The sequence below is a fragment of the Paenibacillus sp. FSL M7-0656 genome (assembly GCF_038003225.1).
Lineage (GTDB): Bacteria > Bacillota > Bacilli > Paenibacillales > Paenibacillaceae > Paenibacillus > Paenibacillus amylolyticus.
The window spans coordinates 1,903,157-1,960,827 of sequence record NZ_JBBOOT010000001.1; the positions used below are offsets into that span (position 1 = coordinate 1,903,157).

General features: G+C 45.8%; 58 protein-coding genes, 1 tRNA gene, 1 other RNA gene and 1 riboswitch (2 of these 61 running past the window's edge). Of the genes, 21 read left to right on the plus strand and 39 right to left on the minus strand.

Annotated elements, in window-relative coordinates; all coding sequences use genetic code 11:
• Positions 1-1,458 carry the 3' portion of a carbohydrate-binding protein gene (locus tag MHI01_RS08145; RefSeq protein ID WP_373461327.1) on the plus strand. 237 nt of this gene lie to the left of the window's left edge, so the window shows 1,458 of its 1,695 coding nt (coding positions 238-1,695); its start codon lies off the left edge, out of view; its stop codon occupies positions 1,456-1,458.
• A gap of 145 nt (positions 1,459-1,603) precedes the next feature.
• On the opposite strand, the gene MHI01_RS08150 is transcribed toward MHI01_RS08145, so the two are convergent.
• Together MHI01_RS08150 and pelA are read right to left on the minus strand one after the other, a co-directional pair.
• Positions 1,604-1,687 (minus strand) — tRNA-Leu (locus MHI01_RS08150).
• 176 nt (positions 1,688-1,863) lie between these two features.
• A complete protein-coding gene (gene pelA / locus MHI01_RS08155; RefSeq protein WP_200869417.1) occupies positions 1,864-2,817 on the minus strand; it encodes a pectate lyase in 954 nt (317 codons plus the stop codon).
• A gap of 427 nt (positions 2,818-3,244) precedes the next feature.
• Positions 3,245-3,376, plus strand: a riboswitch (cyclic di-AMP (ydaO/yuaA leader).
• Positions 3,377-3,381: 5 nt separating this feature from the next.
• On the opposite strand from pelA, the gene MHI01_RS08160 reads away from it, so the two are divergent.
• The gene (locus MHI01_RS08160; RefSeq protein ID WP_036609611.1) at positions 3,382-3,846 is read left to right on the plus strand and encodes a C40 family peptidase; all 465 of its coding nucleotides are present in this window, start codon (positions 3,382-3,384) and stop codon (positions 3,844-3,846) included.
• A gap of 73 nt (positions 3,847-3,919) precedes the next feature.
• On the opposite strand, the gene MHI01_RS08165 is transcribed toward MHI01_RS08160, so the two are convergent.
• The 4 genes from MHI01_RS08165 to MHI01_RS08180 form a co-directional block, all read right to left on the minus strand.
• Positions 3,920-4,249 carry a carboxymuconolactone decarboxylase family protein gene (locus MHI01_RS08165; protein WP_017689352.1) on the minus strand — a complete coding sequence of 110 codons (330 nt, stop codon included), beginning with the start codon at positions 4,247-4,249 and terminating at the stop codon, positions 3,920-3,922.
• A gap of 141 nt (positions 4,250-4,390) precedes the next feature.
• A complete protein-coding gene (locus MHI01_RS08170) occupies positions 4,391-4,609 on the minus strand; it encodes a hypothetical protein (protein ID WP_036609613.1) in 219 nt (72 codons plus the stop codon).
• A gap of 119 nt (positions 4,610-4,728) precedes the next feature.
• Positions 4,729-5,058 carry a hypothetical protein gene (locus MHI01_RS08175; RefSeq protein WP_036609615.1) on the minus strand — a complete coding sequence of 110 codons (330 nt, stop codon included), beginning with the start codon at positions 5,056-5,058 and terminating at the stop codon, positions 4,729-4,731.
• A gap of 97 nt (positions 5,059-5,155) precedes the next feature.
• Entirely contained in the window at positions 5,156-5,737 is a 582-nt protein-coding gene (locus MHI01_RS08180) for a xanthine phosphoribosyltransferase (protein ID WP_036609617.1), read from the minus strand.
• 204 nt (positions 5,738-5,941) lie between these two features.
• On the opposite strand from MHI01_RS08180, the gene MHI01_RS08185 reads away from it, so the two are divergent.
• Entirely contained in the window at positions 5,942-6,997 is a 1,056-nt protein-coding gene (locus MHI01_RS08185) for a YkvI family membrane protein (RefSeq protein ID WP_036609619.1), read from the plus strand.
• Between the two features lie 135 nt (positions 6,998-7,132).
• Here MHI01_RS08185 and MHI01_RS08190 read toward each other — a convergent pair whose 3' ends face one another.
• From MHI01_RS08190 to MHI01_RS08215, 6 genes are all read right to left on the minus strand, one after another.
• Positions 7,133-8,263 carry a glycosyltransferase family 4 protein gene (locus MHI01_RS08190; RefSeq protein WP_340982906.1) on the minus strand — a complete coding sequence of 377 codons (1,131 nt, stop codon included), beginning with the start codon at positions 8,261-8,263 and terminating at the stop codon, positions 7,133-7,135.
• A 193-nt stretch (positions 8,264-8,456) separates the two neighbouring features.
• Positions 8,457-9,005: a GNAT family N-acetyltransferase gene (locus MHI01_RS08195; RefSeq protein WP_340033016.1), complete on the minus strand. Its 549-nt coding sequence runs from the start codon at positions 9,003-9,005 to the stop codon at positions 8,457-8,459.
• A 106-nt stretch (positions 9,006-9,111) separates the two neighbouring features.
• Entirely contained in the window at positions 9,112-10,152 is a 1,041-nt protein-coding gene (locus MHI01_RS08200; protein ID WP_340982907.1) for a hypothetical protein, read from the minus strand.
• 97 nt (positions 10,153-10,249) lie between these two features.
• On the minus strand, positions 10,250-11,053 hold the full coding sequence (locus MHI01_RS08205) for a Cof-type HAD-IIB family hydrolase (protein ID WP_340982908.1): 804 nt from the start codon (positions 11,051-11,053) through the stop codon (positions 10,250-10,252).
• Between the two features lie 344 nt (positions 11,054-11,397).
• Positions 11,398-12,144 (minus strand): pseudouridine synthase, encoded by a 747-nt coding sequence (locus tag MHI01_RS08210; protein WP_340982909.1) that lies wholly within the window; start codon positions 12,142-12,144, stop codon positions 11,398-11,400.
• Entirely contained in the window at positions 12,141-13,838 is a 1,698-nt protein-coding gene (locus MHI01_RS08215) for an RsmB/NOP family class I SAM-dependent RNA methyltransferase (RefSeq protein ID WP_340982910.1), read from the minus strand. The genes MHI01_RS08210 and MHI01_RS08215 overlap by 4 nt, the downstream gene beginning before the upstream one ends.
• 221 nt (positions 13,839-14,059) lie before the next feature.
• Between MHI01_RS08215 and MHI01_RS08220 the strand changes: the two genes are divergently transcribed.
• Entirely contained in the window at positions 14,060-14,608 is a 549-nt protein-coding gene (locus tag MHI01_RS08220) for a thioredoxin family protein (RefSeq protein WP_036609632.1), read from the plus strand.
• Between the two features lie 217 nt (positions 14,609-14,825).
• Here MHI01_RS08220 and MHI01_RS08225 read toward each other — a convergent pair whose 3' ends face one another.
• From MHI01_RS08225 to MHI01_RS08235, 3 genes are all read right to left on the minus strand, one after another.
• Positions 14,826-15,308, minus strand: coding sequence for a DUF309 domain-containing protein (locus MHI01_RS08225; protein WP_074094460.1), 483 nt, complete (start codon positions 15,306-15,308; stop codon positions 14,826-14,828).
• Positions 15,295-16,110, minus strand: coding sequence for a GTP pyrophosphokinase (locus MHI01_RS08230; RefSeq protein WP_036609636.1), 816 nt, complete (start codon positions 16,108-16,110; stop codon positions 15,295-15,297). Before MHI01_RS08230 ends, MHI01_RS08225 begins: the two co-directional genes overlap by 14 nt.
• 134 nt (positions 16,111-16,244) lie before the next feature.
• A complete protein-coding gene (locus MHI01_RS08235) occupies positions 16,245-17,342 on the minus strand; it encodes a quinone-dependent dihydroorotate dehydrogenase (RefSeq protein WP_017689366.1) in 1,098 nt (365 codons plus the stop codon).
• A gap of 255 nt (positions 17,343-17,597) precedes the next feature.
• On the opposite strand from MHI01_RS08235, the gene MHI01_RS08240 reads away from it, so the two are divergent.
• A complete protein-coding gene (locus MHI01_RS08240) occupies positions 17,598-17,735 on the plus strand; it encodes a hypothetical protein (RefSeq protein WP_017689367.1) in 138 nt (45 codons plus the stop codon).
• A gap of 42 nt (positions 17,736-17,777) precedes the next feature.
• Here MHI01_RS08240 and MHI01_RS08245 read toward each other — a convergent pair whose 3' ends face one another.
• From MHI01_RS08245 to MHI01_RS08255, 3 genes are all read right to left on the minus strand, one after another.
• Positions 17,778-19,220 (minus strand): L,D-transpeptidase family protein, encoded by a 1,443-nt coding sequence (locus MHI01_RS08245; RefSeq protein WP_340982911.1) that lies wholly within the window; start codon positions 19,218-19,220, stop codon positions 17,778-17,780.
• A gap of 219 nt (positions 19,221-19,439) precedes the next feature.
• Complete coding sequence (locus MHI01_RS08250; protein ID WP_017689369.1) at positions 19,440-19,682, minus strand: ferredoxin; 243 nt, start codon at positions 19,680-19,682, stop codon at positions 19,440-19,442.
• A gap of 116 nt (positions 19,683-19,798) precedes the next feature.
• On the minus strand, positions 19,799-21,100 hold the full coding sequence (locus tag MHI01_RS08255; RefSeq protein ID WP_076249898.1) for a DNA polymerase IV: 1,302 nt from the start codon (positions 21,098-21,100) through the stop codon (positions 19,799-19,801).
• Positions 21,101-21,631: 531 nt separating this feature from the next.
• Between MHI01_RS08255 and cimA the strand changes: the two genes are divergently transcribed.
• Positions 21,632-23,251, plus strand: coding sequence for a citramalate synthase (gene cimA / locus MHI01_RS08260; RefSeq protein ID WP_047842385.1), 1,620 nt, complete (start codon positions 21,632-21,634; stop codon positions 23,249-23,251).
• Positions 23,252-23,369: 118 nt separating this feature from the next.
• Here the strand turns inward: cimA and MHI01_RS08265 are convergent, their stop codons facing one another.
• A complete protein-coding gene (locus MHI01_RS08265) occupies positions 23,370-23,921 on the minus strand; it encodes a TlpA family protein disulfide reductase (RefSeq protein ID WP_076318425.1) in 552 nt (183 codons plus the stop codon).
• Between the two features lie 226 nt (positions 23,922-24,147).
• On the opposite strand from MHI01_RS08265, the gene MHI01_RS08270 reads away from it, so the two are divergent.
• Positions 24,148-24,639 carry a M67 family metallopeptidase gene (locus MHI01_RS08270; RefSeq protein WP_340982912.1) on the plus strand — a complete coding sequence of 164 codons (492 nt, stop codon included), beginning with the start codon at positions 24,148-24,150 and terminating at the stop codon, positions 24,637-24,639.
• Here MHI01_RS08270 and MHI01_RS08275 read toward each other — a convergent pair.
• The 3 genes from MHI01_RS08275 to MHI01_RS08285 are packed head-to-tail and all read right to left on the minus strand — an operon-like array spanning position 24,625 to position 27,886.
• Positions 24,625-25,362, minus strand: a complete 738-nt coding sequence (locus MHI01_RS08275) for an exonuclease domain-containing protein (RefSeq protein WP_017689374.1) — start codon at positions 25,360-25,362, stop codon at positions 24,625-24,627. The genes MHI01_RS08270 and MHI01_RS08275 overlap by 15 nt on opposite strands.
• Positions 25,359-26,444, minus strand: coding sequence for a DUF294 nucleotidyltransferase-like domain-containing protein (locus MHI01_RS08280; RefSeq protein ID WP_445744921.1), 1,086 nt, complete (start codon positions 26,442-26,444; stop codon positions 25,359-25,361). Before MHI01_RS08280 ends, MHI01_RS08275 begins: the two co-directional genes overlap by 4 nt.
• 41 nt (positions 26,445-26,485) lie before the next feature.
• A complete protein-coding gene (locus MHI01_RS08285) occupies positions 26,486-27,886 on the minus strand; it encodes an ammonium transporter (RefSeq protein WP_340982914.1) in 1,401 nt (466 codons plus the stop codon).
• Between the two features lie 352 nt (positions 27,887-28,238).
• Here MHI01_RS08285 and MHI01_RS08290 point away from each other — a divergent pair, with 352 nt between their 5' ends.
• Both MHI01_RS08290 and MHI01_RS08295 read left to right on the plus strand, forming a co-directional pair.
• Positions 28,239-28,667, plus strand: a complete 429-nt coding sequence (locus MHI01_RS08290) for a MerR family transcriptional regulator (protein ID WP_017689377.1) — start codon at positions 28,239-28,241, stop codon at positions 28,665-28,667.
• Between the two features lie 28 nt (positions 28,668-28,695).
• Complete coding sequence (locus tag MHI01_RS08295; protein WP_036609646.1) at positions 28,696-29,376, plus strand: zinc metallopeptidase; 681 nt, start codon at positions 28,696-28,698, stop codon at positions 29,374-29,376.
• 49 nt (positions 29,377-29,425) lie between these two features.
• On the opposite strand, the gene MHI01_RS08300 is transcribed toward MHI01_RS08295, so the two are convergent.
• Both MHI01_RS08300 and MHI01_RS08305 read right to left on the minus strand, forming a co-directional pair.
• Positions 29,426-30,337, minus strand: a complete 912-nt coding sequence (locus MHI01_RS08300; RefSeq protein ID WP_036609648.1) for a LysR family transcriptional regulator — start codon at positions 30,335-30,337, stop codon at positions 29,426-29,428.
• A gap of 69 nt (positions 30,338-30,406) precedes the next feature.
• The gene (locus MHI01_RS08305; RefSeq protein ID WP_340982915.1) at positions 30,407-31,033 is read right to left on the minus strand and encodes a rhomboid family intramembrane serine protease; all 627 of its coding nucleotides are present in this window, start codon (positions 31,031-31,033) and stop codon (positions 30,407-30,409) included.
• A gap of 148 nt (positions 31,034-31,181) precedes the next feature.
• Here MHI01_RS08305 and tpx point away from each other — a divergent pair, with 148 nt between their 5' ends.
• Positions 31,182-31,700, plus strand: coding sequence for a thiol peroxidase (gene tpx / locus MHI01_RS08310; RefSeq protein ID WP_036609653.1), 519 nt, complete (start codon positions 31,182-31,184; stop codon positions 31,698-31,700).
• A 72-nt stretch (positions 31,701-31,772) separates the two neighbouring features.
• On the opposite strand, the gene MHI01_RS08315 is transcribed toward tpx, so the two are convergent.
• The 4 genes from MHI01_RS08315 to MHI01_RS08330 form a co-directional block, all read right to left on the minus strand.
• Complete coding sequence (locus MHI01_RS08315; RefSeq protein WP_017689382.1) at positions 31,773-32,165, minus strand: DUF1499 domain-containing protein; 393 nt, start codon at positions 32,163-32,165, stop codon at positions 31,773-31,775.
• A 182-nt stretch (positions 32,166-32,347) separates the two neighbouring features.
• Positions 32,348-32,539, minus strand: a non-coding RNA gene (ssrS, locus tag MHI01_RS08320) — 6S RNA.
• A gap of 51 nt (positions 32,540-32,590) precedes the next feature.
• On the minus strand, positions 32,591-33,403 hold the full coding sequence (locus MHI01_RS08325; RefSeq protein ID WP_036609655.1) for a YesL family protein: 813 nt from the start codon (positions 33,401-33,403) through the stop codon (positions 32,591-32,593).
• A gap of 219 nt (positions 33,404-33,622) precedes the next feature.
• Positions 33,623-35,218, minus strand: coding sequence for a DEAD/DEAH box helicase (locus MHI01_RS08330; protein WP_047842381.1), 1,596 nt, complete (start codon positions 35,216-35,218; stop codon positions 33,623-33,625).
• A 305-nt stretch (positions 35,219-35,523) separates the two neighbouring features.
• On the opposite strand from MHI01_RS08330, the gene MHI01_RS08335 reads away from it, so the two are divergent.
• The 4 genes from MHI01_RS08335 (at position 35,524) to MHI01_RS08350 (ending at position 39,610) form a co-directional block, all read left to right on the plus strand.
• Positions 35,524-36,345, plus strand: a complete 822-nt coding sequence (locus MHI01_RS08335; RefSeq protein WP_036609659.1) for a YitT family protein — start codon at positions 35,524-35,526, stop codon at positions 36,343-36,345.
• A 174-nt stretch (positions 36,346-36,519) separates the two neighbouring features.
• Entirely contained in the window at positions 36,520-36,708 is a 189-nt protein-coding gene (locus MHI01_RS08340; RefSeq protein WP_029880762.1) for a hypothetical protein, read from the plus strand.
• Between the two features lie 163 nt (positions 36,709-36,871).
• Entirely contained in the window at positions 36,872-38,053 is a 1,182-nt protein-coding gene (locus tag MHI01_RS08345; RefSeq protein ID WP_340982916.1) for a putative glycoside hydrolase, read from the plus strand.
• 204 nt (positions 38,054-38,257) lie between these two features.
• A complete protein-coding gene (locus tag MHI01_RS08350; RefSeq protein WP_340982917.1) occupies positions 38,258-39,610 on the plus strand; it encodes an MATE family efflux transporter in 1,353 nt (450 codons plus the stop codon).
• 83 nt (positions 39,611-39,693) lie between these two features.
• Here MHI01_RS08350 and pfkA read toward each other — a convergent pair whose 3' ends face one another.
• The gene (pfkA, locus tag MHI01_RS08355; RefSeq protein WP_036609663.1) at positions 39,694-40,665 is read right to left on the minus strand and encodes a 6-phosphofructokinase; all 972 of its coding nucleotides are present in this window, start codon (positions 40,663-40,665) and stop codon (positions 39,694-39,696) included.
• Between the two features lie 53 nt (positions 40,666-40,718).
• Entirely contained in the window at positions 40,719-41,798 is a 1,080-nt protein-coding gene (locus tag MHI01_RS08360; protein WP_017689390.1) for a tetraprenyl-beta-curcumene synthase family protein, read from the minus strand.
• Positions 41,799-41,977: 179 nt separating this feature from the next.
• On the opposite strand from MHI01_RS08360, the gene MHI01_RS08365 reads away from it, so the two are divergent.
• A complete protein-coding gene (locus tag MHI01_RS08365) occupies positions 41,978-43,318 on the plus strand; it encodes a multi antimicrobial extrusion protein MatE (RefSeq protein ID WP_340389991.1) in 1,341 nt (446 codons plus the stop codon).
• Between the two features lie 40 nt (positions 43,319-43,358).
• Entirely contained in the window at positions 43,359-44,531 is a 1,173-nt protein-coding gene (locus tag MHI01_RS08370) for an MFS transporter (protein WP_340982918.1), read from the plus strand.
• A 155-nt stretch (positions 44,532-44,686) separates the two neighbouring features.
• On the opposite strand, the gene MHI01_RS08375 is transcribed toward MHI01_RS08370, so the two are convergent.
• On the minus strand, positions 44,687-44,884 hold the full coding sequence (locus tag MHI01_RS08375; protein WP_017689394.1) for a cold shock domain-containing protein: 198 nt from the start codon (positions 44,882-44,884) through the stop codon (positions 44,687-44,689).
• 162 nt (positions 44,885-45,046) lie between these two features.
• Here MHI01_RS08375 and MHI01_RS08380 point away from each other — a divergent pair, with 162 nt between their 5' ends.
• From MHI01_RS08380 to MHI01_RS08400, 5 genes are all read left to right on the plus strand, one after another.
• Positions 45,047-45,280: a hypothetical protein gene (locus MHI01_RS08380; RefSeq protein ID WP_017689395.1), complete on the plus strand. Its 234-nt coding sequence runs from the start codon at positions 45,047-45,049 to the stop codon at positions 45,278-45,280.
• Positions 45,281-45,283: 3 nt separating this feature from the next.
• Complete coding sequence (locus MHI01_RS08385; protein WP_036609669.1) at positions 45,284-45,469, plus strand: hypothetical protein; 186 nt, start codon at positions 45,284-45,286, stop codon at positions 45,467-45,469.
• A gap of 213 nt (positions 45,470-45,682) precedes the next feature.
• Positions 45,683-47,473, plus strand: coding sequence for an oligoendopeptidase F (pepF, locus tag MHI01_RS08390; RefSeq protein ID WP_127543947.1), 1,791 nt, complete (start codon positions 45,683-45,685; stop codon positions 47,471-47,473).
• 132 nt (positions 47,474-47,605) lie between these two features.
• Entirely contained in the window at positions 47,606-47,986 is a 381-nt protein-coding gene (locus MHI01_RS08395) for a LapA family protein (protein WP_047842377.1), read from the plus strand.
• Positions 47,987-48,099: 113 nt separating this feature from the next.
• Positions 48,100-49,140 (plus strand): M42 family metallopeptidase, encoded by a 1,041-nt coding sequence (locus MHI01_RS08400; RefSeq protein WP_340982919.1) that lies wholly within the window; start codon positions 48,100-48,102, stop codon positions 49,138-49,140.
• Between the two features lie 116 nt (positions 49,141-49,256).
• Here MHI01_RS08400 and MHI01_RS08405 read toward each other — a convergent pair whose 3' ends face one another.
• The 8 genes from MHI01_RS08405 to MHI01_RS08440 form a co-directional block, all read right to left on the minus strand.
• A complete protein-coding gene (locus MHI01_RS08405) occupies positions 49,257-50,195 on the minus strand; it encodes a hypothetical protein (protein WP_340982921.1) in 939 nt (312 codons plus the stop codon).
• A 162-nt stretch (positions 50,196-50,357) separates the two neighbouring features.
• Complete coding sequence (locus MHI01_RS08410) at positions 50,358-52,289, minus strand: ABC-F family ATP-binding cassette domain-containing protein (protein ID WP_340982922.1); 1,932 nt, start codon at positions 52,287-52,289, stop codon at positions 50,358-50,360.
• A gap of 60 nt (positions 52,290-52,349) precedes the next feature.
• Entirely contained in the window at positions 52,350-52,928 is a 579-nt protein-coding gene (locus MHI01_RS08415) for a TetR/AcrR family transcriptional regulator (protein ID WP_036609680.1), read from the minus strand.
• A 13-nt stretch (positions 52,929-52,941) separates the two neighbouring features.
• The gene (locus MHI01_RS08420) at positions 52,942-53,751 is read right to left on the minus strand and encodes a DUF92 domain-containing protein (RefSeq protein WP_036609682.1); all 810 of its coding nucleotides are present in this window, start codon (positions 53,749-53,751) and stop codon (positions 52,942-52,944) included.
• Positions 53,752-53,979: 228 nt separating this feature from the next.
• Positions 53,980-54,753: an ABC transporter permease gene (locus MHI01_RS08425; RefSeq protein ID WP_340982923.1), complete on the minus strand. Its 774-nt coding sequence runs from the start codon at positions 54,751-54,753 to the stop codon at positions 53,980-53,982.
• 17 nt (positions 54,754-54,770) lie between these two features.
• The gene (locus tag MHI01_RS08430; protein WP_100529296.1) at positions 54,771-55,547 is read right to left on the minus strand and encodes an ABC transporter ATP-binding protein; all 777 of its coding nucleotides are present in this window, start codon (positions 55,545-55,547) and stop codon (positions 54,771-54,773) included.
• A 27-nt stretch (positions 55,548-55,574) separates the two neighbouring features.
• On the minus strand, positions 55,575-56,630 hold the full coding sequence (locus MHI01_RS08435; RefSeq protein ID WP_340982924.1) for an ABC transporter substrate-binding protein: 1,056 nt from the start codon (positions 56,628-56,630) through the stop codon (positions 55,575-55,577).
• Between the two features lie 12 nt (positions 56,631-56,642).
• Positions 56,643-57,671, minus strand: the 3' portion of a protein-coding gene (locus MHI01_RS08440) for an aryl-sulfate sulfotransferase (protein ID WP_340982925.1). It continues 420 nt past the right edge of the window; 1,029 of the gene's 1,449 nt are visible here — the last part of the coding sequence; its start codon lies off the right edge, out of view — the gene reads right to left on this strand; its stop codon occupies positions 56,643-56,645.

The window sequence follows — 57,671 nt, forward strand, 5'->3', positions numbered from 1 at the left end:
GGCTTCTCCATTCTCAGGATCTACGTTGATCCAGATTCTAATAACTGGTACCGTGAAGTTGCCACAGCCAAGCGGGCTATCGAAAAGGGTGCTATTGTATTTGCATCCCCATGGAATCCTCCAAGCAGCATGGTTGAAACGTTCAACCACAATGGTGACACAAATGCCAAACGTCTGAAATACGACAAATATGCCGCATATGCGCAACATCTGAACGACTTTGTAACCTACATGAAAAATAACGGCGTAGATCTGTATGCCATTTCTGTGCAAAATGAACCCGATTATGCTCATGACTGGACCTGGTGGACTCCACAAGAGATCCTTCGATTCATGAAAGAAAATGCCGGGTCCATTCAAGGTACCAAAGTCATGGCGCCTGAATCCTTCCAATACTTAAAGAACATATCCGACCCAATCCTGAATGATCCGCAGGCACTTGCCAACATGGACATTCTGGGAGCACATACGTATGGAACCCAGATTTCGAATTTTGCCTACCCTCTCTTTAAGCAAAAAGGAGCCGGTAAAGAACTGTGGATGACTGAGGTGTATGTTCCGAACAGTGACAACAACTCAGCAGACCGCTGGCCTGAAGCATTAGACGTTTCCTATCACATGCACAATGCCATGGTAGAAGGTGATTTCCAGGCCTACGTGTGGTGGTACATCCGCAGACAGTATGGTCCGATGAAAGAGGACGGTACCATAAGCAAACGCGGGTATAATATGGCTCATTTCTCTAAATTCGTGCGTCCAGGCTACCTGCGAGTCGATGCAACGAAAAATCCGGATACAAACACATTTGTCTCAGCCTATAAAGGTGATAACAAAGTCGTCGTCGTGGCGATTAACCGTGGAACTTCAGCCACAAGCCAAAAATTCGTTCTGCAGAATGGTAATGCCTCTACTGTGTCCTCATGGATTACGGACAGCAGTCGAAACCTGGCAAGCGGAACCCCGCTTACCGTATCCAATGGAGCCTTCACGGCACAGCTCCCGCCTCAGAGCGTAACAACGTTTGTTGCCAACGTTACTGGCGGAAATAGCGGCGGGAATACAGGCAGTGGCACTACGTATGAAGCCGAGACCGGAACGTCACTTACGGAAGCTGCCATTGAAACAATCTACCCCGGTTACACTGGCTCCGGGTATGTTAACTTCAATGCGATGACTGGTTCAGCCATTCAATGGAACGGCATTAATAACACGACAACAGGTACCAAAAACGTAAAGTTTCGTTATGCGCTGGAAAGCGGCACACGGAACCTCGACATTTTTGTGAACGGAACCAAAGTCATCAGCAACGAGCCCTTTCCGGCTACGGGAAGCTGGTCCACTTGGGTTGAAAAAACAATACAGGTCCCCATGAACACGGGGACCAATACATTGAAAGTGGTCACCACTGGATCGGAAGGACCAAATATTGACAGCGTTAATGTTACCGCAGCACAATAAACGTTCCGTATGGCTGATGGAAGACATTTGCTGTACGTGCAGCTAAGCACTAACCTCTTGAATACTCATCACTAAAGTTAGTGTTATATCAAAAAATGCAAAAAAAGACTCCTTAAGCGTTAGCTTAAGGAGTCTTTTTTTTAGATGCGGTCGAGAGGACTCGAACCTCCACGGGGGTTAGCCCACACGGACCTGAACCGTGCGCGTCTGCCAATTCCGCCACGACCGCATATTGTATCTCCGTCATCCATATCGGCGACAAGAAATAATATATCATGCGTAATCTATCATGTCAACACTGAAAATAATAACAATAAAGCCCGAATCAGACGTCCATGTCGATTCGGGCTTTACCTTTAACTGCTGCTAATAGTTTGGTTCATTAAAACGGAAGCATACTACAAATTACAGCTTGGAAGGCCAGTTGCCATACCATGCATAACCGCCTCTTCTTTCTTTATCAATATCACTTAATTTGTATTTAACTACCCCGTCACGACCAATGAAGATTGGTTTATCCGTTCCGATCTCATAGAAGCGTGCCCAAATTGGTGCAGCTTTGGAATCAGCGATAATTTTACTATCTCCATTAGCTCTTTCATACTTGTAACCCGTTATTTTCACTTTGTTAAACCAAGCCTCCGCTCCTTTAATGGATGCGGTAATTTTAGCGTTAGCAGGTCTGGTTTTCAAAAATTTAACAATCGTTACACTCTCTCCAGCTGTCAACGATGGCACTTCGTAGATTCTTGCGCTCGCTGGTTTAAGAGAGCTGGAATCATGTTGTTGTCCCCATGCTGTCAGCTTACCACCTGAAACGACCTGTGTATTCAGAATCGCCTCCACACCTTTGGCAACTGAATTTTTACTGCGGTTAGCAAGTGTGCTGTCGATAAATGAGAAATCACCTTTTCGTGCTGCTACTTCATCCAGCATGATCATTACATTAATCATGGCATCATCATTGTAAGTGATGTGCTTGTGGTATCCGGAGCTTTGGTAAACTTGTGGCCACCCGCCGTTTGAATACTGCATGTTGATCAAAAAGTTAATTCCTTTGATTGCAGCTGTGGAGTAACGCGGATCATTCGTCTTTTTAAATTCCTTCGCCAATCTTCTAATTTCTGAGTATGTAGCCTTGTTGTCTATCGTGGACTTTGCCCACTCTCCACTTGTCTGTTTATAATCTTTTCTCCAACCTCCATCCGGCAGCTGGTTCTTCAAAATATCAGAAATACTCGCTGTAGTACCCGACGCATCTGCAGCAGATACCGTCCCTACAGGGAGAACTGCCATTCCAACTACTGAGAACACCATCGTACATGCCAGGACAAAAGTAATTATTTTCTTCGCTTTCAAATGTAACACTCTCCTATGTTCGTTTTTATAAATCTTCCACTTCTACTTTACGTATGATATACGCCCCAAACCTCCTTTATTTGTATTTATCGCATAATAAAATCAATTTTCATCCAATATGTGGATTGGATAATCAGATAATATGCAAAAAATCGATTTTTGTCAATATATGCAACTTAATGAATATAATCTCTCTAATTCTACATAACGGGATAGTTCTTTTAACTCATGACAAACCTATTTATTTATCCAAATTCGTCTTAAACGAACCAATAATGACGTTTTTGTCATGAATGATACCCAAACTTGATCCCTTCTTTCATATAAAAACCTTAATTCCGCTAACATTGAGGTATTACGAAGGGTTTTAAATGGGTTTGACAATTACGCATTTATGCAATATAGTTTCAAATAGTTACAAAAACTTAATTATTCATTGCCGAGTTTCATGTTTGAAAACGGGGGAACCAATTTGGGTGAATTATTCTTATACATAGGAAATATAGGGAACCTTCTACCGAACCCTTAGCTAACTCCGTAGGCATCGAAGGGAGAACATTGATTTTGAAAAAACTGATTATCTCCATTTTTGGAGCAGCTGTATTATTTACATCCGGGGCAACAAGCACAGAGGCAAGCAGTATCAACTCCGTAGTGAACAACATGACAGGTATTCCTTACAAATGGGGTGGCACAACTGTAGCCGGCTTCGACTGTTCTGGTTTTATGAGATATCTTTTCAACAAATACAGCATTGAATTACCACGTACTTCGCAGCAGCAAGCCAAAGCAGGTACTCCCGTATCCAAGAGCAATGTTCGGACAGGTGATCTGGTGTTCTTTAATACAACAGGCAAAGGCATTTCACATACAGGTGTATATATCGGCGGCGGACAATTCGCTCATGCCTCCAGCAGTAAAGGTGTAAGCATCACGAAGTTATCGAATCCATACTTCAATGATCGTTATGTAACAGCACGTCGGGTAACTGGACAGTTTATGTATGATAAAATGTTAGGTAAAATGTGATTCACATACAAAAAGGCATCGGTTATTAACCGGATGCCTTTTTTGCACTTAAAAATGTATGTTGCATTGCTTACTAATGCAGCGCCTTCTGCACTCGCATCGCACCCTGAGACAGGGCATGTCCTCCACCAACAGCTCCAGCCACGGCTACGGTCTCCATAATCTCCTGATCTGTTGCGCCCTTAGCACGGGCTTCTTCTACATGGTAGAAGGTACATACCTCATTGTTGGCGAATAATCCAATGCCAAGCGCAATTAGCTGTTTTGTCTTCGCATCAATCACACCAGGTTGGAAACATTCTCCGGTAAACTCATGATACGACTTCACCACACCTGGCAGCACATCGCTTAATGCTCCAATCTGATCCTTGTAGGCATGAACTTTATCATTCATCAATGTCATGGCTTGTAGCACACCCTCTCGGCTATAGTTACAGATCTTCCTCACTGTACCTATCTTCTCTCCCGAGTGAGCCAATTATGCCAAGAAATCATGGTAATTCCAAACATTTAAAGCTCATGGCCCTGCCATAATTATCAGCTGTTACTCACTAAGTGGACTCTGGCGCGGCTCGCTGAACAGCTGATAGCTGTAACCTCGGTCCAGCTTAACGACACGTCGATTCTGACGACGGATAAGTACCTGCTCGCCATCCCAGGCAACCACAATCCCTTTCACGTCGTTCGATTCCAGCTCGTCCCGTACGACTCTAACTTTCTCACCTGACAGACGCAGGGCGTCCAATTCTGTATCACTAATCATCTTCATGGCTCCTATATTTCAAATTTATTTACAAAAAGAGACCTAAATGAAAAGTCATTTAGGTCTCACGTGACTGTATTGGACTGTCATGTCATTCGAAATTATGTCCCGACTGAAAGTTACCGCTGCGCGTGCTCTTTGCTGTCGTTCTTCTCGAACCAAAAATCAAGCACTTTGGCGGACATCACACGTTCTTCAAGGTACTCCACTTGATGCGGTGTAAATTGTTCTTTCCAAGAGAAGGACAACTCTTCGCACAAGCCTACAATCGTCAGTAATTCTGACCAGGCAACATAGCGTTTGTACCAGAAAAATTGAGGATGTTCAATCATATAGGGATAAAGGTCATCGAATTCCGTATGTTTACAATCCAGGGCACGTTCAAAATGAACTTTCGATTCCGCCAGCTTATCATTAAAAAATTGTTCTGTTGCCGGTTGGTTCCCCATGGTGTTGCCTCCTCTCCCTAACATAACCCCATTATAAATGAAATCGGCGGTCATGCAAAGGCATAGTTCAAAAAATAGGCCCTATTCCTTTAAAATGTCACATTTCGTTATCGTCAAATTGTACTGTTCCATCGTTCAGGGAACGAATGCGTACCAAGGCTTCCACCGGAATACCCTGTTCACGAATCGTGCGTGCCCCTGCCTGGAAACTTTTCTCGACCACAACGCCGAATCCGACGAGTTCCGCGCCAGAACGCTCGATAATTTTGATGACGCCACGAGCGGCATCTCCATTGGCAATGATATCATCAATGAACAAAATGCGGTCATTCTCATGAATGAACTCGCGGGATACCATAATGTCAGTTACAATTCCTTTGGTAAAGGACGGTACACGTTCACAGTAAGCATCAGGATCAGCCAGAAGTGTTTTTTTGCGACGGGCGAATACAAGTGGCACCCCCAGTTCATAGGCTGCGGCAAACGCAACCGGAATCCCTGAGGATTCTACCGTGATTACCCGAGTTACTCCACTTTCACGAAAACGGGCAGCGAACTCACGTCCCATCTCCATCGTTAATGCAGGATCAATCTGGTGGTTCAACAGACCATCCAGCTTTAATACTTGATCCGAGATAACCACACCTTCTTGTAAAATTCGTTGTTTCAATAATTCCATGATTTGACCTCCCAAGCCTATCCTATGAGGTAAAAGTATCATATATCTATCTATAAGTTCAAGCGAAATTGCCTTGACGCTGTCCTTGGGACGCATTTCAAACCAAAGCTCATTATCGATTGTCATGACTTTCGTGGGTCAAGCATACCTTGTACCATGGTACCCGCATGTCCAAACTATACAGGGGCCTGAGAGGGGAAACACATGAAACAGGCATTTCGGGTGCTGCAGATCGCATTTACATACATTGGAACGGTTGTTGGAGCCGGCTTCGCTACAGGGCAGGAAATTTTGCAGTTTTTTACCCAGTATGGCAAATGGGCCACCATCACCATAGGCTTATCCACCATGCTCTTTGTCTGGTTAGGTACCAAAATGATGCTGATCGCTCACGATACCGGGTCCCGCTCTTATGAGGATCTGAACAAACATTTATTCGGCCATAAGGCGGGCAAATGGATCACCTGGGTGACCCTTCTCATTCTCATTGGCGTGAACAGTGTCATGCTTGCCGGAGCAGGCTCCGTTTTTGTCGAGCATCTGGGTTTGCATTATCAGACAGGTCTGATCGTCACACTTGTAGGGACATATCTGCTTCTCGGTCGGGGCATTCAAGCCATCCTACAAATGAATAGCATCGTTGTGCCCATGATGCTCCTGTTATCTCTGCTCATGATCACCAGTACGATCCATCATCCAGGTGCTTCCCGATTCATCACACTGACGACAGACTCAAACCCTATTCAAGTGTGGCTGTCTCCACTATTGTATACTTCATTCAATCTGGTGTTGGCTCAAGCTGTTCTTGTGCCTGTAGGTAACCAGATTCGTAGTCGGAATGTGCTGAAGTGGGGTGGAGTATTGGGTGGAATTGGCGTTGGTTTCATGCTGATGGCAGCTCATTTTGCCATGTCAGCTCAGATGCCCGGCATCATCCAATTCGAAATCCCGATGGGCAGCATTGCCTTTCAACTTGGATGGGCAGTGCAATCTGTATATGTATCCCTTATTTTCATGGAAATATTCACTACCTTTGTAGCCGATATCTATGGAATGACCTTGCAACTGAGACAACATATACGTGTCCATCCCCGTTTCATTACATTAACCATTATGCTATTGTGTTACTCACTCAGCCAGTTTGGATTCAGTTCCCTGCTGTCCATCCTTTACCCCATCTTTGGAACTATGGCATTAATCTGGGCTGCCAAATTGGTACTGAACCGCTGGGGCACCTTTCGTAAACGCAACAATATATAAATCTCACGGTCCATGTATTTCATGAATATGAGCATCCGTTTGCCTTCTAACCACAATTCACCGCGGGTACTCTTTCCTTAAACATGACAAAAGGCCGCTGTTTATCACAGCGGCTCGCACTTTTTGCTCTACGTTTTAGGCTTGGCTAGGAAACTGAAGATACATCTTTTTCAGCTCATTGACTGATCTGCCGAGCGAGTAATGTGTTTTGGCTTTTTCACACGCTGAACGGGCAAGTTCATAACGATAAGCCGGGTCCAGCATCACCTTTTCAAGCGCTTCAGCCAATGCAGAAGGATCTTCTGCCGGTACAAGCAACCCATTGCTACCGTTCTCGATCTGTTCCGGTATACCACCTACATCCGTACCCACAAGGGCAAGACAACTCAGCGCCGCTTCAGCAAAGACGGAACCAAATGCTTCTGCCCGTGAAGGAAGTACAAAAATATCAAAGAATGGCATGAATTCCTCAGGGTGCAGTGTGTAACCATAGAAAATGGTCTCATTATAGATCCCCAATCGCTGCGCCAATTCTTCCAGGTCAGGACGAATCGGTCCATCTCCAATAATATGTAACACATAATCATGACCTCGACCCTTCAGTTCCGCACAAGCTTTGAAAAGAATATCCAACCCTTTTGCCGGAACAAGCCGACATACTGTGACCAGCTGTGGTATCGCATTATCATGAGGGATCGGCTTAAAGCGCTTCTCATCAAATCCATTGGGAATCACACCGATGACATCAGGTTCCTTCACGTAGGGAGCCAGATAACGGCGGAACGAATCCGACACCGTCAAAAGGCGCTCTGCCTGGTGTTCCAGCTCACCATATATCGCAAGCAGGAATCGATGCTCCGGTCCATCCGTTTCAATGCGTCCATTAAGGATTAATTCTCGTTCATAACTGGAGTGAATCGTCTGAATGAGGGGTGTATCCGGGAAAACTGTTTTCATCGCAAGTCCTGCAATTGGGTGGTGGGCATGGATCAGATCATAGGACTTCTGAATACGCAGTTTGGTCCACCAAAGATAATCACGATATGTTTGAATATATTTTTGGACAACAGGACTATCCTGATATTCAGTCCAGTCAAACGTTTCGAACTGAACTTCCTCTCTGCCCTTATTGCGAATTCGCTTTGGCAACGAGAACAGATCCATTTCCCACCTCGGGGTTGTAAATCTCTCTTGCATATACGGAATCATAGAGGATACACCTCCGGGCTGCTCCGGAGGAAAGAAAAGCGCCTGCAGCAATTTCACCGTTAGTTTCCCCCTTTCTAACTTACGTACTGCTCTACTATCCATTATGACATAGGGAAGCCGGAACATCTATATTACGATAACTCGTATATACAACATATTCATGAAACGTTCCCCTCAGAAGCAAAAGCTTTAATTCAGCAGTCCATCGCTTGCGGTTGTCGTCAACATATTCATAGGATAGTCAGAATTCTCAGCTCAGTGGCTCCACGGGCTTCTCATATGTACTGTAACCATCGGTCACTCCCAAAAAAGTATACCCGTTCCGCGCGTAAAAGGCGTTCAACGTAGCATTGCTCGCTCCGCAATCTAACCGAACAGTATGTTTGCCTTTAAAATGTATCCCGCTGCTGGACCATTGCAAAATGGACCGTCCTAAACCGCTCTGAGCATATTTTCTTCGAATCGCTAGCCGATGCAGATAAATTGCGCCATCCTCGGCATGAGCTTTTGAACCCCAAAGATGAATATCCCAAGGACTTGGCTGAACCAAAAGGATGACCATCCCCGCTACGTCCGCCCCTTTTTTAAATACAAACACATCCCCACGCCGAATCGCCCCTGCCGTATCATGTGAATCTTCACCTTTAAGCAAAGCGTTCCATTGGGAAGAACCTTGGCTCTGTAACCATTCGGCTGTCTCCACCAGCAGCGACATCACATCCTCCATATCTTCCGGCTTCGCCTGAACCGCTTGAAAACCATAGTTAATATATTCGCTACTGATCCTGAATGAGTGCATCATTGTTCTCCTCCGCTTCCTGATCTCTTTTAAACTAATGGTACTATACCGGGAAATGGATTTTTCGTCAAAATGAGAACAAAAAAAGGTAAAAGGCGGTTGCCCTTTACCCATCTATTCTGGCTTCATCAATAATCTGATTTCGATACAACATCGTCAGGTGCACGGTGTCAAACTCCATTTCCTTGTCCAACTCCTGCATCAACACTTCGACCAGGGTCTTTCGCTGAATGCTGGTACCAGGAACCTCGTATTCAATGTATCCCGTCAGATCGGAATGAGAAGTGTCTATTGTTGCTGTTCCCACAGGCAATCCACCTCGCTCCTGAAGAAACAGCTCATATACCCGGAACTCCCGATCCTTACGCTTTAGCATGACATAACATGTTTCTTCAGCAGCTTCAAGCTCATCCAGATCCGATTCATCGGTATCCTCAAATTCCTCGGAGAAATCGCGATGTACCCACTCTAACGTTTCGAGTTCGTTGCCCTGATGCCACATGCGGATTGTAATCGTATCGATGATATCTTCATCCAGCTCTCTGACCAGTAACTCTGCCGCAGCTTCCAATTGATTCTCTTCCGGCTCGTCATACCAGTGTATTTCACCTTGTACATCAGCGCCATATTGTTTTAAGGAAGCTTCTGCTAGTTCCTGCCCTTCGACATCATTGAAAATATACGTCGATATGCTGCGTCCTGCGCTTACCATTTCCATCTCCAGAACCTGATCCCGATCTTCATATGTAAACGATTCGGCTTGTGAAACAGGGATTACCTTACTTCCACTGCTACCTATATCGTCATAGCTGCCTTCGTCATGATTCATCTCTTCAGACGGCCACACTGTCTCTGACTCAGGCATATGCAGAACCGTATGTAATGAGCCACAACTAACCAGCACTTCATAATACGCAGCTTCCAACGCATCTGCAAGAGATCGGACATAGGCATGTACTTTTTCCACGATACGTTGCTCTGTATCATCTGGCAGAGACTCCTGCTCGATCTGAAGACTACCTGATAAACGATCTCCTTCTCTATACACAAGGAACAGTGAGCCTGCATATTGACTATTGACCATCACGTCCTGTACTTCCCCACCTGATGTCCGCAGGTCTGCAACCAATTCCACATCATAATTCATCACGTGTCCTCCTCCATTCCTAACGTTATTCTCTTAGGATGCCCCTGAGGACGGTAGATTATGAGGAAAGCGTGCATTTTAAGTATAAGATGTAGGGTTAGACGGATAACACATATTTTTGGATTGCGTGTGCCACACCCTGCTCGTTATTGGAGAGTGTAACCTCGTCCGCAGCAGCTTTCACCTCGTCCGGTGAATTATCCATGGCAATGCCTTTTCCCGCAAAAGTCAGCATCGTAATATCATTGAAGTAGTTACCAATCGCCATAATCTCCGAAGGCATGATTCCTTTCGATTCGGCAAGCCTTTTAAGCGCAGCGCCTTTGGACGCTTCGGGATGCATCAGATCAATAAAAAAGTCACCACTCCGTGTCATATAATAAGGCAGATTCCAAGTAGACCATTCCTGAAGTACTGCATCCATCTGTTCAATCGGACCAAATGCAGTGAACTTCGCCAGCGGTTCTGTCATGTCAACCCACTTGGGTAACTTCAGTGGCTCAGCCATAAAGTTGTAATACATCTCACGCACCTGCAACCCCAAACCTTCCGGTTGATCCACATACAGACCAAATGCCGTATTGATGTCAAAATGTACTCCATTGGTTCGACAGTAGGATATGATCGGCTCCAGTCCTTGTCCATCTAATGCAAAATGATGAACTACCTCACGGGTATCGACTTGTGCGGTAACGGCGCCGTTATGCGTAATCACATATCCATCCAGTCCCATCTGCTCCATAAAAGGAATCGTGTTGGCAGGACCTCTACCTGAACACAGGACAATCTCTGTTCCCTGACGGGAAGCTTGGATCAAGGTCTCCTGAGTCCATTCGGTAAGTTCATGATGATCATTCAGCAGTGTTCCATCTACATCAAGTGCAATTAATTTATAAGTCATCTGGCTTCATCCTCATCTGTTAGTAGTCGCACCCACCCAAACCCTCCCTTCCGAGGGAGGGCCCCAGAGAGCTCTGCCCTCTGGACTCCCGTCTTGCTCACCGGTGTTAGGTCGGGTCTTGCTATGTCACGGTTGTTGTCGGAACGCTTGTTGCCGGGCACACCGCTGGTCAGCGGCGGTCCCGCCCAAGCTTAACCGGGACCATTACAGGCAGGGCTTCGCCTCCCTCCACAACTCCCTGCTTCACTTCGTGAAGATCGGGAGCTTTCTCGCCTTCGGCGTTAGTATCGGGGCTCCGCTTCCCTCCACAACTCCCTGCTCCGCTTCGCGAAGGTCGGGAGCTTTTACTTCCGCAGAAGGCTCAACTCATCTGCGGTTAGTTCACGATAGCTTCCGATCACAAGATCGGAAGCTAGTTCCAGCTCACCCATGGCAACGCGTTTCAGATAGACCACTCGCTTGCCTACCGCCTGAAACATACGTTTCACCTGGTGAAACTTCCCTTCGTGAATAATAAGCGAGATCGACGAGACCGTGCCTTCTTCCGTTTCTTCCTGACCGAGTATAGTCAGTTCAGCCGGCAGCGTCTTGTACCCGTCATCCAATTGAATGCCCGCATTGAAACGTTGCACATCCGCTTCATCCACGTTTCCCAGCACACGGGCTTCATAGGTTTTGGGCACATGCTTGCGTGGAGATAACAGATCATGGGCAAGTGGACCGTCATTCGTAAGAATGAGCAGTCCCTCCGTATCCTTATCCAGTCGTCCCACAGGAAAAGGATTGAACACCCGATCCTCTTTGCGCAGCAGATCCAGTACCGTCTTATCTCTGTTATCCTCGGTAGCAGACACAACACCCGGAGGTTTATGCAGCATCAGATAGATCATCTCCCGATACACAATCCGCTCCCCATCAGCTTCAATGACGTTGACCTCGGGATTCACCTGTACACCACTGTCTTTCACCGCTTTGCCGTCCACATGGATTCTGCCTTGTTTCACCATCTTTTTGAGTTCACTTCGTGTTCCCACACCCATATGGCTTAATATTTTGTCCAGACGCAACGTTTGTTTGCCTTTTCCACTCATACCGATGTCCACCTCCAGCCTGCCGGATATTCATTCTTCAGTACACCATCAAGCCATTTTCCCCAGCCAGCGGCATAACCATCTACACATACAAGAACGTACCCTTTGGCAAACGTATCCGCCTTGAGCACCACTCGTTCTTCTTCAATATTTAACGTTTCGCCCTTGAGGTATCTCACGGCTTCGCCATCAGCGGATGACAGATTTACGCTTCGCCGTGCTTCAGATGCATTCAGAGCACAGGCAAGCGGGTGGGACGGAACAAATCGTCCATTCTTGATCGTTCCCATAAACCAGCCTGGACGAATGACTTTCAGTCCCTCCAATAGAGCTGCACCAACCGATGATTGATACACCCGATCTCCATAACATACCGTCTCTCCAGTTAACTCAATCTCCAATTGTTCTTTCATAAACTGACTGTAGATCGCAACCGGATCAATACTTGCCGAATCAGCTCCGCGTCCCTGACCCCGTTCCGATTTACGTCCACCGTGATCTTTACCTTTTTTGCTCTGTCTACCCGAATTCTTGCCGCCACCAGCCTGTCTGTCATGGGACTCTCGGGATTCGATTCGCAATAAACGTTCCTTTTTACGATCAGCCTTGGTCATAGCAATTGAAGAAGCAGCAATAGAGTGATCCTTGTTCCCCTCTGCTTCAATCCTGGACACATCCACGACCTGTCCATACTCCATTGCTCCTTCTTTAACTACTCCAGGTTGATCTGTTTCTATTTCTTGCCCTACACGATGCTGCAATACAGCGAAATAATGTCCCTCTCCTTCCAAAAGGTGAGGCCACAATCTTGCGGTGCCACGCGTTTGATCCAATACAGCTTCCGTCTCTTCTGCCTTCTCTGGCATCATCTGACGTACCCATTCCGGACGTCCTGGAGCGAACCCTGTCTCTTCAGGAATGTCCATTACTACGAAATCACGGTTTACATTCAGGAACTCCGCAATCATCGCTTCATTTTCCTCCGGCGCAAAGGTACATGTCGAATATACGATGGTTCCTCCCGGGGCCAGCAACCGTGCCGCAGTCTCCAAGATATCCCGCTGCATGAGCACACATTTTTCCACCGAATGATGTTCCCACGATTTCACCATGTCTTCATCCTTGCGGAACATGCCTTCACCTGAACAAGGCGCATCTATTAATACTTTGTCAAAATAATGAGGAAATGTATTTGCGATCCGCTCTGGCGACTCATTCAAAACAACCGCGTTACGCACCCCGTACAATTCCACGTTTTTGGCTAGCGCTTTCGTGCGTTCAGCATGGATATCGTTCGTCACAAGTACACCCTTGCCTTGCAGCTTTGCAGCAATCTGTGTGGTTTTTCCTCCCGGAGCAGCACATAGATCAAGCACACGATCTCCAGGCTCCACCTGCAATAATTCAACTGGAGCCATTGCACTTGGTTCCTGTATATAATACAAGCCTGCATGATAATAAGGGTGCAGCCCCGGTTTAACACCATGAGGTACATAGAATCCTGTCTCACACCACGGAATAGGTCTTAGATCAAACGGAGCAATCTCATCGAATTGTTCCATCGATATTTTTAGCGTATTCACTCTCAGTCCCGCATGAGGAAACTGTTCATAAGATTTCATAAATTGTTCAAACTCATCACCCAGCAAACTTTTCATTCGCTCAGCAAATATCAAAGGTAACTTTACACCCATATTCCCACTCATCCTGTCTTGGTAAGATTGCAATATCGTTTTATTTTATCATATCCAAGCTTTGCTTTCCTATCATATCGTATCTATTCCACTACAGCGTGTAATGTAGTATAATGGCAAGTAGATTGATTCCTGAGCAAAAATTCGGGTGTTTATGCATATTATCCCAACCTTTATTTTTGCCCAAACTATATTTCGATATGATCGATGGGGGATGTCCAATGAAATCCAAGAAGAAAAAGAAAAGTGCTGCGATCCTTATTTTCCTGGGTATTTTAATCATTATGATTGCAGCACTGGTTGTCGTAGACCAGCAATCCAAGAAACAGATGGATTCAGTGGAAAATGCTTATGGCATCGCTGCTTCCAAGCTTAATCCAGCTACACGGGAGCTACTTAGTGATCCCAACTATCAACAAATTATTGTACCCACTGATCTGAAAGCCAAAATCGATAACAAAGACAGCTTTTTTGTTTATTTCTTTGCTTCCGATTGCTCGCACTGCCGTGCAACAACACCTCAGTTGATGCCGCTGGTTGACAGTGAAGGTATTGAGCTTCCGCAGTTCAATCTGCGTGAATTCGAAGCAGGATGGACCGATTACAATATCGAGTTCACGCCTACACTCGTCTATTATGAGGCTGGTGTCGAGAAAGACCGTATGGTTGGCGGACTGAAAGAGAATGGCAGTGACCAAGGCTACACACTGGATGATTACAAACAATTTTTCCAAAAATATAAAGGCAGTGCCGCTCCTTCGGCAAGCTAACTGCTAGATCCGTTTCCAAAAGTATCTACAATCAGGCACTTGTATCACCAGACACTGTTCTGTTGAAGGACAGGCTATGCCACCTGCAATCATCTGAATATGACGCAACATTCAAAAACACCCCGATCTTTCCCTTTACAGGAATCGTCGGGGTGTTTCATATACATGGAACTTCATATCCATGGGATGCTCATTTGAATGTTAGCGTGATTACGGTTCAACTTTTACTCTGATCCATCGCCTTCATCTTCTCTTCGTATATTCGCCCTCTGGTAGGACTCCGGCGTTGCGGAATATTTGGTTTTAGCTCAAGCGATCTTCTAGATATCTCTTGTTCTAAGACCTCATCAACAATTCGTATGGACAAATCCCTGTAAGTTACAGACTGAACATCTGATTGGGACAGTTGCTTCACGATTTCCTGTACATCCCGTACCAAAGCCCCTAGGTCAATGCCCAGAATCGTAGCAGGATAAGGTTCCAGAAGATCAAGTGAGCTCTGTAACATCATCGTTCCTCCGCGGAGATTGCCATTCCTGAAGTGGTATAAACCAACTGCAATTTGCAACAACCCTTTATAGAGAGAATCCCGGTTACGTTCCAGCCACAATTCTTCCAACACCTCATGGCACTCGAAATAATCCTGATCCCGATTGAAGTAGATTAAGTAGTCAACGTACAGTGGCTCATAGATGCTCATCCGGGTTTTCGCCCTTTCTGGCGTTGTTCAGAAGTTTCTTCACGTCATCCAGCAAGTCTTTGAGCCCTTCCATATCATGCCGTTCCCAGTAATCGTTAAATCGCTTCTGTGCTTCAATTGCTTCACTGACAAGGTGGTAGAAGTATAATTGATGAATGATATTCAATGTTCTTGACACGATATTGGAATCATCCTCAAATGCCTTCTGCGCCTCCAAAATCTGTAGACGAATTGCAGACATCTCGTTGTCCAGTATAAACGCGGCCTCAGCCGTTTTTTTCAGCCTGGTTCTCATCTCATCAGGTAACCCTTCCCGAAACTTGTAACTCAGCGAATGTTCAATGGTAGCCCAGAAGTTCATGGCAAGCGTCCGGATCTGTATCTCGGCCAAAACTTTCTTTTGTCCTAGAGCCGTCTGAACGGGATACTCAATAATCATATGGAAGCTGCGATAGCCGCTCTCTTTGAAATTCGTAATGTAATCTTTCTCAATGAGTACCGTGAGATCCTTACGTCCTCGAATATACTCGGCAACCCGGCGGATATCATCCACGAACTGGCACATAATGCGGATACCTGCAATATCCTCAATGCCTGTTTCCACGTCATCAAGCGACACATTCAGTCGTCTGGATTTCTCCAGAATACTGGATATTTTTTTGACACGACCGGTAACGAATTCAATCGGGGCATACTCTTCCCGTTTTTTCAGCTCCGCCCGCATTGTCTTAAACTTGACTTTCAATTCCTCTACCGCTTGTTCATAAGGAAGTAAAAATGTACCCCAGTCTCTACCGTCCATGCTTATGCCTCCTGTCTCTATAGCGTCCCCTGTTCTATTCCATTATACATGATGTTTGGTGGGGGAAAGAGTCCCGAACCATTTTACGCTCTTCCATGCTTCTATATTTTCAATCCGGGGATCCACATTCCTTCTTAACGATGCTCCGCACCAACCGCTTCAGAGATATGACGATAACCGTCCTTGCGCAGTAACTCACGCAGTCCGGCATGAATACGCCGATTCACCTCAGGTCCTTCGTAGATCAATGCTGTATATATTTCGACCAGACTTGCTCCGGCTTTAATTTTCTCGTAAGCATCCTCACTTGTGAAAATGCCACCTGAACCGATAATCGGAAGTTTGCCTTCGGTCTGGCGATAGATCTGGCGAATAATCTCCGTCGAACGATCACGTAGAGGTTTACCGCTCAGACCGCCTGTTTCCTTCGCATGTTGGTGGGAAAGTCCTGTACGACTGATGGTTGTGTTCGTTGCAATAATACCAGCAACACCGCTGTCTGCAATTGTGCGAACCATATATTCAAGTTCCTGATCATTCACATCCGGTGCAATCTTCACCAGAACGGATTTGGTCGCTCCGCCCGCTCGTGCATGCTGCACGTTCATCTCGTTCATAACCGCAGCGAGCAGTTCCTTCAATTCATTCCCATGTTGCAGATTACGCAAATCCGGTGTATTTGGTGAACTGATATTAACCACGAACAGATCAGCATAATCGTATAGTGCCTGAATGCACTTCGAATAGTCCAAGTGAGCTTCCTCATTAGAAGTTGCCTTATTCTTGCCGATGTTAACAGCCACTGGAATACGCCGATCCTGTAGACGTGCCAATTCACCTGCCATGGCTTCCGCACCAAGATTGTTAAAGCCCATTCGGTTCACCAACGCCTCATCTGGAGGCAAACGGAACAGCCGTGGTTGATCGTTACCTGGTTGTGCAAGTGGTGTCACGGTTCCCACTTCCATGAATCCAAATCCGATGGAAGAAAAGCCCGTTACGGCCTGCCCGTTTTTGTCCAGACCCGCAGCCAGACCAACAGGTGTAGGGAAATGACACCCAAACATGTCAACAGCCAGATCAGACGTTTCACGAACGCCGTACATCACACGCAGTCCGGAAGGAACCGGACGGATGCTACCCACGCCACTAAGGCCGCCAATAATCAGATGATGGGCCTGTTCAGGGTCCATTTTGAACAACAAAGGTTTAGCAAGACTTCTGTATAACAAATCACTCACTCCGTTCTGGTCCGGTACGCCAAAAAGCCGTTGTCCGTCTTTTCATATGTAAAAAAACACTCTACTCACAAGTTTATCTGTTTCTTATTAAAAAGGAAAGTAGTTTGCGCATAGACAGCACAAATCGAATAATACAAAATGCTCACAAGAAATCCACCCGCCCACTGGAAATGACGAGTTGAATTCTTTACAATGAGAGCATGGTTACTCTACACCAGTTCTATTCCAAATAAGGAGGAATAACTCATGGCTCCCAAACGTAAACCACCTGCATTACAGCAAAAGAAAGAAGAAGTGAATCGCAAAGCCATTGCATGGACAGCAGCCAGTGTAGGCGGCCTGATCATCATCATTGGTGCTCTTATCATTATTGCCAACATGTAGATGATTCAGGCTGAATCCATCTGATTCTACATATCAAACAGATCAATTCAGCCAGTGATACGTTTTGTTCGGATTATTCTGCTTTGGAACAAGCGTATGCTGATAACGCTGCTTTGCTTCTGGAACAAGCGTCAGATCTGGCAGTACATCTTCTCCAATGCGTACCGGAGTGCCTTGCGGAGCAAGAGCGAATAACTCTTCTACATCTCCTGTGCGCATTCTCACACATCCAAGGGACTCATCCAGTCCGATACTGTCTGGCTCGTTGGTCCCGTGGATGGCATAATTCGTATTCGAGAGTTGCATACCTCTGCTTCCAAACTCCCCGTTCGAGCGTCCATTCGGATTGACCACTTTATCTGTAATGACAAATGACCCCTCCGGTGTTCGATCACCGCCAAGTCCCACATCATACATACGAACAATGGTATCCCCACTGATTAATGCAAGTTTATGTTTATTCTTATCAATTACAATCTCCAGCGGTTCCTGCAAAAAAGGCTGACCTCCCAGCGTATCTGCAAAAGCGGCATTGTTGCCTTGAGACAAATTCGAAGATGTTGAACCATTTTCTTTACCACTCGAATCGTTCTTTCCTTCCTTTGCCTTTCCTTGATGCAGAGCTAACAGCTTCGGAAACATCTCGGTCATCCCTGACGCAGTCTCTCCCAGAATATTGTTCGGAAATGGCTGAGCCATTTGCGTTACACTCTTGGGCCAAGCATCATTTTTTTTGCGATAGGCAACGATTGCACTTGATAATGATGCAGCTGCTTCCTGCTTGGCGGTCCACGCCAAGGCCATCTTTTTGATTTTCGGTGTAATTTCAGGAGGTTCACAGTTACATTGCTTGGCATCATAACTCTGTGCAGTTAATTTCCCGCTTGTATTGGTTTGTACTATGTATTTCACAGGCATATTTCGTTTCCATAAAGACCAGTCATCCGAGGTTTGCATGCCCAGTACAGCAGAGGTCTCTACTTTTGGGCCAGACCCGGACCAGGCAGCTGCGAGCGCAGCCTCGCCATGATTACCTCCACCAAATGCCGCAGCAGTGAACACATTGCTTGGCGCAATGGATGCAGTTCCAACCTGTTTATCCGCTTCTACAGGCGCTTCGATGTCATCTGTGGATTCCAGTGCTGCTGACAGTGCGTCGGCCGCTTCCCGACTGAAACCCGGAGCGTCCGCAGGTGGCAGACCTGCCAGCACAAGCAGCATTAACAATGTAAGCCACATTTTGCGTCTACGTTGTTTTTTCTCTTTTTGCTCAGACATCTCCACCAGTTTCTCCTGATAGTCTACCCAGATGTCCGCAGGAGCTTTACTGCGTTCAAATGCCTCATAAACCTCGCCCGCTTGCTGAAAACAATAATTGGCTTTGGCCTCCTGTCCTTCGCCCAAATACTCCTTTCCAAGCAAGTACCAAGCCATTTTGTTGTCGGGATGTTTCTTGACATATGTTCTTAGATGAGTATTTTGCATCCGATCCTCCACTATTTCGCCTTTTTCCGTTTATCATTATATATCGGCATAACAAAGCGTTGAATCCATAGGACTTGAGTACCCGGTGGAAAAAAGGGGGTTCGACAATGTTCGTCCTTGATCCACAGATCAGATAATCACAGTTAAATGAATGCAAAAAAAGCACCTTCCCTTGTCGTTAAGACAAAAGAAAGTGCTCTATGTTCATGTGAGAAATAATTAGCCTTCTTTATTGAAAGGCTCGTCCGCTACTTTGATTGAATCTGTAGGGCAGCCATCGCATGCATCCTGCATATCGTCAAACAAGTCGTCTGGAATAGCTTTGACACCATGGTTAGCATCGCCGTCAAAGATAACTTCAGCCAAACCTTCATCATCATAATCGTAGATGTCTGGAGCTGTTGCTCCACAAGCGCCACATGCGATGCATGTGTCTTTTTCAACCCAAGTATATTTACTCATTTACATTCTCTCCTCCTAAAATTCAAAACGTACAGTGTTTTTATCTAGAAACATATTAATACAAAGTAAGGATAATTACAAACATTTTGCAACCACAAGTCTCTATTATCCCTTATTTAATCAAGACTTTGCAAGTTGTCTTTTTGCAGGGAAGTACCGCGCACTTTATGATTACGAAGCAGCACGGAAGGATCGTCTCCAAGCATGCCTGCGGTCACAACAGCATTCTCACCAAATTTATCACGTAACTGATCCATAATCCGAATCAGATTGTCCTTCTTGGGCTTCTGCTCATATTCGAACAAGTCCATCTGTACAGCGGATTCTTCTCTTGGAATCAGGTTTTGAAGTGTCACACCCAGCATGCGTACAGGTTTGCCACTACCCCAATGCTTCTCAAATAGTTTACAGGCCTCACGGTAAATGACCGTTGCATCCTCCGTAGGAACTTCCATTAGACGTGATCGGGTGATTGTCTTCATATCCGGTGTCCGGATTGTTATCTGAATACCCTGGCTGAACATTTCGTGCTTGCGCAACCTTCTGGCTACCTGGTCACTTATATTGAGGAACACCCGATGAATCTCATTCATATCCGATACATCCGCCGGTAAAGTGGTTGTATGCCCAATGGATTTATTGGCCTCCCGTTCCGCGTGAACTGCGGAATGGTTAATGCCATTCGCGGAATTTTTGAGCCATGCTCCATTAACTCCAAATAGTTCGGTCAACATGTTCTCATCCGACTTGGCCAATTGACCAATCGTTTCAATGCCCAGTTTTTTCAACTTTTCGGCCGTTTTTTTGCCAATGCCAAACATCTCGTTGCATGGTCTGTGCCAAAGAATCCGGGGTACATCCCTCATGCGTAAAATGGAGATACCGTTCGGTTTTTTCAGATCCGAAGCCATTTTCGCCAGTAATTTGTTGGGCGCAATGCCTATGGAACATGGCAGCCCCAATTCATCCTTGATTCTCCGCTGAATGCTCTCCGCAATCTCCATTGGATTCCCGAATTGCCTTGAACCTGTAATATCAAGATAACATTCATCAATGGATGTCGCCTCAAGTTGAGGCGTATAACTATACGCAATCTGCATGAAGGCTCTTGAATATTGACGATATAAATGAAAATCAGGACGTATTACAATGAGATCAGGGCACTTTTTCATGGCTTGGTGCACAACCATACCTGTTGAGATGCCTCGATTACGAGCGGCATATGAGCAGGTTACAATTACACCCTTTCGCAGTTCACTGCTGCCCGCAACGGCCGTTGCTTTTCCTCTATATAAATCTGGTTCCTCAGCTTCATGTACAGAGCAGTAGAAAGCATTCATATCGACATGCAGAATTACCCGTCCGGCTGCAGGGTAATATTGATCCACATTTGCTGGAGGATTGCCGCCTGAAGACATCATGAACCCCCGCCCTTTCTTGCACACTAATTAATGAAACGAATTTCTTTCTTCTATAGTATATCAAACCCGTTATGTTAATTCAGTCATGAGCATTTATTTTCTGCGAGATCTGATCAGAGACCGAATAATTAACCAGCCTACACTCACAAAAAGTATCAAAGTGATCAGAGCAATAATCGTATTTTCCCATACAAAAGTCAAAATTAACCCTCCTTTTCTTCCATATATTCCAATTAAAACTCAATAATAGATTATAACATACATCCGGATTATGATTAACATCCTTCTTTTTTCTCTAAAATCCGTTAATTGTTACATGAAACTGCGATTTCTATGTAGCATTTGGCTATAATGGTGCTATAATAATTAATTATACAAATTGACGACTTTAGGACAAATCAGCGCATTGAGTTTAACACAGTGTAGCGTTGCCGAATCGAAGGATTCGTCCACTAACGTACTTAACAGCTTTTCCTAACTTACAATCCAAACTTTTAAAAGAGCGCTTTATCTCAAAGGAGGATCTTCATGTCAAAGGCCATTTCCATCTTCGATACGACTTTACGTGACGGCACACAAGGGGAGGGTGTCAGCTTATCGGCAGACGACAAACTCAAAATTGCCAAGAAGCTTGATGACCTGGGTGTCCATTATATTGAAGGCGGAATTCCCGGCAGCAATACCAAGGACATTGAGTTTTTCAAAAGAGTCAAGGAATTAAACCTGAACGCAAAGGTTGTTGCTTTTGGCAGCACCCGCCGAAAAGGCAGTGTTGCTAGTGAAGACGCCAACCTGAAGCGCATGATCGAATCTGGTGCTCAGGCTGCAACCTTGGTCGGTAAATCATGGGACTTCCATGTGCATACTGCTTTGCAGACTACTTTGGAAGAAAATTTGTCCATGATCTATGATTCCATCGCCTATCTGAAACAGAATGGAATGGAAGTGATCTTTGATGCAGAACACTTCTTTGACGGATTCAAACATAACCCGGAGTATGCTCAAGCGGTCTTGACCAAGGCCCACGAAGCTGGAGCGGACTGGCTCGTTATGTGTGATACCAACGGCGGGACGATGCCAAACGAGGTGCACGAGATCGTATCCACACTGCATAGAAGCCTGCCTCATGCACATCTCGGGATTCATACACATAATGATTGTGAATTGGCTGTGGCCAACACACTCAGCGCTGTACAAGCCGGAGCCCGTCAGGTGCAAGGAACGATGAACGGTTATGGAGAGCGTTGCGGTAACGCCAACCTCGCATCCATTATCCCGAACCTGCAACTGAAACTTGGCTATGAATGTGTTACTGATGATTCCATGAGACAACTTACAAACGTGGCTCGTTATGTTAGCGAGATTGCCAATGTGAATATGCCGATTAATCAGCCTTATGTCGGCAATGCTGCTTTTGCTCACAAAGGTGGAATTCACGTCTCTGCCATCCTGCGGGATTCACGTACCTATGAACACATCGTGCCTGAACTGGTTGGTAACAAACAACGTGTGCTGGTCTCTGAACTTGCCGGACAAAGTAACATTGTATCCAAAGCACAGGAACTGGGGCTTGAGTTCGATCCAAGCAGTGCCAATTCACGTCAGATTATTGAGAAGATCAAAGACCTGGAACATCAGGGTTACCAGTTCGAAGGTGCAGATGCTTCGCTTGAATTGTTAATTCGTGAAGCGAACGGTGATATGAAAGAATTGTTCACGTTTGAATCATTCAAAATGCTTGTGGAGAAAACGGCAGGCAAATCCGTTGTTTCTGAAGCTTTTGTCAAAGTGAATATCGCTGGAACAAGCGCTTATACCGCTGCTGAGGGCAATGGTCCGGTTAACGCACTCGATAACGCCCTTCGGAAAGCGCTGGTGCAATATTTCCCTTCACTTGCCAACATGCATCTGTCGGACTACAAAGTGCGTGTTCTGGATGAGAAGGATGCTACAGCTGCCAAAGTTCGTGTATTGATCGAATCCAAAAATACGGAAAACACATGGAACACTGTTGGTGTATCCGAGAACGTAATTGAAGCAAGTTGGGAAGCGCTCGTTCACAGTTTCCGCTATGCTTTGCTTCAAGAAAAATTACAGGATGAGCCGGGCACACTCCCTATTCCTGCTCATGGGATAAGCAACCACTAAAGTATATATTCAAAAAAGCGTTTTTGAACAACCTCTTAACGCTTATTTCCCGGAAAATATAAAGAAGCCTCTGTACCCATGATTCATGGATGCAAAGGCTTCTTTGTTTACATGAAAATTAATTCGCAATTAACTTTTTAATCTTACGTTCCAACTCTTTCTCAGGCAATATGCCCAGAACAATCTCCTGTATAACTCCTCTGGAGTCAATCAGAACATTCGTTGGAAAAGCCACCCCATTGTATTGAGCATACACAGTCCCCTTCTCATCCAAGGGAATAGGGAATGTCAGTTGGTACTCATCTACAAAAGCTTTGGCATCTTTGAGTTTATCGTATGACGTTACATTAACCCCATACATGTCAAGCTTATCCTTGTATTTCGCAGCCATTCTGTTCAGCTCCGGAGCTTCCTGCTTACACGGCTCACACCAGGATGCCCAGAAACTGACGAATGTGGCCTTATCTTTGGCACCGCCCACACTGTACGTCTCTCCATCCATTGCTGTCAGAGAAAAAGCAGGTGCCAGAAGACCCGCACGTGGTCCCGTCTCAGTAGGCATCGGTTCTTCCTGCTTAAAGACGGCTGCAATGCCGTCACCCGCATTCTGGGCCAGTGCAATACCAACCAGCAAGACAGCACCAAGGAGTATGTATATGTTTCGTTTCATAACCCGCCACCCTTTTATATAATTAGCACATTGAAACTGAAACCGTAATTTCTGCACATGCTAAGTGTTTATCACGCTCTATCATAGTTCACCAGAACATGATTCCCAAATGTTCTCTTTATTATTGTACCCTTTTCCTTTAAAATTTTACAATCCGCATCACAGAAAATAAAATGAAAAAGGACTCCTGCCGTAGCAGGAGCCAAAGAGAGAGGGGTGAATACAAATGGCAGCACTTCACGGGCAGCAAAACGCCTTCTACATCCATTCTTCCGTAGAACAAGAGATGTCAAAGCACATGTTCCTTTCGCTACCACAAGAAGCCTGCGGGGTTATGCTGGGTGAAACCGCAGCGGGCGGTATACGAATCAGTCGGTTTCAGCCCATTCGTAACGTAGCACCTGACCCGCTGCACCATTTTACTCTGGACGATGCCGAATGGATTCGGTGCGTATTCTCCGAGCCCAAGCTCATCGGTATCTTCCATTCTCATCCCCAGACCAGGCCTGTTCCTTCCTTAGAGGACTTGCAAGCTCTTCCGGCCTTCGCCGGTTTGCTTCAGATGTACCTCATCGGCTCACCCGACCTTACAAGCGGGTCGCGATCTCATATGCATCTGAACGGTTATCTGATTGAATCTTCGAAGGAATCGCAGGATCCGGCACAACACGTTGTGCCTTCATACAATCTGCTTCCCGTTCCGTTATGCGTGACTTAGCTGGGTATACAGATCACCCAAGGTCTCCACATTTTTACGAGTCATGTCCTCCAAGTAGCAGGACCATAACTGTGCAGTCATTTTTGAATCTTCCAGTGCATGGTGACGTCCATAGATCGGAATCCCTCTGGATTCCAGCAATTCATCCAGACCATACCCCGGCCTGCTTGGTTCAAGCCAGCGGGCCAACATCATCGTATCGATTAAACGATGTGTCAGCCTTACCTTTGAAGTCCGCCACAGAGCTGCATTCAGAAAGGCTCGGTCATGCGCACTTGCGTGTGCAATCAGAACATTTCCACCTACAAAAGACATGAAATCATGCAGCCCTTCCAGCAAAGTCGGTGCGTCCAACGTCATCTCCTGTGTAATACCTGTAAGTTCAGTAATATGTTCCGGAACCGCAGTCTTGGACTGCACCACCGTGTAGAACTGCTCCCCTTCCAGTACCACACCACCATGTATACGGACCGCACCAAATGAGATAATCTCATCCCCATGCTGGGGCGAAAATCCCGTCGTTTCCAGATCAAATACAACTGCGTCCAACTCATTTAGAGGTGTATGCAGAACCTCAGGTCTGCGCTGTTCTCTCATCATAGAGCGGATAAACGCCATGTGTTGCGCCGTAGGGGCTCCCATAATGGAAGCGATGGCGGAAGGAACCCCTCCCTGACGCAGCGAATTCCAGAATCCTGTATTGCCCCTTGCCGGCTCTCTCATGGACGTCTCCTTTCTGCAAAACGCAACTGTCTTTGCAAAGCACGATGCACTCGTCGTACCAACCCGAGCGTATCCCTGAGCTCATAATGAATTTGCTTTTGTTTCATCTGTTTCTCATCCAGGAACCCACTGCTATGTTGCAAATCCCCTTGGATGACAACCGGTGTACTTCGGCGAAATTTCAAAGCGGCAAAGAAGGCCCGCTGGCATGCATCCAGTAATGTAAATGGAACAGCTTCAAGTGAAGTCAGTCTCTCCATTCTTTTCAACGTAGATGACTCCTTGATTCCATGTTGCAAAGCCAAATAACGAGCACTGTTCACCAGCGGAATGTACAAACCATACTTGATATCAAATCCGCCTGCATGTTCACCAAATCGTTCTGTGACCACACGTCCAAGTACATTTAATGTAGCTTTATGTTTAACCGTATTGCGAAGAACCGCATCCGAAAGTTCAGGAATCAGTCTGAACTGTTCATAAAAACTCGTGATCCATTCCTCCGCCAGACTTTGCTCACCTGCAACAAAACGCATGTCTGAAGCAATAATCAGATTACGAACAGGCTCCCAATTCAGATCCGAGCTCCAATCTGCTAATTGTTGTTTCCATGACGCCAGCGTTTTTCTCCAGAGTGGCTCAGAGCACATGACTTTACCTTCGCACTTGGCGTAACCAAGCTCTTCTAACACATCCGTCATTCGCTGTCCGAGCTGAGCAAAATATTCCTCTTTACCTTCATGCGGAGTATCGCTAATGATCATGCCATTATCCTGATCACTCCATAACGTTGCTTCTTCCCTGCCAGAACTGCCAAATACGATAAAGGCATAGGGGACGGGAGGTTGGCCGAAGCCTTCCTCAACCATCCCCTGAATGCATAACTCTACTGCTTTCCGTGCAATCCGGTCATGCAGTTCATTTACCGTTTGGTACCACTCGATCGGCGACAAGGAAGCGGACAACAATTCCTGGAGCTCGTTCTGTAATATCACACGTGCCTGGCGCAGTTCTTGAGAAGACACCGCACCATCGATTCCCTGATAAGACCAGGAATAGTTTGTATACGAGATGGGTTCCATCATGTCCAGCCTCCTTGAAGCATGATTCAGCATCATTCACCTCAGGAGCTGAACGTACCACCATTGGATTTAGAATCTACATTTTTCATTTGTTCAGGGTATCCGTAAGTACCGTGCTCACTGATATCCAGACCCATTGTTTCTTCTTCTTCAGTAACACGGATGCCCATGATCGCTTTCATACCGCCCAGAATAATGAAAGACATTACCAGTACGAAGGCAAAAGCACCTACCAGACCGAGAAGCTGTACGCCCAATTGGTGGAATCCACCGCCATAGAACAGACCCGCTTGACCTACACCCGCATGCTCAGCAAGTTCTGGTGTAGCGAACAAACCTGTGGAGATTGCTCCCCACATACCAGCAACACCGTGTACGGAGAAAGCGTAGATTGGATCGTCAATTCCTTTACGATCGAAGTACTGTGCTGTGAAGAATGTGATGATACCCGCCAGAGCACCGATAACCAAAGCTGCCCAAGGTTCAACAAAGGCACAAGCACCTGTAATTGCAACGAGTGCCGCAAGCACACCGTTCAACATGCTAGGAATATCGGACTTGCCAAGAACTGCCCAAGAAATCAACAGTGCAGCAACACCACCAGCTGCAGCAGCTACGTTAGTAGTTAATGCAACATAACCAAAGAATCCGTCATCCAAGGCAGTTAACGTACTACCTGGGTTGAAACCGAACCAACCGATCCAGAGGATAATAACCCCGAGTACGGAATACACTTGGTTGTGACCTGGAATGATGTTAGGTTTGCCGTCTTTGTTGTATTTACCAATACGTGGTTTCAACAAGATCGTCGCTACCAATGCTGCAGTCGCGCCAGTCAAGTGAACAACCGTCGATCCTGCAAAGTCTTGCATACCCAGCTCAGCCAACCAGCCGCCGCCCCATACCCAGTGAGCAACAACCGGATACATGATAATGGTATAAAGTGTACCGAATACAATATATACGCTCATTTTTGCACGTTCAGCCATACCACCGCAGGCAATGGCCAGAGATACCGCCGCAAAAGCGAGGTGGAAAACGAATTTAACAGTCAGTGGAACATCGGAGAAAGCCAGTGATTCGAAGGAAGCAGCCATCTTGTCACCGCTCAGGAAGAATCCTGTTGTTCCAAAGAAGCTGTTACCATTACCGAAACCAAGACCGAAACCCAAAGCCCAGAAGGCAATAACTGAAATTCCCAATGTCAGGATGGTCTTACCCGCAATGTGTCCTGCATTCTTCATTCGTGTTGAACCCGCTTCAAGTAAAGCAAATCCCCCTTGCATCAAGAACACGAGTACAACAGCCAGAAACGTAAAGGCTGAGTTCAAACCACTTTGAAGTTCAATGTTAGTCGGACCCTCCGCAGCCGCAAATGCGCTAACCGGAAAAGCGAACAAAGTAAGCATTACTAACATGGAAACCAACCATTTCTTTCTCATATACCCCACTCCCTCTTATGTTAAGTTTATTCACATAACGTGAAACTCTTAATGTCATTATAAGCAGAAGAGAGGAAAGTTGACAAGAGTATTTTCATCAAAACTGAAAATTATTTCTGGGAATAAAGTCTTACGTCTTTTTCTTGCACTTAAGTACATAATCACATTCTATGAGTACATAGATATAGAAATGCAGTATGCTGATTACCAAAGCATAACGTTTGACTGTACGGTTAAAGATCATGTATCATACTTATTAGTAAGAAAAAATGGGCGTAGTCTAGAAATTCACAAGTGGAAACTACAATTCCCTACATTTGAACTTGCAAGCGAGGTGAATATCATTGGGGATATGAAACTTTTTCGGATTGGCGAACTTGCCAAGACCGCTGGTGTTAGTGAACGGACGATTGATTATTACACAAAGCTTGGACTAATCGCTCCCGAAGAACGTACACAAAAAAATTACCGTCTCTATAGTAATGAAACTTTAACGAGGCTTGAACGTATTGTACAGATGAAACAAGAGAAGTATAGTCTCGACGAGATTAAACAATCTCTTGAGAAGTGGCGTCTGGTTAGTACAGAAGAACAAGTTGCCAGCAAATTGACAACATTGGAACTTCACGTACAACAACTTGAGCGAGAGGTTAACGAACTCAAACCGCTACTTGGAGAGATGAAACCTGTACAAGCACGTAAAATGATGGCAGGACTCCTCACCAAAAGTGCCGGTACAATGGAGGCACTAAAAATCTTGCTTGAGAACACCATGATGTAGCTTATTCTTAGAAAGCGGAGGAATGAATATGAGTTTTAATAACGGTATGTTCGTATTGATCATTATCGCCTTTTTGCTCTCTTTATGGGCGCAATTTCGCGTTAAAGGTACGTTTAGACGTTGGTCGGAGGTTCCGAACCAGAACGGAATGACTGGTTACGATGCCGCTCGCCAGATGCTTGATGCTAACGGCCTGCATGATGTTCCAATTGAACCTGTACGTGGTACACTCTCTGATCACTATGATCCGATCAATCGGGTTGTACGTTTATCAGAACCAGTATATTACGAAAACTCAATCTCAGCTGTTTCGGTAGCGTGTCACGAAGTTGGCCACGCCATTCAGCATAAAGAAAGTTATCCGATGCTGGCACTGCGTCACCGAATCTTCCCAATTGTGAACTTTGCATCCGGATTAGCTCCATTCCTGTTAATTGCAGGATTCATCTTCAATGCCATGAATCTTGTAGGTATCGGTATCATCTTCTTCTCCGTAACTGTAGCATTCCAACTCATCACTTTACCGGTTGAGTTCAATGCAAGTAATCGCGCTAGAGAGATTATGGTATCCGAAGGGTACATCCGTAATGAAGAAGAAAAAGGTGTTGCAAAAGTTCTGAATGCCGCAGCCTTGACTTACGTTGCTGCAGCGTTGATTTCACTGCTTGAGTTGATTCGTTACATCGGAATCTTCAACAGCCGCGATTAATTGGATACTTAATACAACAAAAACAAAAACAAAAAACAATACCCCACCGTTAATCGGATGGGGTATTGTTTTGTTGTAAACCGAAATAATCAAGCAAGAATGAACGAAAGGACTGAGCAACCAGCGGCAGTTTATCATGCGCACGATGAATTAACCCGATAGTTCGCGTTACTTTTGGATGGGAGATAGCCACATGTGCCGGTTGCAACGGATTCGTCTGGAATAACGCCATCTCAGGCAGTAGACTGACCCCCATGCCCGCAGCGACCAATCCGCGGATGGTGTCGGTCTCTTCCCCTTCAAAAGCGATCTTGGGTGTAAAACCAGCTTCCAGACAGGCATGCCACACAATAGGACGAAGAGAATAACCTTTGCTAAACAATACAAATTTATCATCCTTGAGCTGTTCAAGCGCAATTGTCTCTTCACCAGCTAACGGGTGATTAGGAGGAAGGATCGCATGTAATTCTTCCGTGAGTACAATATCGCCATCTACTTGATCATGCTTCTCTGGAAAAGGAGAAATGAATGCCAAGTCTACCTCTCCGGATAACACATCACGAATCAGCGTAGGGAACATCCCCTGCTTGAATCTGAATTTCACGTTGGGGTAGCGCTGACGGAAAGCAGCCACCACGGAAGGAATGAGATGAATCCCCAGGCTATGCGGAAACCCAATTCGAATCTCTCCATGCTCCGGGTCCAGAAACTCATGAACTTCCCCAACTGCCTTGTCCAAATCTTTTAATATACCTTCAATTCGTTTGCAAAAAAGCTGCCCCACTGCAGTCAACTGCAGGTTTCGTCCCTTTTGCATAAAAAGGTCCACGCCCAGTTCTTCTTCCAGTTGATGAATCTGACGACTCACTGCCGACTGTGCCACATGCAACTCTTCAGCAGCCTGTGTTACATGTTCCTTCTGTGCCACTTTCAAAAAGTAATGCAACTGTCTTAATTCCACTCGCCTGATCGCTCCAATCTGTTATACCCTACTTATCCTTGACTGTATTCCATCTTGAGAACGTTCTGACTACCGCTTTAAGCTGCGGGGTTTCCACAATCTGATCAACAGTCCGTAAATAAAGAATCCACCCAACAATCCGCCAAGGTGAGCCATCCAGTTGATGCCTGACATGGCGAAGGAGAATACGATCCCGAACAAAAGCAATGTGTACATCGTTTTGCGCGAAGCCTCGTCCATCATCGTTCGCTGGAACAGCGCTACATACAGGAATGCACCATAGACGGCATAGATCGCTCCTGAAGCACCTACCGAGATGGTAATACTCCCAACCGAGTTGTACCACGCAACAGCAAGAATATTACCCAATACACCACCACCCAGGTACAATACACCATACCTTACCGACCCGAGCAAACGCTCCATCGGTGGAGCAAATACAATTAACGCAAAGCTGTTAAACAATAAATGACCGAAGCCCGCATGCAGGAACATGGATGTAATGTAACGCCACCATTCATGCGCGAACAGTTCATGATTCGTAAGTGCCCCAAATTTCAGCAACACCATATTGTTCGTTGATCCACCGTTCACCGTTAACACAATAAACATGACTACATTGGCAATTAAAAAAAGCGACGTCAAAGGGAAATACTTCAAATAACCTTTCCAGTTCTCATAGCGAATAAATATCATAAATTTCTTCTTTCACTCCACCCTGTTCAGATCGGACTCACATCTCTGATCCATCGTAATGGTACATGCCCGAATTGGACAATGCCTTTCATAAAAGATTATAATGGATTTTGGCACGGATCACCAATTTATAAGGAGGAACATTATTATGACACAAGAACGTACAGGCGCAGCCACATTTAAAGGCAACCCTATTACATTGATCGGACCCGAACTGAAAGTCGGCGATCAAGCACCTGATTTTACACTGAGCAAGAACCTGGTTGAGGATGCTTCCCTGAAAGACTTCGCAGGCAAAATCAAATTAATCAGCGTTGTTCCTTCCCTGGATACTGGCGTATGCGATGCGCAAACTCGTCGTTTCAACGTGGAAGCTGGAGAACTCGGAGACAATGTTGTTGTCTTGACAGTCAGTGTTGACCTTCCGTTTGCTCAGGCTCGTTGGTGTGGAGCAGCTGGTGTTGACCGCGTAGTTACATTGTCAGACTACAAAACACGTTCTTTCGGTGAAGACTACGGCGTTCTGATCAAAGAATTCCAACTCGACATGCGCTCCATTTTTGTTTTGGATGCCGAAGACCGGATTACATATGTGGAGTATTTGCCTGAAATGACAGACTCCCCTAACTTCGAACAAGCGATTGCTGCTGTAAAAGCTTTGCTGTAGAAGTTATCATACGTTCAGAACAAAAGCGAGGAAGGTTAACCTTCACTCGCTTTTTGTTATTTATCATCTATTTCAATCATTTGCTTTATACTTGCTTAGCTTTTTATCCAGTACAGAGAATAAGTTCATAATCGTGCGATAATTGGAACCCAAGTCTCCAAGTGAACCACGTGAAGCTGAATACATATCCACCGCACTGCGAACAGGACTTACTGAGATAATGGAAACTGTAATATCCATCGTCCGTCCAAAGGTAGTCCGCTTCTCCAGAATAACTTCTCCAACAGAAGGCACTTCATGCAGCACTTTATAACCCGGAATCTTTTTGAGTGTCGAAGAGACCTCTTCCCAGGCTCTGTCTTTGGATAAGTTATAATACCGTGTTTTTAATTTGGGATCCTTGGCTCGATCGCTGGTCCCCTCCATGCTGCGGATGATACCGACGAGCGTTCTCTTTAAGGTCAAGACCCTTCCTCCTTTGATTGTAACCGTTCCATTTATGTATCTTAGTGTAACATTGTTCAAGTAGTAACAAAAGGGCAAGCATCATATTTATCATAAAACCAATCAAAAACATTCATCACAACTTAAAAACACCCTGAAATTCCTTTTGTAGAGGAAAAGTCAGGGTGCTGTACATGAAGATTTAGGAACCCGCCTATGCCGTCCGGCTACATTGTCTTATGAACCTGCTTGGCAGGTGGGTGACCGCAAAAATGCTTTTTGAAGTCCCCATGTCGTATAGACAGGGCTTTTCAGCAACATTCTGTGTTGATCTCCCGAAGACATCATCATTGGTTCAAAACAACGAATAACCGAAACGTACATCGCAGGATGTACAATTATTATATCCCTAACTGTGTAAAAAGTAAATGGCGATTCATCATGTTTTATTTTTGCAATGTAATGTTTTTGTCGTCTGATGGCTCAGGTGTTTCACCATTCTCTGCTGATTGTTCAGCCAGCGCAGCAGCTTCCTCTTCTTCCTTCTTGAGTTGCATCTTCTCCATCTGCTCCTGCATCTTGTTGAAGGTTGCGTAGAAGTTAAAGAAAGCGAACCAAGCAATGATGCTGATAATGAAGAAAACAAACAAGACCGGATAACGGAAACCGATGTAGAACAGCAATCCACTTCCCAGCAATGTGGAAAATACACGGAATGGTCTGATCAGCGTAAGCAATACCGCATTTTTGATAATGAGTCCGATGGACATATGATAATGTACAACCATCGAGAAAAAGTTAAAGAGTGATACAAATAACAAGAGAAGCAGTACTAACATGATGATTCCCACGAGCTGCATATTGCGGAACTGAGTCATGTACACTGTATAATCCAGATACATAATCGCGAATAGCAGTGTGTAAAAAATGCCCCCAATTAAACTTTGCTTGTAGTTTTCCTTGTAACCTACAAAGAAAGTACGGAAGATCGGTACATCCGTATCACCCATATTCCATTTACGAACAACCGTAAACAGCGCCGAAGTCGCCGGGAACAGTGTAAGCGGTGCCACAATAGCTATAGCCCAGTTCATTTGCAATGATTCGTTTGCGAGGTTCTGCTGCATCACGAGCAGTTTCATAATCAAGAAAAACAAGAACGGAGACGAACAAATAGCCCACAACAGATTGGTTGCGGCCAGTCTCGTAATCCACTCTGTAAGCCGGTAGATCCCACCCATAGCTCCTTTAAATTCCAAACATTTCTCCTCCTCTGCAGCCTTGCGAATTACCTGAAGTCTAATATTAATATACCTTATTATAGATAGGAAAAGCCAGTACTTCCCGAAAAGAGATCGTCATTATCCTTAGCTAGCGCTTCTGGCCGCTTCTGGCAGTGAAATAAAATGATGCAGTCACTTTGAAAATAAAAAAAATGGAGCAGTTGCCCGCTCCATTTTTCAGATCATACGTTTATATTACTCGAAAGAAGAATCTTTCGCAGGACGACGTCCTTCGTTACTGCTTGGACGCGGTTTGCGGTCACGGTTGTAACCACCTTCTCTGCTTCCACCGCCAGTGCTGCTGCCGCTGTTACGATCACGGTTGTAACCGCCACGTCCGCTGCCACTGCTGTTGCGATCGCGGTTGTAACCACCACCACTGCCGCCGCTACCACTTGTGCGGTTACCGCTGTAACCCGATGGTTTACGTCCGCCAGAGCGAACATCCGGTTTACGACGTTTTGCACGGATTGGATCTTCAGGAGTCAGATCAACTTGAGCATCTTTCTTGTCACCTGTCAGGAGCTTCAGTGCAGCCGACAACAGTTGAACAGAATCATATTGCTCAAGCATTTGAATCGCAATACCTTTGTATTCGTTCAGTTCGCCTGATTGTACGATTTCCAGCAAGCGCTCTGCTGTCAAACGTTGTTTACCTTCAACCGCTTCTGCCATTGTTGGCAGTGGTTTACGTGGAATACGGTGACGTGTTACACGCTCGATGAAGTGCAAGTGATCAATCTCACGCGGTGTAACGAAGGACCAAGCAGCACCCTCTTTACCCGCACGACCTGTACGACCGATACGGTGAACATAGCTCTCCGGATCTTGCGGAAGGTCAAAGTTAACAACGTGAGTTACGCCAGATACGTCGAGACCACGTGCAGCCACGTCTGTTGCAACGAGTACGTCAATGCTGCCGTCACGGAACTTACGCATTACCGCATCACGTTGATTCTGGGACAAGTCACCATGAAGACCGTCTGCAGAATATCCACGTTTTTGCAAAGCTTCAGCCAATTCGTCAACACGACGTTTTGTACGTCCGAATACGATCGCTAGTTCAGGAGATTCCATATCCAACAAACGGCTCAATGCTTCGAATTTTTGACGCTCAGGTACTTCGATATAGGATTGGTCAATCAATGGTGCACTAACATGTTTCGGAATCACAGAAATGTGTTCAGGATTGTTCAAGAATTGTTGTGCCAATTTTTGAATGTTAGGAGGCATTGTTGCTGAGAACAGCATAGTTTGGCGCTCGTCTGGAACTTGTTTCAGGATGGATTGGATATCCTCCATGAAACCCATGTCGAGCATTTCATCTGCTTCATCCAGTACAACAGTTTGTACATCATCTAGTTTGATTGTTTTGCGGTTGATGTGGTCAAGGAGACGTCCAGGTGTACCAATGATGATCTGTGGTTTTCTTTTCAGTGCACGGATTTGACGCACGATATCTTGTCCGCCGTAGATTGGCAGGGAGCGAAGACCTTTGAAGCGAGTGAGTTTTTCGATCTCTTCAGCAACTTGAATTGCAAGTTCACGTGTAGGTGCCATAATAAGGGCGCGGATTTTCTCGTCACTTTTTGAGATTTTGCTGATCAACGGAATACCGAATGCAGCTGTTTTACCCGTACCTGTTTGAGCTTGACCAATCAAATCTCTGCCTTCGAGTGCCAAAGGAATCGCTTTGGATTGGATCGGTGTTGCTTCTTCAAACCCGAGCTCAGTGATGGCTTGCAGCACCAGTGGTTCAAGATTGAAATCTGTAAAGTTTAAATTTGTCAAAATTATTCATGCTCCTTTTATATGGTGGACATGGTGGACAATCCACTTTGTTGTCTGTATTCTTAAGTAGCGTTAATATTTATAGGGTATCCCAACGGGACGAATTATTTTCACTAACGAATATAATTCCATGAATGGGTCCCCAACATAAGACTAAAACTACATACATGTGTTTGAAACATTTCAAAATTTTATTGCTCCATTTAGGAAAAGTTTCCTACTCAAGAATATCCACAAATTATTATATCACAAAACAATTCAAGATTACCAGCAATCTGGTTTTAAATATAAATGAGGTGATTAAATTGCCCAAAATAATTTGGCACTCTTTAGTGATCATTTTGGGTGCTGCAGCTATTGCCTGCGGCTTCAACTGGTTTTTGGTCCCCCATCAGCTTTTAAGCGGCGGGGTGTCCGGTATTTCAATGCTTCTGGGTTATTTTACAACGTTGAATCTTAGTATAATGTATTTTGTTCTTAACATTCCCCTGCTCATTGCAGGTTGGTTTATTCTTGGACGACGCTTCATTACATTAAGTATTCTTTCGGTAGCAGCCACTTCCTGGTTCATTGCGCTTCTGCCTGTTTTTGCTGTGGCTACAGACCCTTTACTTAGTTCTGTATTTGGCGGTGTGCTTATTGGAATGGGCACTGGCGTTTCCTTCCGAGTGGGCGGCTCCACAGGAGGACTCGACATTGTTGGGTCCATTTTCACGCGTAAACGAGACTTTCCGATTGGTACAGTGATGGCCGGCATGAACGGTACGATCATTATGCTTGCGGGATACCTGAGTGACAATTGGAATACAGCCTTGGCCTCCATGGTATCTATCTACATTACAGGCAAAGTGCTTGATCTGATCCATATCAGTCACGTCAAAGTAACACTGTACATTATTACAAACGAAACCGAAGCCATGTTAAAAAAATTACTTGTTCGGCCTCGTGGAGTTACCAAAATTAAGACTCAGGGAGCCTATACGGATATTGAGAAGGACATGCTCATGACCGTTACCACCCGCTACGAGTTGGTTGAAATTAAACGTATTATCAAGGATACAGATCCAAACGCTTTTGTTAACATTGTGGAAACGGTTGGTGTTATGGGTTCATTTCGCAGAAGTTGAGACACCTGTACGGTTAACAATTCACAACATTGTGGTATAATAACGGTGTACGGCTCCTAAATATGTTGTATAGCAGGTTCAACCCTTCAATTTCACAGGCCATATGCTTTCCCGAATCGCGCCGAATGACTTACCATTTTGGAATTCGAGTAGGAAAGGGTGATTATTGTGGATATGGAAACGGTAAAACTGTTTGAGATTGTCAACAGATGGTGCCCGGAAATGCTCCCTTTCTTGAAACCGAATGAACTCGACTCACTGATTGTCCTCCGGGATGGGCTGGGCATCCTGGAACAGGGAGACGCAATGGAAATCATTCAGTACAGTATTTGTGAGCATCAAAATGAAATTTACATTCAATAATTTTTTTCAGATTGATCACGCCGCTTCTTGCAGGGGATTTCCTCAGCAGGAAGCGGTTTTCATTTTTTCCATGTGTTTCATTACTTGATTAATATGGTTAAAAGCCCAGAGGCTTTAATGTATAATTCATACATGGAATGCACACATAAGGGAGTGGAAATGAATGAACATGTTTTGGGCTTTAATGGCTATGGCCTTTGGAAGCTTTGGTGGTGCCCCCGCAGTGGCGGACCAGGGAAATCCTCAATTCCAATCGTTAACCAACAGTTTTAACACCGCAATTATCCAATCTCAAAAAGATCAGGTTGTTATTGATGCCGATAACCCACCTGCCAAAATTGATCCTCAACCTGATGCACCTGTGGTCAAAGGTATTTATGTAACGGCCTACAGCGCAGGCGGCGCACGTATGAAAGAATTGCTGGAACTGACAGACAGTACAGAACTGAATGCCATGGTCATTGATATCAAAGACGATCTCGGATACATAACTTATCCCACAGAAAACAAAGCGCTTCAGAAAATGGGTAAATCGCAACCTTTTATCCGGGATATCGATGCCTTGATGAAACGATTGCAAAAACATGAGGTCTACCCGATTGCACGTGTCGTTGTATTCAAAGATACGATTCTTGCCAAGAAAAATCCGGAGCTCTCCTTCCGTAACAAGGATGGATCTGTATGGGCAAATGGCAAAGGCGACAGCTTTGTGAATCCGTACAGCAAGGAAGTATGGGACTATAACATTGAGATTGCCAAGGAAGCTGCCAAGCTTGGATTTAAAGAGATTCAATTTGACTACGTTCGTTTCCCGGAAGGTTTCGAAACTCGAGCCGATGTACTGAAATATACCAAATCTGACAAGTCACGCGTCGATGTTGTGGCTGAATTCGTGCAATATGCACGCAAAGAGTTAGCCCCGCTAGGGGTCCGTGTCTCGGTTGATATTTTTGGTTATGCCGCTTCTGTACCTGCGGCTGAAGGCATTGGACAGGATTTTGTTAAAATATCCGAAAATGTGGATGTCATCTCACCGATGGTATACCCTAGTCACTATTCTACTGGCTGGTATGGGGTCAAGGACCCTGACAAAGATCCTTACACAACCATCAAGGGTTCAATGGAAGATACACACAAGAAACTGGACCCTACCAAAGAACTCAAACCTGTCATTCGTCCGTGGATCCAGGACTTCACAGCAAGCTGGCTGGGCAGTGGGCATTATGTCAAGTATGGCAAGAAACAAGTGGAAGACCAGATTAGAGCGATGAAAGACATGGATGTGCATGAATATCTGCTCTGGAATGCGTCCAACCGTTATTCATCAGGTGTACAATATAAGTAATCCGCACTCTTTCATACTTCTCATTTCATCCAACCTCGTTCTGCTTGAAGCGGAGCGAGGTTTTTTGGTGTTCATTTTTCTCTGTACACCCCTACTCTGCTTCTGTCCCTATTCAAATTGAACAAAATCCACTACAATAAATAGCTGTCCAGATATGACACTTGGATGACATCTCTTTAGAATAGCGAGGCACTGCCAGTGAACATGAACACAACAAGTTTTTCCCAAAAAGTGAAGCAATTCCTGATTATATTTTTGCCCATATTCACCACTCAAATTGCCCTCTCTGCCATGTCGTTCTTCGACACCAATATGTCAGGCAAGTTTTCTCCGGCCGACCTTGCAGGCGTCGCGATTGGCACAAGTCTATGGATGCCAGTTCAAACTGGACTAAGCGGGATTCTGATCGGTATTACACCTGTCGTTTCCCATCTGCTGGGTTCCAAACGTAATGATCAGATCGGGTATAACGTCATCCAGGCATTGTATCTTGGAATTGCTGTCAGTCTCGTCGTGATCGGAGCCGGGGCGTTGTTACTTGGCCCTATACTGAACGGAATGCCTCTGGAGCCCCGGGTTGCCCAAGTTGCCTTCTATTTTTTGTGTGCACTTGCTTTTGGCATTATCCCGCTCTTCGGATATACAGTGCTGCGCAGCTTCATGGATGCACTTGGCCAGACAAGGACTACGATGTTCATTACGTTGGTTTCCCTGCCCGTTAACATCTTTCTAAATTATCTGCTGATATTCGGTCGCTGGGGCTTTCCACAATTGGGCGGTGTTGGTGCTGGTGTTGCTACAGCATGTACATACTGGCTGATCTTTCTTATTAGTCTCTTTTTTGTCCATCGGGTCGAACCTTTCGCCCAGTATGGCATTTTCCGTCAATGGACCCGTGTATCATTGTCCAAATGGAAAGAGTTACTCAAGATTGGAGTGCCCATTGGATTCGCGACTTTTTTCGAAACGTCCATCTTCGCTGCTGTGACTTTAATGATGAGCCGTTTCGATACCACAACAATTGCTGCCCATCAAGCGGCGCTGAATTTCGCTTCTACGCTCTACATGTTACCTGTGAGCATATGTATGGCTCTTACGATCCTTGTGGGCTATGAGGCAGGTGCGGGGCGTCTGAGAGATGCCAGACAATACAGTCTGCTTGGAATTGGTGGAGCCATCGGACTCTCACTGCTGACAGCGATCGTGTTGATTGTGTTCGGCGAACAGATTGCAGGCGTGTATTCAAACGATCGGGAGGTCATTGCACTTACGCAGCATTTCCTTATCTACGCCATTTTCTTTCAGATCTCGGATGCGATTGCTACACCGACCCAAGGAGCATTACGTGGCTACAAAGATGTTAATCCGGCATTGATCATTACGTTTGTAGCGTATTGGATCATTGGTCTGCCTGTAGGTTACCTAACAGCTACGTATACTTCACTCGGCGCCTTTGGATACTGGATCGGGCTTATTGCCGGCCTTGCCGTAGGAGCAACAGCGCTTCTCTGGAGACTCTTCCTGGTACAAAAACAAGCCGCACTCCGCAAGGCGTAACATTGATATACTCACTCCGTGAAACAACAAAAAGAGCACAATCCACGTTAAAGCGGGATTGTGCTCTTTGCGTAAGAATCGAATTATTGGGACAAACGTTGTGCAAGCTCGTAAGTCACCATATCGAAATCTTTTTTTGTGTTAACCACTTTATCAATATCCGTCAGGGTAAGTTCACCCTTGATAATGCCACAACCTTTGTCTGTCTCGCCTGCGATCAGACTACGAACAGCGAAGTCGCCAAGACGGCTTGCCAAGTTACGGTCGAAAGGTGTTGGCGTACCCCCACGCTGAATGTGACCCAGAACGGTTACACGTGGCTCATACGTTGGGCAACGTTCCATCAGTTCTTTTGCTACATCCTCACCTTTGCCTACGCCTTCTGCAACGATGATAATACTGTGACGTTTGCCATGTGCAAAGTTAGCTTTCATCCGATCTGCTACTTCGTCCATATCAAATGGAACTTCTGGGACAAGAATCGTTTCAGCACCCGAAGCAAGTCCGGCATGCAGAGCGATATCCCCACAGTGACGACCCATAACTTCCACGATGGAAGAACGTTCGTGTGAAGACATCGTATCACGTAATTTGTTTACTGCATCAACTACTATGCTTACAGCTGTATCAAATCCGATGGTATAGTCGGTGAATGAAACATCGTTATCAATCGTTCCTGGCAGACCCATGGTGTTAATGCCCAGCTTGCTGAGTTTATTCGCTCCGTTGTAGGAACCATCCCCACCGATAACAACCAGACCGTCAATGCCACGCGCACGCAGAATGTCCGCACCTTTTTGCTGACCTTCAGCGGTATAGAACTCCTTGCAACGTGCCGATTGAAGAACCGTTCCCCCACGTTGGATGATATCCCCTACACTCCGCAAATCCATTGGGAAAATGTCATTATTCAAAAGACCCTGGTATCCACGTTGAACTCCAAATACTTCGAGACCGTGAAACAGTCCGCTGCGAACAACCGCACGAACAGCCGCGTTCATCCCCTGTGAATCACCACCGCTCGTTAATACTGCGATTTTCTTTACTGCTGTCATGATGTTTCTTCCTCCTCTAGTTTCACTTCAGGCTCCGCAATATCACACCTGACTTACATATTTTTCCGTATCCAGCGACTGAAAATGAAAAAAAATATTCTTGTGATCGGACTATTTTTCAGCAGACGTTTGGATACAACGCGAACTTCCTGTTGTTCGCTGACTTTGGGATCAGACAGGTAAATGGCAATCAGTCCTTCGATGATCATCCGGTGAAAGGAGCTTCCCGGAATCTTCTGCACATCGCTGCGTGCCATCTCCACAATAAAAGCAATTCGGTCCAGCATTGTCTCTACATTCTCATAATAGTTGCAGAAGTTGAGATCTCCCCCGATGCGGTCCTCATCCTGATCAATTAAATAATCGAGCATAATGTGCAATGCGCATACATGTGGGAAATAGGCCGTGTGGATCGAGGCCGCTTGCTCTTCAGTCAACTGATCGTCACTCGCAGCCAGAAACAGCATGAAAACGCCCAGTGTAGAGCCAGTTGCAGCAGCAAATTCGTTCCAACGAAACTGAGGTGTGCGATGGCGATGCTCCGACCACCATTCGAGCAGTGCCGTTTCTCTCAGTTCCGGCTTGATATGCTTATATACCTGCAGGTCCGTGTATAGGCCTGCCAGATCCTGAATTTGGGGCTTGGCGGACGTATAGCCTGGTAACTGACGGGTCAGTTCCTGACATGTGGTCACCAGATTCCGCAGATATCCGCCGTCATCCTGCTCCTCACGGAGGGCATAATAATTGACGGGAATTGCTTCGGGATCTACCGCATCAAGCATGGATTGATGGAGAAGACGAAAGTCATCCGGGTCCATCGACGTGCTGCGGTCGCACAGATTGTCCAAATAATCACTAATAGTTTGATATGAAACGATCAGCGGAATCAGAATGTGCCTGTTGGGCAAATCAGCCAATGCGTAGACGGTTCCGCCTTCACAGTGAAACTGTTTATCCTTCAGACTGGCAAGTGCCTGTGTACGCAATTCCTCATTCGGAATCGCCTCAGCTTGAGCACGCCATCCATTCAGTGCCTTCCGTGTTTCCGGAATGGTGTATTTGTACACCCCTCTCATCAATGCCAGCGGTCCACGCGGATATTGATGACGTTTTCGATTTGATTGGCTCAAAATAAATGTGCCTCCACTTGGTTGAATACGTATTAGAGCGATTTTTAACCATTCCTATTATAATATGATCCCCTTAATTGTACAAATGATCTGCCGCATATTCCGCATAAAAAATCGCATCCGCGCCCAAAGCTTTGTGATATACTAGGCATATTTCATCCATCAAAGGAGTCGTTGACATGTCGTCAAGTGAATCACTTTCGTGGAGACGGTTATTTTCTTTTTTTGTGCCACTTGGCATTTCCGCCTCTCTCGTCACCATTTCTCACGTCATCATAAACAGCACATTAGCACGTTCCGCTCATCCCGAGACGGTTATTGCCAGCTATGCCATCGCCGGTAGCTTGTTAACCCTCACGGAACGCCCCTCCACCCTGCTGCGGCAAACCTGTTCCGCACTGGTCCGCGATCGCCTTTCCTTTCAGGCCCTCACGTTTGTGACCAAAATATTTCTTGCCTGTGTGCTTCTCATTGGGTTTCTTATCGTATACTCTCCCGTTGGTACCGGGGTGTTCAAATACTTGTTTGGTGTAAGTCCGGATCTGCTGAACAAAGTCATCGACGTATATGAAATTCTCATGTATGTAAGTATCTTTTCAGTGATCCGCAACATCTATCAGGGGATCATCATTACGAATAACCGCACCAAGTGGTTAACCATCGGGATGGTATTCCGTTTAGCCGGAATGTACGGCCTATCCCTCTATTTCATATACACAGACAGCATTGACAGTGGACGTGTAGGCGCTATCATTTTTGCTACTGGCATGATGATTGAAGCGCTTGTCAGCTTTCTGGAGGGTAACAGCATCAAGCGCAAGATGCCAGCCAAGCTTGAGGATCATCCCGTCGAGAGCAAGGGAGACGTATTTCGCTTTTATAAGCCGCTGCTGTTATCCAGCTTTGTAGCGCTGTTCATAGGACCGGTTATTAACATCGTACTTGGCAAAACGACCGGGATCGCACTAGCCATTTCGTCCTTTGCCATAGCAAGCAGTCTGATGCAGTTAATGCTAAGCTTCTTTACATACATCCATCAGATCGTGCTGAATTTCTACCTTGTAGACGCCAAACTGGTACGAAAATTCGCACTTGTCACCGGATTTATTCCGTTTGCGATGATGGTGTCGATTGCCTATACCCCCTTGGGACCATGGGTACTCGAAAATGTCATGAGCGTTCAGGGCGAACTTTTGCAACAAAGTCTGTGGACACTGCGTGCGTTCGTCTTATTTCCGCTGATCTTCCCTTTTCTGGATTTCAGCAATGGCCTCATTCTGCTTCGCGGTCAGACAAAAACGATGTTTCGTTCGCAAACGGCGAATGCAATCTGCACGGTAATTGTGCTGCTTATACTGGTTAGTATTTTTCCTGCGTGGAACGGCATGATTGGCGCTGTTGCCCAATCCCTTGGCCTGCTCGCCGAACTCATCATTGTCTGGCTTGTTATCCGACGCACGAAGCAAGAACCTACGATGTCCGTGCCGAAAGTCCGTAAATCAACATCCCTGAAAGGGTAATAAAATCATTGAATTGTTATCAGGATTGGAGTCTCTCATCATGAAATTAAGTCACAACGCCCGCCCGGATCAGAACTGGCTGCGGGCTCTCATGTTCACCATCTTTGGTTCCACCGTTCTGGTGGTATCCTACTACCAGCTTTACTTCAGTCATCTGGGCTTCAGTCGAGCTGAGATTGGATATCTCTACGGAATTGGCCCCCTCATCTCTGTGTTCTCCAATATGTTCTGGAGCATGGCCAGCGACCGCTACCAAACGGTACGCAAAGTGATGATCATTCTGCTTGGTGGTCAATTGATCACAGGGATCATGCTCGCCAATGCAACAACTTTTGGTCAGGTATTTGTACTCGTGACCCTGTTTTACTTTTTCTATTATCCGGTCTATCCACTCTCCGATACGATGGCTATTACAACGGCCAGCAAGTACGGCCGAAATTTCACTTCCATTCGAGTCTTCGGATCGATCGGTTATGCCTTCTTTGCATTAAGTATCGGGTATTTCCTTGGATCTTTTGGTCCAGCATGGACGATTTGGGTCTGCGTTGGTCTTGCTGCAACTACACTATTGATCAGTTTTCAATTGAAGGATCAACCTTCGGGGAGCAGTAGCAAAATGGATCTATCTGGGTTATGGGCTATTTTGAAACGCAGAGATGTGCTCACCTTTTTTGGCTGTGTATTTTTGCTTGCCATGGGACATCGCATGAACGAAGCATTCCTTACCATCACGTTAAAAGATCTGGGTGCCAGCGAGGGGCTGATCGGCTGGTCTTTGCTGATCTCTTCCGTAAGTGAAATCCCCATATTTCTATTGCTCAGCAAGTATGGAAACCGTTATAAAGAACTGCCGCTAATTGCTTTTGCTGCACTGATGTATACGGTTCGTTTGCTTCTCATGTCTGTCTCCGATACACCTGCAGCTGTTGTTGCGATTCAGACGATGCACAGTGTTACCTTTGGTATTTTCTACGTTACGGCGGTCCGCTACATCATTCGCCTAGTTCCGGACGGCTACAGAGCTACAGGTATGGCTTTGTTCACCATTGTCTGGTCCAGTGCTTCGGGACTTCTTAGTGGAACGTTGGGCGGACTGCTGCTGGAACATGCAGGCAGACAAACCTTCTATCTCACCGCTATGGCTTTCTCCCTGGCTGCACTAATCGGTTTCGGATTGAAGTTATGGTCCAGCATGACCAATCGTGTCTCCTGAACACACAGGGAAACTTACATCGTATTCAACCGTTATTTACACTGAAAATGTTAGAATCAAAAAAAGCACAGCCTCCCTTGGGGGACTGTGCTTAGGTTCTTAATATTCAGCTATAAATTTATAATATATAAGAAGTCCGTTAGCCGGATAAATTCTTACAGTTTGTTTACGTTAGCTGCTTGAGGACCACGGTTTCCATCAGTGATTTCGAATTCTACCGCTTGACCTTCTTCCAATGTTTTGAAGCCATCTCCTTGGATTGCGGAGAAATGTACGAATACGTCCTCGCCGCCTTCAACTGAAATAAAGCCATAGCCTTTTTCTGCGTTAAACCATTTAACTGTACCTTTCAAATGAAAAACCTCCTAAAAATATCGCCATCTATGGCGAATACCCTTATTATACTGTATGGGCTTCCATTTTGCAATTTATCTTTCCATAAATGTCGAAAAAATTTGCTTTGAATCGTAGGGTACGGTATCATTTTACCAAAACCGTTAGTTTGGAGACTACCTATGATAAAAAAACATGAAATATACAAAACAGACAAGTGGAATATGATGACCGTAGAAGTTCAAGGCAAATATCTCGTACTGCGAGAAATTTCGGAAGAGTGGGGCGAAGAATGCCATACATTCCTTAGCCGTCCTGCATTAATGCACTGGGCTGAACGCCGTTTTCCAAAAGCAGATTTTGAGAACCGTGAGGATGAATGGCGTCAATTGATGGCTGCCTTCAAAGGGGTCTAACCCATGCAGCTTGACTCAAGCAATGTCGTCATCTTTATTATCCTTGCCTTCTCTCTTGGTATTGTGCTTATTCTGGGACGCAATTCCATCCCGGATCGATTAAGACGGGGAATGGCGCTTATTGCTACCCTGCTCATTTGTTTCGCCTTTTTCCTGATCGTTTATTTTCTGTATAACATGGGAGCCTAATCGCGGGGACCCAGATGCTCAAATATTTCAACGTGCCTAAGGTCATACTATACGAGATTATTCGTATCGTAAGGAGGAAGGCCGTTGAAATACCAGAAATCGCTATCTGTTATCCTGGTACTTAGTCTGATTCCTTCGTCTCTCTCCGCACAGGCAAGCGAGACGAAGGCAGCTTCGTCCATACATTCATCAGATCATCAAAGGAGGATTTCCATGAGTCAATTATTGAAACGTTCCGAGGTGCCGGCTGAACATAGCTGGAAACTGGAAGATTTATTTGCCGATCAGAAAGCCTGGGATCAAGAATATGAAGAAGTATCGTCTTTGACCAAGAAGGCCTCCGAATTCCAAGGCAAACTGAATCAACCTGATGTACTCAAATCTTGCTTCGAATTCGAAGATGAGATCAGCCTCAAAATAGAACGCCTCTTTGTGTACGCACGTATGCATCAAGATGAAGACACAGCGAATCCTACATATCAAAACCTGTCCCAAAAAGCCCAGAAATTAGGCGTACGGGTTGGTGAAGCACTTTCTTTTGTCACACCAGAGATTCTTTCCCTGCCGGATGATCAGTTGGACGCATTTATTGCGAACGAAAAACTTTCTGCTTATACATTTACGCTGGAAGAGATGAAACGCGAAAAAGCCCACGTTCTTAGCCAAGCAGAAGAGGCTTTGCTTGCACAGGTAGGCAACCTTTCACAAGCACCACAGACAATCTTCAGCATGCTGAATAACGCCGATCTCAAGTTCCCAAGAATCAAGGATGAACATGGTAACGAAGTTGAGCTGACACACGGCAGCTACATTCAGTTCCTGGAGAACCCTAACCGTGAAGTTCGCGAACGTGCCTTCAAAGCGGTATACGAAACCTATGCCAAACAGAAGAACACAATTGCAGCTGCCTTGAATGCAAATGTAACCAAAAATATGTTCTATGCTAATGTTCGGAAGTACCCTTCCGTGATGGAAATGTCCCTATATGGAGATAACATCCCAACGGATGTGTATACCAATCTGGTAGACACCATTCACGAGAGCCTTCCGTTATTGCATCGTTATATGGACCTGCGCAAAAAGTTGCTGGGTGTAGATCAATTGCACATGTACGATCTGTTCGCTCCACTCGTAGACGAATACAAAATGGATATTACCTATGAGGAAGCGAAACAAACGGTTAAAGACGGTCTGAAACCACTCGGCAAGGACTATGCTGACGCATTGCAGAATGGATATGATAACCGCTGGATCGATATATATGAGAATGAAAATAAACGTTCAGGCGCATATGCCTGGGGCGCTTACGGCACTCACCCGTATGTCTTGTTGAATCACAAAGATAACCTAAACAGTATGTTCACACTCGCACATGAAATGGGTCACGCTCTGCATTCACATTACTCGGATACAACACTTCCGTATCGTGATGCACAGTACACCATCTTCTTGGCTGAGGTTGCATCCACAACCAACGAAGCGTTGCTGATGGATTATCTGCTTAACAAATCAACAGATCCAAAGGAAAAATTGTATCTGTTGACGTATTATGCCGACCAATTCCGTACAACGGTATTCCGTCAGACCATGTTTGCTGAATTCGAGAAAATCATTCATGAACGTGCGGAACAAGGTGACGCATTAACACCACAATTGTTATCCGAGATCTATTATGATCTGAACGTTAAATATCACGGAGAAGGCATGGCTGTTGACAAAGAAATTGAAATGGAATGGGCTCGTATTCCCCACTTCTATAACAGCTTCTACGTTTACAAATATGCTACAGGCTTCTCCGCAGCAACAAGCTTTTCCAAGCAAATCCTGGAAGAAGGCCAACCGGCTGTTGACCGATATCTTGGCTTCCTGAAGAGCGGTGGCAGTGATTACTCCATCAACATTCTGAAAAAAGCAGGTGTGGATATGTCTACACCACAGCCAATTCGTGAAGCTATGAGTGTCTTCAAGGAACTGATTGAACAGATGGAGCAACTAACCAAATAAGGTTGTCTTTCCATGTGACCTGCATCCCTTGCCCGTTCGGGCAGGGGATTTTATCATCATTGCAAGATGCAACATACCCGAATATGGGTAATGCATATCTAGTTCTCAATTGTTCAACAAGGAGGCAACACCATGAAAATGCAATGGGCACTCATAGCAGGTCTTGTTTTTGCACTGCTCACGGGAATCTTTGCGGTTATTAATGTGGATTCCGTACAAGTCAACCTGTTATTTAACACGGTACAAATCCCGCTGATCTTGCTGATTCTCGGCTGTACCCTGATCGGTGGAATTATTGTAGGGTCATATGGCATCTATCGCCAATACAGACTGCAACGTGAGAATAAACAATTGAAATTGCGTGTATCTGAATTGGAAAGCTCCGCGACAAGCAAATCTACGTTGGATTCTTTCAAATCGATGGATTCGCTTGACTCAAATGAATCCGACAGCCTATTGGAGAATGATTCGATCCAGAGTCAGCGCAAAGGAAACCCTACGGGAACACTGTAACCAATCAGAGACAGCCTGCTGGCGAGTCAGGAATGGTAGTATCACATTCTCTCCCCCAGACAGGCTGTATTTTGTTTCACACCACACCCATGATCCGAGGAGGAAATTACACAATGAGTTTTACAATTGATGAATCATACGTTCTGTCTTTCCTGAAAAAATTGCTGGATACACCAAGCCCAAGTGGTTACACACATCATATTATCGAGATGATCCGGAAGGAAGCAGCCGCACTGGGCATCGCCTGTGAGCTGAATAACAAGGGCGGTGCGGTGCTTACATTGCCCGGACAGAACTCTTCCAAGACAATCGCTTTAAGCGCTCACGTGGATACGCTAGGGGCCATGGTACGCTCGGTTACATCCTATGGCACATTGAAGCTTACTTCTGTCGGTGGATTTTCCATGCAAAGTATCGAAAACGAATATTGCAGCATCCATACTCGGGATGGAAGAACATACACGGGCACCATTCTCTCCCTTCATCCGTCTGTCCACGTCTATCCGGATGCACGTACCTTTGAACGGTCCGAGAGCCATATGGAAGTTCGAATCGATGAGGTCGTCTCCTCCAAGGAAGATGTGTTGAAACTCGGGATCTCTGTCGGCGACTTTATCTCCTTTGATGCTCGCGCAGTCATCACGCCGAGTGGTTATATCAAATCACGTCATCTGGACGACAAAGCCAGCGTGGCTGCCCTCTTTGGCATCCTTGAGTCTGCACATCGTGAAGGCTGGAAACCATTACATAACGTCTCTCTGCTTATCTCGAACTATGAAGAAGTTGGACATGGCGCATCGTATATCCCTGCGGAAATCAGTGAAATGATCGCTGTAGACATGGGAGCTATGGGTGATGACCTGAGCTGTAAAGAAACCGACGTTTCTATATGTGCCAAAGATTCTTCTGGCCCGTATGACTACGATATGACCAGTCGTCTCATTGAACTGGCCAAACAAGATGGGATGAATTACGTCGTCGACATTTATCCCCACTATGGCTCAGATGGCAGTGCAGCATTACGCGGAGGAAACAATATCCGTGCAGCACTGATCGGTCCTGGAGTTCATGCATCTCATTCCATGGAGCGTACACATAAGGATGCTGTCCTGAATACGGCACGATTGCTCGCAGCCTACATTGCAACCAAGTAAAAAAGAATCATTGATCGACGAAATTGTCATGAATAACATCCACATGTTCGTCTAAGCAGAAGGCCCCTTTCAAGCACAATCGGTGTGCTTGGAAGGGGCCTTTGTTGTCATATCTCTTAATCTGCCTGTTCCACATATGCATGATATTTACTATCCAATATTTCTAACTCTGCCTTATGGTCACGCATTTCATTTCTTAGCACTTGCATGGTCTTCCTAACCGCGCTTAGTCCATCCTTCACCTGACGTTCGGCTTTGCGAATTTTGTCCTGAACCATCCAGTCCACGAAGAGGTTATCGAAGAAATAGTCTGCGAATGAAAGCAGACCTCCCAGATGCAGATCCGCGTGTACAGCCATCTCTACATCCTCCAGTTCCTTCTGAAAACGTCGTAGACGCTTACCTGCATCCATGATGGCGACCTGAGCGTCATCCATTCTTCCTCGCTTGATATGCGTGGAGATGACTCCACCGCCCATCATGTCATATATCCCCCAATTACCTGCCGAAGACAAAGCCTTCTCGGCACGTTCAAGAGCAAAGAGCAGATATTCTCCCTCCCGGAAAGCTTCATCCAGTTCCTGTAGCTCGCTCGCCAGATGTTCCCGATTCTCAGCCATCTGTTGCAATTCCGCATCCTGGTCCAGCAGACGACCTTCCTTCTTCCCCCACAGCGCGTTGTAATCGCTCTGCCAGTACTGATACTGCCGCCCGCCCTCCAACTCCTGCTCCACATGAATTCGTTGCTCCTGTACGTCTTGTAACATGCGACAAGCGGTGTCGTATGCAGCCTTGCTCTCCATGAGTTCCAGTTCTTCCTTCTCCAGCCGTTCTGTCTTCTTGCCAATCAATTGATAGAAAAATGCTGACAATGTCATACTGTTCAGTCGATCAACGTCCTTCTGCTCCTTCTGGAGATGCTCCAGACGACTTTTTACCTTTGCTTCCCATTCGCTTTCCTCCGTTTGAAGCTTCTCCAGACGTTTGGTCCATTTCTCGTAAATTCTCCCCTTTTCCTTGAGCACTGCCAATTGTTCATTAATTTCCTTATACATAAGTGTGGTGTTCTCTCCCTTCTATGGAATTCTTTACTTATAAAACGTTATGAACATACAGAACGTTTCACTTTAATGCGCAAATTTGCAGACAAAAAAACACCCTCTCCTCCTATGCGACATAATGTCACGAAGGAAAAAAGGGCGATGTTTAGTTATAAATTAAGACTTGCTCTGTTCAATCTGCTCTGCAAGTTCATTCAGAACGGTCCAGCGTTCCATCAATTCATCCAGATGACGTACAGCCTCAACCTGCTCCGCCATCAACTCCTGCAGACGGGCAGAATCACTAAACGACTCTTCCATCTCTTTGTTAATCCGGACAAGATTGGCTTCAGCCTTCTCAATATTTTCATCAATCTGGTCGTATTCACGTTGCTCCTTGAAGCTGAATTTCAACTTCGGTTTAGCCGCTGACACAGCAGGAGTCGTTTTCTCCGATGACTGCTTCACCTTCACCGCTCCTGTATCACTTTCCTGAGTAACTCCAGGTGCATTTTTCAGCATCCATTCCGCATACTCACTGTAGTCGCCGACGTGCACACGTACAGCACCGTTGCCCTCAAAAGACAGCACTTTATCCACAGTACGATCAAGGAAATAGCGATCATGGGATACGACAAAGACAACACCAGGAAAATCGTCCAGATAGTCTTCAAGTACAGCGAGTGTCTGGATGTCCAGATCATTCGTCGGCTCATCCAGCAGCAATACATTCGGAGCAGCCATCAGCACACGCAGCAGATACAGACGACGCTTCTCTCCACCAGAAAGACGGGAGATTGGCGTCCACTGGGATGCCGGAGTAAACAGGAACCGCTCCAGCATCTGGGATGCTGTAATCAGAGAGCCATCGGCTGTTTTCACATTCTCGGCCACTTCCTTGATGTACTCAATCACACGAAGGGATTCATCCATCTCCTGATGTTCCTGTGTGAAGTAGCCCAGATTGACCGTAGGACCAACGTCAACTACACCTGCATCAGGTTCCAACTTGCCAGATATCATCTGGAGCAACGTGGACTTACCACTACCATTCGGTCCGACAATCCCTACCCGATCTCCAGGTACGGCAATATAACTCAGATCTTCGATCAGCTTGCGACCACCCACGGATTTGGAAAGATGCTCGATCTCCAGAATCTTTTTACCCAAACGAGTGGAGCCAACCGATACTTCCAATGAACCCGAGCGCTGGATTCCTTGTTGATCTTTAAGTTGTTCGAAGCGATCAATTCTCGCTTTTTGTTTTGTCGTCCGTGCCTTGGCACCACGACGAATCCATGCAAGCTCCGTCCGAAGCAAGTTCTTACGCTTCTGTTCCGAAGAAGCTTCCCGTTCTTCGCGCTCCGCCTTCAGTTCCAGGAAACGTGTATAGTTCGCTTCGTATCGGAACAAACGTCCATGATCCAATTCCAGCATGACATTCGCCACACGATCCAGGAAATACCGATCATGCGTAATCATAAGCAGTGCGCCGCGGCGCTTCTGCAAGTACTGCTCCAACCAAACGACCGAATCATTATCAATATGGTTCGTAGGCTCATCCAGAATGAGCAGTTCACAAGGATGAATCAGTGCAGCAGCAAGTGCTACCCTTTTGCGTTGTCCGCCAGACAATGTGCCCATCAGTGCATCGAATTGACGAATACCCAGTTTGGACAAAATGCTCTTCGCTTCACTCTCCATCTGCCAGAGCTGAAGCTGCTCCATTTGCTGATTCAAACGTAATAACCGCTCTTGCAACGCTGGATCGGACGAATTCAGTTCCAATAATTCCATCGTTTCCGTATATTCACGCACGGTTCTCATTTCCATGCTGTCACCTTCGAATACTTGTTGCAGTACCGTATTATCCGGATTGAAGTCCGGATTTTGCGCCAGGAACTGAATACGTACGTCATTACCGATCGAGATCTGTCCCGCGTCTGCAGGTTCCATACCAGATATCACACGCAAAAACGTGGATTTACCGGTTCCATTTACCCCAACGACACCAATCTTGTCCTGATCAGCCATGCCAAATGAAGCATCCTTGAACAATATTTTTTCGCCATAACTTTTTGCAATTTGCTCTACCGTCATTATGTTCATTGCTCGTACCCACTTCTCTGTGAATTAAAATTCAATATTACGTACATCCGCGCACTTACTTTAAACTTGTAAAAAAGAGCGGCATCCATCCAGAAACAATGCTGCTGCAAAAGCAATTCGTTTGTTCAGATGTTCCTCATTAAACTCCGGATTCAACATGATATCCATCTTCAGCCGGTCCAGAATTCCAATATAGGCTTCAGCGAGCAATACAGGCTCAGGTACACTTGCACTTTCCAATACCTCACACACCATACTCATGTATTGATTCATGAATGCCTTCATGAATTTCATCAGATCCGGATCATTATTGGGTGCCATAAAAAAGAGCTTGGTATGATTGCGACGCTCATAATAATACGTAAGGTGGGTCTTGGCTATTGCTCCAAGTTTATCACCTGTGTTCTCATACGAGTTCAAAGCATATTCAAGACGACTGATAAAACTGTTACAATCCCGCTTGGATACTGCGATAAATAATTGTTCCTTGCTTTTGAAATATAAATAAATGGTGCCTTTTGCGATGCCGGCTTCGTCTGCAATATCAGACATTTTGGTCTCATAAAAACCTTTCGAGCCAAAAATACCATAGGCCGCATCCAAAATAGCCTCCGATTTGTCTCCCTGTACAGTGCTCAAAATGTACTCCCCCCTACAACGCCAAAATGTTACCTAAACCAATCGCCACACATCCGCCGATCACCGAGCTAAGCACGTTCACCAGGTCGTTACTCATCCATGCCCAGCCACGAGCCCGAACCGTTGGATGCCCGCAATGTTCATGTACCTCAACTTCACGGCCACACACAGTACAACGATACATCATCTGCACCGTTGCGCCCAGATAGGAATCGGCAAAAGCACCTGCCAACCCGCCTGCAAGACCGACAAAAGTCCAACTAAACAGACTAAGCCCTTCTATCCCGGCGATCCAGGAAAACAAGAATGCTCCCGCACCAATCAGAGCCCCGCCTACGGCTGCAGCCACGGTGCCAAGAAGTGAAACACCTCCTGAAGCACCTGGCGTAAGTACCTTCCACGTGAGAACAGAGCGCGGCGGCTTGCGACTGAGACTCCCAATTTCGGTTGCCCATGTATCCGATGTAACGGTAGCCATTACACCAATGAAAGCATACACCCATGCCGGATGTGGAAATATCCAGTATCCCAGACATAGGAACATGCCCATTCCACCATTGGCCATCACTTGTCCGGCATCCCGATTTCCTGACTTGGCATAGGATTTCTCCAGCTCCTGCTTCCGATCTTTACGAAACCTGGAGAGCAACGTTGAAGTAATGAAAAACAACAATAACGTGCCAAACCAGAACAGGTTACCCGCTCCGTAATATATCGTCCCCATCATGATGGCTGCCAGGCAGCCAGACAGGGTTAGCGACTTTTTCGCATAGGCAGCACCTGCCACCATAGAAGCGCATACGGCGCCAATAATCCAATCCATAATGTCTCCTGCATGCAGCGTATGTACAGCCCGCATGACGTTTATTGTATTTTTGAAATTCAATTATACCACGGTTTTATCCCAATGCCGAAACTCCTTACGCCAGCACACAAAAAACCTGTTTTGGCCTCGTGTAGAAGTGCCAAAACAGGTTATCGATCAAACGTTAAAATAAGATAACTTCCCTTTTCAAGTAACGTCTGTAATTCAATGTTCCTATGTCTTAATTTAGACCCGCTTCGCTCCGCCAATGACCCCATATCGGTAGAGTACTTTGCGACTAAACCAGTTGAACAAACGATCCGTCAGAAATCCCATAAAACCCAGGGAAATCAGTCCGACAAAGATCCAATCTGTTCGGAAAAAGAGTCTGGAGTTCCAGATTAAGTAACCCACTCCCTCATTGGAGGCAATCATCTCAGCACCGATTATGGCCATATACGAGGTTCCCATCGCCAGTCGCACACCTGTGAAGATATACGGGGTTGTCGCCGGAACAATCACATGCAGCAGAATCTGCCGTTCATTGGCTCCCATACTGCGGGCCGACCGGATTTTGTCTTCTTCAACGGAGAGTACACCTGTCAGTGTATTCAATACAACAATGAAGAAGGTTGCATACATAATGAGCGCGATCTTGGATTGCTCACCAATTCCGAACCACACCAGAAATAAGGTAATAAAGGCGATCGGCGGGATAAAACGTATAAAGTTAAGGAACGGTTCCGCGAACAGCCGGATGAGATGAACTTTGCCAATAATCAGCCCTACCGGAATAGCAATGATGCTTCCGAGTACCCACCCCGCCAGTACACGAGTGAAGCTGATTCCGATATACTCCATCAGCGTACCGTCAGCAATCAGTTCGCGTGCTCCCAGGATCGTATGCCACGGACCAGGGATTACGTCAGGCCCATAGATAAGGGCACCAAGCTGCCAGATTAAGATGACCGTTACCCATAGAAGCGGGATAGACACCCATTTTTTCTCCAACCATTTCATCTTGTATATCACCTCAATTATTCTTCAAAGTGGCCTTGAATTCGGTCATACAGGGTGTTGAACTCAGACGAGGCGATGTTCCTCGGATAAGGTAAGTTGTTATTGTAAATATCCGTTATATTTGAAGATGGACCTACGGACATAATGCCAATGCGCTCACCAAGCAATAACGCCTCCTGAATATCGTGTGTGACAAAGATAACGGTTTTATGGGTTTCTTTCCAAATATTCACCAGTTCCTTCTGCATGGTCCGTCTCGTCATCGCGTCCAGCGCACCGAATGGCTCATCCATCAGCAAGATCGCCGAGTCATTCGCAAGTACCCGGGCCAATTGAACCCGCTGCTTCATGCCACCCGAGAGTTCTTTCGGAAATTTCCCCTCATGAGCACTCAGTCCAACAAGCTGGATGTAACGATCAGAGATCTCACGTCGTTGTGTCTTAGGCACCTTGGACATTCGAAGTCCGAATTCAACATTTTCCCTCACAGTTAACCATGGAAAGAGAGAAGAATCCGCCTGCTGGAATACCATCGCCCGATCCCTGCCCGGTCTGTCGATCTCCTTGTTGTCTACCTTGAGCTGTCCGCCTGACTTGGAGATAAAGCCAGCGATCATATTCAGCAACGTTGACTTCCCACACCCACTGGGACCAAGCAGGACAAAGAACTCTCCTCCCTTGATAACCAGATCGACATCCTTAATGATATAATGCACATCCCCATTGGTCGGGGCATGATACGTTTTCCGAAGCTGTTCAATATGAATGGTATGCTGAGTTGCAGGTAAGGACATAACGGACACCTCCCACTTCCGTAAGAATTATTTACTAAATGTCACTTTTTCTGGCAGAGCCTGCTGGAGAGAAGTCAGATCGAGTTTGGTGTCGAGATCAAAATCCTTTTCGATGATTCCGGTGTCCACCATATATTGCTTCTGACCTGCCAAACTATCATAAGCAGCCTGCGTAAATCCAACTTCCCATGGATTGATCGGAAGGTCTTTCAACGTGGCATCTTTAGGCTGTTTGGTCTCTTGATACATCAGATCGGCAACCTCTTCAGGATGCGCTTGGGCATACGTGGATGCTTCATCCAGCGCCGCAAGGAAGTCACTGATCTTTTCAGGGTTTGCCTGGATGAATTCATTACTTGCTACCAGTCCCATACCAAGGCGTATAGGGGTCTGAGACATATCCGTCAGCTGATGTACTCCTTCGAGTGCATCGAATTTATCGGTTAACGCGGAACCTATGACCCAAGCGGCATCAAGGTCTCCCTGTTTCAGTGCGATGTAGGCTTCATCAAAAGCCCCCTGACCAATTTGCGTCACATCACTCAGCGCCACTCCCTGATCTTTCAAATATTCATCCCATAGATACGGAATAAATGTGCCTCGAATGAAACTCACTTTCTTGCCCTTCAAATCCGCTCCACTCTGAATATCCTCCCTTGCATACAGCTTCCAGGCGGCTGCCGCTTCATCCGTAGTCTGGCCTGCAGAAGCGATGACTGAATATTCCCCTTTAGACAAAGCATTTAATACAGGGAAGTCCGCCCCGTACGCAATATCTACCTGTTTGATAAATAGTGCATTTACACCTTCAGCCGGTGAGCCAAACGTAATACTCTCTGCATCAATGCCCCTGTTTTCAAAAAAACCTTTGGCAATGGCTACCCTGAACGTTGGGTTCGTACTTGTATCTGCGATTCGAATTTTTACATGATCGGTATTCTTGCCGGTAGCGTCTTTTGCTCCAGATCCTGCTACGTTTGAACTGCACCCGGATAATAGGAATGCCGTAGCCAGAAATAATATCAATATGCCGGTTACTATGGATGGTTTTCTCACAATATACACCCCATTCGATCTAGTCATGATTCTTGACGCCTAGCCGCCTGACTTGCCTTCATCCGACGTTGCCACACAGGCTGCACCCTCCACAAATGGAAGAGTTGTCTCTACGCTCACGATGGATGCAGAACCTTTGGGTGCTGCTCCCGGGACCCTGTAGGTGGAGACATCAATGGCTTCGATCGCAACTTCCTGCGGTTTCTCCAACTGTGGAACCCACTGATAAGGAACTCGATATGAGCGATAGACCATATTGGTATTCCGCCCATCGGTGTACGGGGAGACATACTCCCATACCAGCTCATGCTCCGCTGTCACTTCGAACAATCTGCCATTGGAACCCTCGGTTATTAGGGTGTTGCCGTTAGGTAAACGCTGGGCGGAACTGATGTATGGGCTATAAAATTTATAAGAATCCGTCGGAACTGAGAAACCTGCTTCTGCCGATGTATACTGCCAGACAATCTCCAGAGTGACCGGGTTAATCTCCAGTACACGGGAGTGATCCCGAATCGCATGTTTCAATCCAAATGGAGAAGCCGGATTTGGGGGGCCGTAACCTGCCCAGCCGCCATTGTCGAATACGAGCAAGTTGCCTTCTCCTGGTAGACCTTGGGGAATGATATGTGCATGATGCTGCCCGATAATTGTGCCGATGTGTTTCGCTTCAGTTGAAGTATAGTCTGGCCCTAATCTCCACACGATCTTTCCACTCTGTCTGTCTGTAATGGCAATAATATTGGCCTCTCTGGCATCCCAGATAATATTGTCGGGGTGGAACCGTTCGTCTCCTTCTTCATAGAAACGGTTGGGTCCGACATAAGAGGCAGAATTAATATGTAACCAGTCACCAACGCCACCACCCAGATGACCGAAAGAACGTGTATTCGGATCACGGAACAGGACATTTCGAGCAGCTTCATCAAAACCTAATTCTTCAAAATGTTCGTTAGGCAGCCACTCCCAGAGTACCTTCCCTTCCCAATCCACTTCGATAATGGCATCATCAAGCAATGGCTTATCTGAAATTTGCGGGTTACTCACATTTTTGTGTGCCAGAATAAG

Excerpts from the sequence above, each read along its gene's own strand:
- MHI01_RS08165 (WP_017689352.1), bottom strand. The coding sequence starts at position 4,249 with ATGACATTGATGAATGATAAAGTTCATGCCTACAAGGATCAGATTGGA.
- MHI01_RS08170 (WP_036609613.1), bottom strand. The coding sequence starts at position 4,609 with ATGATTAGTGATACAGAATTGGACGCCCTGCGTCTGTCAGGTGAGAAA.
- MHI01_RS08175 (WP_036609615.1), bottom strand. The coding sequence starts at position 5,058 with ATGGGGAACCAACCGGCAACAGAACAATTTTTTAATGATAAGCTGGCG.
- MHI01_RS08180 (WP_036609617.1), bottom strand. The coding sequence starts at position 5,737 with ATGGAATTATTGAAACAACGAATTTTACAAGAAGGTGTGGTTATCTCG.
- MHI01_RS08185 (WP_036609619.1), top strand. The coding sequence starts at position 5,942 with ATGAAACAGGCATTTCGGGTGCTGCAGATCGCATTTACATACATTGGA.
- MHI01_RS08195 (WP_340033016.1), bottom strand. The coding sequence starts at position 9,005 with ATGCACTCATTCAGGATCAGTAGCGAATATATTAACTATGGTTTTCAA.
- MHI01_RS08200 (WP_340982907.1), bottom strand. The coding sequence starts at position 10,152 with ATGAATTATGATGTGGAATTGGTTGCAGACCTGCGGACATCAGGTGGG.
- MHI01_RS08205 (WP_340982908.1), bottom strand. The coding sequence starts at position 11,053 with ATGACTTATAAATTAATTGCACTTGATGTAGATGGAACACTGCTGAAT.
- MHI01_RS08210 (WP_340982909.1), bottom strand. The coding sequence starts at position 12,144 with ATGAGTGGAAAAGGCAAACAAACGTTGCGTCTGGACAAAATATTAAGC.
- MHI01_RS08215 (WP_340982910.1), bottom strand. The coding sequence starts at position 13,838 with ATGGGTGTAAAGTTACCTTTGATATTTGCTGAGCGAATGAAAAGTTTG.
- MHI01_RS08220 (WP_036609632.1), top strand. The coding sequence starts at position 14,060 with ATGAAATCCAAGAAGAAAAAGAAAAGTGCTGCGATCCTTATTTTCCTG.
- MHI01_RS08225 (WP_074094460.1), bottom strand. The coding sequence starts at position 15,308 with ATGAGCATCTATGAGCCACTGTACGTTGACTACTTAATCTACTTCAAT.
- MHI01_RS08230 (WP_036609636.1), bottom strand. The coding sequence starts at position 16,110 with ATGGACGGTAGAGACTGGGGTACATTTTTACTTCCTTATGAACAAGCG.
- MHI01_RS08240 (WP_017689367.1), top strand. The coding sequence starts at position 17,598 with ATGGCTCCCAAACGTAAACCACCTGCATTACAGCAAAAGAAAGAAGAA.
- MHI01_RS08245 (WP_340982911.1), bottom strand. The coding sequence starts at position 19,220 with ATGCAAAATACTCATCTAAGAACATATGTCAAGAAACATCCCGACAAC.
- MHI01_RS08250 (WP_017689369.1), bottom strand. The coding sequence starts at position 19,682 with ATGAGTAAATATACTTGGGTTGAAAAAGACACATGCATCGCATGTGGC.
- MHI01_RS08255 (WP_076249898.1), bottom strand. The coding sequence starts at position 21,100 with ATGTCTTCAGGCGGCAATCCTCCAGCAAATGTGGATCAATATTACCCT.
- cimA (WP_047842385.1), top strand. The coding sequence starts at position 21,632 with ATGTCAAAGGCCATTTCCATCTTCGATACGACTTTACGTGACGGCACA.
- MHI01_RS08265 (WP_076318425.1), bottom strand. The coding sequence starts at position 23,921 with ATGAAACGAAACATATACATACTCCTTGGTGCTGTCTTGCTGGTTGGT.
- MHI01_RS08270 (WP_340982912.1), top strand. The coding sequence starts at position 24,148 with ATGGCAGCACTTCACGGGCAGCAAAACGCCTTCTACATCCATTCTTCC.
- MHI01_RS08275 (WP_017689374.1), bottom strand. The coding sequence starts at position 25,362 with ATGAGAGAGCCGGCAAGGGGCAATACAGGATTCTGGAATTCGCTGCGT.
- MHI01_RS08280 (WP_445744921.1), bottom strand. The coding sequence starts at position 26,444 with ATGGAACCCATCTCGTATACAAACTATTCCTGGTCTTATCAGGGAATC.
- MHI01_RS08285 (WP_340982914.1), bottom strand. The coding sequence starts at position 27,886 with ATGAGAAAGAAATGGTTGGTTTCCATGTTAGTAATGCTTACTTTGTTC.
- MHI01_RS08290 (WP_017689377.1), top strand. The coding sequence starts at position 28,239 with ATGAAACTTTTTCGGATTGGCGAACTTGCCAAGACCGCTGGTGTTAGT.
- MHI01_RS08295 (WP_036609646.1), top strand. The coding sequence starts at position 28,696 with ATGAGTTTTAATAACGGTATGTTCGTATTGATCATTATCGCCTTTTTG.
- MHI01_RS08305 (WP_340982915.1), bottom strand. The coding sequence starts at position 31,033 with ATGATATTTATTCGCTATGAGAACTGGAAAGGTTATTTGAAGTATTTC.
- tpx (WP_036609653.1), top strand. The coding sequence starts at position 31,182 with ATGACACAAGAACGTACAGGCGCAGCCACATTTAAAGGCAACCCTATT.
- MHI01_RS08340 (WP_029880762.1), top strand. The coding sequence starts at position 36,520 with ATGGAAACGGTAAAACTGTTTGAGATTGTCAACAGATGGTGCCCGGAA.
- MHI01_RS08345 (WP_340982916.1), top strand. The coding sequence starts at position 36,872 with ATGAACATGTTTTGGGCTTTAATGGCTATGGCCTTTGGAAGCTTTGGT.
- MHI01_RS08350 (WP_340982917.1), top strand. The coding sequence starts at position 38,258 with ATGAACACAACAAGTTTTTCCCAAAAAGTGAAGCAATTCCTGATTATA.
- pfkA (WP_036609663.1), bottom strand. The coding sequence starts at position 40,665 with ATGACAGCAGTAAAGAAAATCGCAGTATTAACGAGCGGTGGTGATTCA.
- MHI01_RS08365 (WP_340389991.1), top strand. The coding sequence starts at position 41,978 with ATGTCGTCAAGTGAATCACTTTCGTGGAGACGGTTATTTTCTTTTTTT.
- MHI01_RS08370 (WP_340982918.1), top strand. The coding sequence starts at position 43,359 with ATGAAATTAAGTCACAACGCCCGCCCGGATCAGAACTGGCTGCGGGCT.
- MHI01_RS08380 (WP_017689395.1), top strand. The coding sequence starts at position 45,047 with ATGATAAAAAAACATGAAATATACAAAACAGACAAGTGGAATATGATG.
- MHI01_RS08385 (WP_036609669.1), top strand. The coding sequence starts at position 45,284 with ATGCAGCTTGACTCAAGCAATGTCGTCATCTTTATTATCCTTGCCTTC.
- pepF (WP_127543947.1), top strand. The coding sequence starts at position 45,683 with ATGAGTCAATTATTGAAACGTTCCGAGGTGCCGGCTGAACATAGCTGG.
- MHI01_RS08395 (WP_047842377.1), top strand. The coding sequence starts at position 47,606 with ATGAAAATGCAATGGGCACTCATAGCAGGTCTTGTTTTTGCACTGCTC.
- MHI01_RS08400 (WP_340982919.1), top strand. The coding sequence starts at position 48,100 with ATGAGTTTTACAATTGATGAATCATACGTTCTGTCTTTCCTGAAAAAA.
- MHI01_RS08405 (WP_340982921.1), bottom strand. The coding sequence starts at position 50,195 with ATGTATAAGGAAATTAATGAACAATTGGCAGTGCTCAAGGAAAAGGGG.
- MHI01_RS08410 (WP_340982922.1), bottom strand. The coding sequence starts at position 52,289 with ATGAACATAATGACGGTAGAGCAAATTGCAAAAAGTTATGGCGAAAAA.
- MHI01_RS08420 (WP_036609682.1), bottom strand. The coding sequence starts at position 53,751 with ATGGATTGGATTATTGGCGCCGTATGCGCTTCTATGGTGGCAGGTGCT.
- MHI01_RS08425 (WP_340982923.1), bottom strand. The coding sequence starts at position 54,753 with ATGAAATGGTTGGAGAAAAAATGGGTGTCTATCCCGCTTCTATGGGTA.
- MHI01_RS08430 (WP_100529296.1), bottom strand. The coding sequence starts at position 55,547 with ATGTCCTTACCTGCAACTCAGCATACCATTCATATTGAACAGCTTCGG.
- MHI01_RS08435 (WP_340982924.1), bottom strand. The coding sequence starts at position 56,630 with ATGACTAGATCGAATGGGGTGTATATTGTGAGAAAACCATCCATAGTA.